The organism is Algimonas porphyrae, assembly GCF_041429795.1.
GTDB classification, from domain to species: Bacteria; Pseudomonadota; Alphaproteobacteria; order Caulobacterales; family Maricaulaceae; genus Litorimonas; species Litorimonas porphyrae.
Genome location: NZ_CP163424.1, coordinates 115,344 through 172,536, shown reverse-complemented (window position 1 = coordinate 172,536; position 57,193 = coordinate 115,344). Strand labels below are relative to the sequence as shown.

Genomic DNA, 57,193 nt, shown 5'->3' with positions numbered 1-57,193 from the left:
GCGTTGCCCTATATCGAGGCAGCGATCGAGCAGGACCCGGCCTATGGTCGCAACTACGCAATGCTATCCTCCGCGTTTTTCAATCTTGGAGACTTCGAAGCCGCGCGTGAGGCCGGGCAGACTGTCGCAGACCTTGGCATGCCGACGGTCTGGTGCGCGCTCGCTCAGGCCGCGATGGGGGATCATGACGCCGCCGTTGCGACCTACTGCGCGTCCAGGCGGTTTCTGGGAACGGCGATCATGCCGCTCTCCCAGTCGACCCCCATGTCCGAAGAGGCAAAGGATCTGTATTTTGAGATGGGATCGAAGGGTATATGCAGTGGCAATCCCGAAGACCGGGAAAAATACTGTTCCTTGTTGGATTTGCTACACGCCACGTTGCCCAATCCCCACGATCACTCGATCGCATTGCCGGCTGTCTGGATGGGGCATGCTGATCTTGTCATGAAACTCTTCAGAGAGAAGATCCATCCGGCCAATGCCGTCAGTTTTGCGAACCTCTGGTCCGATACCGACCCTGTCAGACGCATATGGCAGCACCCGGACTTCATGAGCTTTGCCGAAGATATCGGCATGGTTGCGGCTTGGGAGGCCTTTGGGTGGCCGGATCTGATTTCAGCGGATCCACGAACGAATTGACGCTTTATTGACGGTCGGGTCGATTGACCACACGCGGCCCTTGGGCGCAATAAGTCGCCACTGCAACACGCACAAAGCAACCCTGTAAGGCGGCGGAGACATGACCCTCTCGACCGCACTGGCGAAGCTTTGCCAATGAAAAAATAAGGGGAACCATCATGACCACATCTCAATCCGGCGAAGGCGCGCTGCACCGCCGCTATGTCGAGGCCATCAACTCCAACGATGTTGACCACATCTTGGCTCTCCTGTCCGATGATGTTGTGTTTCAGGCTCCAGGCGAACCGGAGCTGATCGGCAAAGATGCCATCCGCGAGTGGGGCAACAGTTTTTTCGAAGCGTTCGATGCGCATTGGGACAAGACTGAACTGTCGTTTGAACGCTCCGGCGATCTGGCGATCAGCCGTTATATCTATTCAGCGCGCTATACCGGACGGGATGACAACGCCGTGATGGAAGAGACAGGTAAGGGGACGTGTATCTACCGCCGCGGCGAGGATGGCAGCTGGCGTCTCGCCATCGATAGCTGGAGTACGAACGAAGCGGGAGCCGAAGGGTGAGTTCGGCAACACCGCCCTACGACCTGACGGGACGCGTGGCAATCGTAACCGGCGCGAGCAGCGGTATCGGCAAGGCGACAGCGCGTCTGCTCGCCGCGCGCGGGGCGACCCTCGTTCTGGCGGCCCGGCGGGAGTCGTTGATCGCGACCCTCTCAGAAGAGATCGAGGCGCAGGGAGAGCGCGCAAGCTACGTCGTCACCGATGTCTCGCAGGCGGATAGCGTGGACGCCATGGTCGCGCACGCGATCGAAATGCATGGTCGCCTGGATATCGCAGTCAACAATGCGGGGATCGGTGCAGAGGTGCATTTCGTGACAGATATGCCGGAAGACTATTGGGACCGCGTTATGGGGACTAATCTGCGCGGGAACGCACTGTGTCTCAAATATCAGTCCCGCGCGATGATCGCATCCGGACAGGGTGGCGCGATCGTCAATGTCGGATCGGTCATGTCCTTTCTGGGTTGTCCGGGCGCGGCGGCCTATAATGCCTCGAAAGCCGGGCAGCTGTCACTGACCAGTTCGGCATCGTCTGAACTGGCGCCGCAGGGCATACGCGTCAATCTCATCTGCCCGGGCGTCATCGACACGCCCTTGCATCACGCGATCAAGGGCAATCTGGGGCCCGAAGTCTTCGACGGGGTGAAAGCCCAGACTCATCTGCGACGTTTCGGCCAGCCCGAAGAAATTGCGCGCTGCATCGCCTTCCTGTGCTCGGATGAGGCCAGCTTCGTGACCGGCACGACCCTGACCGCCGATGGCGGCTTCCACCTGACACTCTGAGGAGACAACGCCATGAAATCACACGGTTACGCAGCCCACGATCAAAGCGGAGACTTCTCGCCATTCTCTTTTGAGCGGTGTGATGTCACCGCAGCCAACGATGTCGCGATTGACATCCTCTATTGCGGGATTTGCCACTCGGATCTTCATTTTGCGCGCAACGATTGGGGTATGACGGTCTACCCTGTTGTGCCCGGACATGAAATCATTGGTCGCGTCACGCAGGTCGGTGACGGCGTGACCAAGCACAAGGTTGGCGACATGGTTGCGATCGGCTGCATGGTCGACAGCTGTCAGACCTGCGATCAGTGCGATGTCGGTGACGAGCAATTCTGCCGCGAAGGGATGACGGCGACCTATGGCTGGCCGGACAAAATCTCAGGCGGGGTCACTTATGGCGGTTTTTCCACGAACATGGTCGCGCGGGAAGAATTCGTGCTTGCCCTGCCGTCCGCGCTCGATCCTGCACGCGCCGCGCCGCTACTATGCGCTGGAATTACGGTCTATTCTCCGCTCAAGCGCTGCGGCGTGTCTGAGGGGAGCCGTGTCGCGGTCGTCGGACTCGGTGGGTTGGGGCATATGGCCGTCAAGATTGCCGCGGCGATGGGCGCGCATGTCACAATGATCTCGCGCTCGCCGGGCAAGGCGGAAGACGCCGCGCAGCTTGGCGCGAACAGCTTCCTGCTATCGACCGATGCCGCCGCGATGGAGATGGCCACGGGTACGTTCGATGTCATCATCGACACTGTGCCGGTCCAGCACGACATCAACCCCTACACGCCTCTGCTCGACGTGAAAGGTGAACTGGTTCTGGTCGGCCAGATCGGGCCGCTCGCGGAAACGGATGGGGCGACGCTGATCTTTGGCGGCAAGCGTGTGTCAGGCTCTTTCATCGGCGGGATCGCAGAGACGCAGGAGATGCTCGACTTCTGCGCGGAGCATGACGTCCTGCCGGATGTCGAAATGATCGACATGGATCAGGTGAATGAGGCCTTCGGTCGGCTGGATAAGGCCGATGTCCGCTACCGTTTTGTGATCGACATGGCGTCACTGACAAAGCCGCACTCTGCGACAAGTTGAGCTCGGAAGCTATTGTCAAAGGGAGAGAATACCATGAATTACAAATCAATAGTCGCCATTGCAATTTTGGCATTTACGCCAATTACCGCATGCGGCGAGCTGAGCGATAACCCTCCTTCTGTCGATACCGATGCGGTGGCAGAGGACGTCAGACAAAGCGTTGATGGCATGGTGGCCGCCTTCCTGAGACGCGACGTCGAAGGCGCGACCGAAAGCTTCGCCGATGACTATGTGGGCATGTTTCACGGACAGCCCAATGTCGTTGGCAAGGCGGCCGAGGTCGAAGTGACGAAAGCCCAGATGACCGACCCCGCGCTGGGCCTGACCCTTTCCAACGTGGCAGTCGATGTTGCCAAGGCTGCTGACATGGCGATTTTTACCGCCACTTACGCCTACGACTTCACTGACCCGGAAACGATGACGCCGACGACCGAAACCGGCAACTGGGTTCTGATCTACAAGCGTCAAGCCGACGGGACGATGAAGGTGACGACGGGCATCGTGACCGACACCCCGCCCAGCTGATACCGCTTCTCAGTCGTATTGCAGGTTCAAAGCCAAGTGTACCCTCGTGAGAGTGGACCGTTACAGAGTGCATCCACCGCAAGTGAGACAAACTCAGGAGACGACCATGGCGTTCCAGATCCCCTCTTTCGATCTCACTGGCCGTGCCGCCGTGGTGACCGGCGGCAATCGCGGAATCGGACGGTCGATCGCGCTGGGGCTCGCCCATGCAGTCGCGGCGATGGCGGCGCTGGCGCTCGTGCCATCGAATGCCGTCGCCAATCACAGTGCCGAAGAGGCCGCCGCTCTGGCAGCCGCCAATCGCTTCCTCGCCACCCTGAGTTCGAAGGATAGCGCGGCTTATGCCGCAGCGACCATCCCGGAAGGTCGTGGCACCGGGACCGAGATCAAGGTTGACGGGTCGCGCGTGTTCTTCACCTATACCTTCGAAGAGCTGGTCAAGTTCCTGCCGACAGCCGTTCCGGACGGATCGATCGAGGCGCTTGTCGATCCAATGGTCAGGGTCGATGGCGACATTGCCATGATCTGGTCCGACTACACCTACACCGTCAATGGCGAACTCTCACATTGCGGCACCGATCATTTCGACATGGTGCGCCAGGACGGAGCTTGGCGCGTCTTCAATCTGACATGGACCACCCGTCATGAGGGTTGCGAGGCGTTACTGGCGTTGGCCGATTCCGGCTCAGCCACGACCAACATCGCCAAGGGTAACACCGCCGCGACATGGACGATGGCCGACGCCACGGTCTTCCCAACGAACCGGTCGCTGACCCATGCCGAGGACGGGGTTCTGCTCGGCGACGGGCGTCTGCTGGTGGGTGACTGGGATCACGGACTTGTCGCGCTGTCGCCCGACGGCACGAAACGCCCCTTCGGCCATTTCGCCGCCGCCGGATTCAGGGCGAAGCCCGATCCCCTGTGGAACAGCCCTAATGGCGTCAGTTGGGACCCGAACGGTCGCCACGTGCTGGTTGCGGACATTACAGGTGGCCATATCTACCGGGTCGATACGCAGACCGAAGCTGTCATTCGCCTCTATGATCACCTCTTTGGCGTCAACGCGGTCGTGCGCGATCCTTCCGGCGCGATCTGGTTTACCCAGTCGACTGAAAACGAAGCGGGCGAAAGGTCTGAGGCCCGCATGTTCTCTGCTGGTGACAAGCCGCTCGGCGACGGAGCGGTCTGGCGTATTTCCCCCGAAGACGTCGGCAAGCCCGATCCGGTCGCGATCAAGGTTGTCGACGGTCTCGACTTTGCCAACGGTATCGCCTTCGACACGTCACGGGGGCGGCTCTATGTCGCCGAGATGATCGCCAACCGTGTTCTGAGTTTTGCGGTCGATCCGCAAAGCGGCGTGCTGAGCGACCGCCGCGTGCTCGCCGAGATGCCGACGCCCGACAATCTGGAACTCGAGCTAACGGCGACCTTTGGGCCGTCAGCCCGTTCGCCAACGCCCTATATGTGATCGATCCCGAATCCGGTGCCATGCGCAAGGTATTCGAGCCCACCCCGGAGGCCAGCGCGAAGATCGTCTCAGAGGCGATGCGACGCCAGGCCGAAGGCATTCCGATCCTCCCGCTGCTGACCCCTGACATGTGGGGCCCGATGCCGGGTTTCATCACCGGCGTCATCCTGTCGCCGGATGACGGCCCGATCTATGTTTCCGGCCTCGGCGATGCCTTGGTGAAGCTTGATTAATTCGATAAATCCGGCGCCTTCCAGGCAGGAGGGCCATGATCTCCTGCTAAAAATACGGATTTAGCATTTTGTGACAGACACTAGTGTCGCGATATACGACAAAAAAAGCGATGAAACAGGGAGCCAAAGGACCAAGCGGGGTGAAATACAAATAATTTCAGCCACTTAACTGTATTACGAAGTCGGAAAATGGTGCCAGAAGAGGCATCAAATCGAGCTTATCTTTTCAATAAAAACAGTGTGTTGGTGATTTAGGTAGAGCTGAATGCCATCGTTGATGCCATCAACGACTTAAAATTCCACAATTTACTTGGTGTTTTGTTCATTCGAAGATCTCCGCTGTTGGATTACGAGACTTCGGAGACTTTCCGGAAACCTGACAGTTAGAACTTAGGAAGTCAAAATAGTAACTGCTTCAAATAGCTTTGCTTTATTTGATTGACCTCACGACACTTTATCATCAGCTTCCTAACTGTTGCGTCTGAAGCCATGTGTGGGGACGCAACGATATCTCGACCAAGGATGGATCAAGTGAGCTGACCCCTGTAGGTGATCCACCCGCTAAGTTAGAGCTTGGCGGTTATGGTCGCCCTGTTGGGCGGACCGGAACGCAGTGTAGGGGAGCCCAACAGGGCGAGGCAAGACTGTTTTCGGCGCCGGTGGTTGATAGCCCAGCGAGCTGTGTGGTCTGACGGTGTTGTAGTGCTGCCGCCAGCGTTCGATCAGGATCTGTGCCTCCTTCAGGCTGTAGAAGATTTCTCCGTTCAGGAGTTCATCTCTCAGCTTCCCATTGAAGCTTTCATTATATCCGTTTTCCCAGGGTGACCCGGGTTCAATGTAGAGTGTCTTCACGCCTATACGGCCCAACCAGTCTCTGACAGCCTGAGCCGTGAACTCACTGCCATTGTCGGATCGGATGTGTCCCGGTGGACCCCTCTGAGTGAACAGATCAGTCAGCACAGCCAGAACGTCGTCGTGCTTCAGACTGCGCTGAACGTGGATCGCGAGGCATTCTCGCGTGTGCTCGTCGATTACGGTTAGCATCCGGAAGGCTGTGCCATCGTGGGTCCGATCCGCGACGAAGTCGTACGACCAGACATGGTCCTTGTACTGAGGCCTGAGCCGGATACAGGAGCCATCGTTAAACCATAAACGCCCACGCTTAGGCTGTTTCTGTGGAACTTTAAGCCCTTCACGTCGCCAGATGCGTGCCACCCGCTTCGTATTCACCGTCCAGCCTTCACGGCGCAGCAGCGCCGTGATCCGGCGATAGCCATACCGGCCATACTGCTCTGCCAAGCGGATAATGTCCGCGGTGAGCGCTGCCTCATCCTCTCTTGGGCGAGGCAGCTTTCTTTGAGTGGAGCGGTGCTGGCCAAGAACCTTACAGGCCCGGCGCTCAGAGACTTTGAGCGCTGCCTGCACATGATCCACGGCCAGCCGACGACGTGAAGGGCTTAATACTTTCCCTCAACAGCCTCCTTGAGAATCATCGCATCGAGTGTGAGATCTGAGACCGCCTTCCTCAGCCGCATGTTCTCCTTCTCCAATGCTTTTAATCGACGCGCCTGATCGACCTTCAGACCCCCATACTCGCGTCGCCATCGATAGTAGGTCTGCTCCGCAATGCCGAGCGATCGACAGATCGCCTTGGTCTCCTCGCCTGCCGCGAGCCGGACATCGGCCTCACGCAGCTTTGCGATGATCTGTTCAGGTGTGTAGCGTTTCCTCGCCATATCGTGCTCCTTCAAGCGCAAAATAGCCAAAAACTCTAACTCTCAAAATGAACCACTTTTTGGGGGGCAGGCCATGTTTCTAATGTACCGCTCGATAGATTTTCTAACGGCAGACCTATCCTCCAGCGGCCATACACGGGACCTCTGCACCGAAACGAAGTCGTATGCCGTGCCAAGTCACGCCTCGGATGGCCATGGCGTCTTATTGGGCATAACTGCGAGAATTTCTACCGGTATTGCCGAGGTGAGCTTGATGTAAGTTGGCAGGTTCTGGGAGTGATGGCCTTGGGGCTCGGCTTGATAGCGGCAAGCCGCAGATCGTAACCAACACCTATTTATAGCAACACTCTAGGCTTGCTATCATTGCGCCCATTGGCCGTTTTTCTGAGCAACAGAGGAGGTGGACTTAGTTGAAATGCCAAAAGGGCCAGACACGGACTCCGACCCAGTGTCCTTTATAAGCGCTTTAGATCACTCACCGCAGCTGTAGTTCGGATCAAACTGGAAGCTTACCGAATGTTCCCGACATCGCATTCGAAAAGTCGAATTGGAGCATGTCAAGCGGAAAGCTGGGATCTGATGGTAGTGAAACACTCCCAGTCGTGCGCCAGTGCATCGTATATCTCGGAGGCAAACGGCTCTTGTCTATGTGCTCCAATAAAGTGGACTCTCTGCAAGAGTTTAAGTTCGGGAGGGTGTTGTAGTCTTTTGGTCAGAAGAGCAGCCTCATACTCGAAATGAGCAGAACTCAGGCATTTGAGGCGGTCTTTGTGCCCAACGACCGAACTGACAACCTTCTGAATTCTCGTGCACTCATTTAGCGCTTTGGCTAAAGCTCTCTTCCCAATGCGCGTGTGCTGATCGAACACATAGCCTGGAAGGCCTTTTACGACCCCGCTTTCCGGCATTTCATCCGATGTAATGGCTACATGGTTTGAGGACTCGTAGCTATCTGCTTGAAGCACAGCCGATAAAGGCAAAGCACTACGGGTTAGCCGAACGCCTTCGCGTAGGATCACCGAAAGGCAAACGCTGTCGAGACACTTATCCAGCCTTTCGAAGAGTCTTTCGTGATCTGCTTCGAAATGTGGTTCGGGTTGGAAAGCGCGACCGCACTCGACACCGGAAAGACGCCAAGCGATCAAAACCCTCTGAATGGACGTGAGTCTCTCATCGTCCAAGCATTCAAAGGCGTCATCAAAGCTCAAGCAATCAATCTTTGAAACAGCTTCGAACTCAGCGGGATCATGAACGGCAAGATGCAGATGATGATTGGCGACCTGTGACTTCGAAGCGTTGGCAGCACGAGAGAGAATAGAAGCGACCTCTCGCCACTTCGCGCTTGGAAAGCCTTTACGAGGCGCAATGGACAGGGCGGATAAGATCAAGTCGCGATCATGGGGGCCGATATCTTCAAACAGACAGGTAGCAAAGCGTCTCCAGAAACGGGCTGGCTCATTCAGCAAGAGCGCCTTAGCGGCTGAAAGAGCAAGCCGACTGTCTGCCCGCCTTATTGATTTCTGCAGGAGGGACGATGCGGTGTGAACATCAATCGTGAGCAACGGCGCTGGTTCGATCTCAAAATCGCTGGCGGCGGCTTCAACGCTATCTCTGACAGCCCATAATAGCTCGTTCATTTTGACCTCCATTTTCGCTGGAGGTCTTTTGCGGTTCACCCTGATCTTTCGTGGCTGAACCTACGAATGAGGCAATGATTAATGCAATGAGGTGGAGCTGCTATTGACACAAAATATCGCTTCACCGTTTCAACCAAGCGAACTCGCCGGAAACCCTAATGACGCCTGAGAAAATGATGCGATTTAAAAAACTGAAAGCCCCCTCACACTACTGTTCAAAACCTGATTGGGGTCGCCATGATGGTTGGCTTTTGACCCATGCGATGCTTCTCTGAACGTCAATAAGTGTCCGTCCGTCGACCTTAACGGCTTTCAATTTTCCTTCACCCAGCAAGACGTAAGTTTTGCTCCGGGACATCCCAGCAAGCTTGGTCCAATCTTTGATGCTTGCAAAAAATGGTTGCTCTAGGGCTTTGCCGTGATTTGACATGAACTGTTCCTTCCTTGGAAATTTGTTCCGAAGGTAGGAGGTGATTTTGAAGTCGTCGAAGGCGCTAAATCGAAGAAATGTCGACATTCACGACTTCAGAGTTCGCTTTCAGGAGCTTTCCAAGCTTCGATCTTCTTGGATGCGGCATCCAATAGAGAGCGTTCAGTCAACTGCTGGCTGACTTCATGTTCCGGTCTATAAATGTACGACATAATCAGTGGCAGACACTGAAAAAACTCGTGTGTGGGATGGGAGTCTATCTTGTCTTTCGTTCGTGCAGGGTAGGTACCAGTTGATTCATGCCACAGGAACAAGGCTTCTCCCGCGATGATCCCTATGGATGGATGGACCCTGCGCCCTGGAGAGGGGGCGAAATCTTCGAAATCTTCGGGGTCAATCTCTAAGAAGAGATCATGAACACTCATAATTCGAGCAAGTGACACATCAGGCTTTGGTTCTACAAATCGTGGGAGGTGCAATTCAACGAAGTCCAAGAATAGCGTTCTTGCGTCATCGCTCAGTGAACGCCACGCAGCAGCGCTTCTCACGTTTGCTTTTATTATGGTCTTAATCGCTCTAATTTCCTTCCTTTTGAGGGATTTTACTCTCCCTCCAACGTCGACGACTAAGGCCTCTTCGGCAATGAAGCGGATTATCTTGGATACACACTCTCTAGCTTCTCGATTTGACGCGCCATCTGCAATGCAAGCTTTTACCAAACGGTCGATCAACTCGTTCGGGACAGTTTGAATGGCCGCGTCTATAAATGAGGGCTCGGACATTCAGCCAGCATGTCCGAAAAACCCAAATCAAGGAAGTGACATTAATTGCAAGCCAATCAAAGCATGCTGCGGATTTCCTCCGCCCACCATTCGGCCATTTCGACGCGTTCATCCCAGTAGACAGAGCGGTTATAGGCGCGCCGCACCTGATCAGCTCCGATGTGGGAAAGCTCCGCCTCTATTGCGTCGATGTTCCATTTTCCAGACTCATTGATGAGGCTTGAAGCACTTGCCCGAAAACCATGAGACGTTGCCTCATCTTTTCGAAAGCCCATGCGACGTAAAGCCTGATTGAGCGTATTCTCACTGATAGGTTTGCCGTAAGACAGGATCGACGCGAACGTGAGTGTTTGTTGTGCTCCGTAAGACCTGAGTGAACGAAGTAGATGTATCGCGGTTCGGGGCAAGGGCTTTTTATGTTGCCGCCGGGATTTCATTCGTTCCGCAGGGATGGTCCAGGTGCCTTTCTCAAGGTCGAATTCTTCCCACACAGCTTTACGGAGTTCGCCGGGCCTTGGATAAAGAAGCACCATCAGTTTGAGCGCAGTTCTGATCTCTAGCGAACCACCTTGATAGTCCCAAATCGCCCTGACAAGCTGCTCAAAATCCTCTTTTTTGGTCAAGGCCGCCATATGTTTCACTGACGGAGCAACGAGCGCTCCTTTAAGAGCCTGTGTGGGGTCGCCGTCAGCGCGAGCGGTAGCCACGGCATACCGGCACACCTGACCGATAGTTGATCTTACGCGCTTAGCGGTTTCGTAGGTTCCTCTTGCTTCGACTTTGCGAAGCGCAGGATGAACGTCGCTCGCTTTCAACTCCTTGATCGGGATGTCGCCGATGGTTGGGTTTGCAAAACCGATGAGCCACCGCTTCTTTTTCAAAGTAGCCGGAGCTAACTTATCTTTCTCGAGTTTTTGGAGAAGCTCTTCAGCTACATTCGCGAACGTAAATTTTTCCTGAGAAAGCCTCTCTTCTTCTATCTCTTTTTCTCTTGCTCTCGGATCAATGCCTTCCGCGAGAAGTCGCCGAGCGTCCTGCTTACGTTGCCTCGCCATGGAGAGCGACACATCGGGATATACCCCAAATGAAAGCGTTTTTTGCTTGCCTCCGAAACGGTAAGCCATCTTCCAAAGCTTCGTCCCGTTAGGTTTTACCTCGACAAACAAGTTCTCCCCGTCCGTTTTGCGGTAGATTTTGGCGGCGGGTTTGAAGTTCCTGACCTTCGCATCTGAGAGTTTCATGTGATGGCATCGCCTCAAAAAAGTTCGTTGTGAGCTCCTTCGATGCCATTGAGAATGCCAGCAGACAAATCGGATGCCATCAGATGCGCTGGGACATCATAGGACAGGATAGGCCTGAAAATTTCATACAACTGTATGAAATTTAATGATTTTTGGACAGAATGGGATAAGGTGGGAAGAATGAATGGTGCCCAGAAGAGGACTCGAACCTCCACGTCCATACGGACACCAGCACCTGAAGCTGGCGCGTCTACCAATTCCGCCATCTGGGCACGTTATTGGCAAGGCGCGCCCCATAGAAAAGGTCCTGCCTGGCGTCAACGTCTTATTGCGTTCCCATTGCAGTCGGGTGGGGTGGTGATAGAGGGAATGTATGACTGTGCCGTCCGTTACGCCACCCAGCATGAAGACCATCGGTGTGCTGGGCGGGATGAGCACGGCGTCCACCCTGCAATATTACGAGCTGCTCTGTGAGTTGAGCGCGGAGCGCCTTGGCGGCGTGCACAGTCCACGCCTGCTGATCCATTCCGTCGATTTCGGTCAGGCGGCCCATTTGCAGACGGAAGGGGCCTGGGGCGCTTTGGGCGATATGCTGGCTGCACAGGCTGAAGCGCTGGAACGCGGCGGCGCAGACATGATCGTTCTGGCATCGAACACGATGCACAAGGTCGTGCCGCGCATGATGCGGGATGTGTCGATCCCGCTTGTTCATATCGCCGACGCAACGGCGGAGCGGATCACGGCGGCGGGGTTCTCCCGCCCCGGCCTGATCGGGACCCGTTTCACCATGGAAGATCGCTTCTATCTCGACCGGCTGCGCGGTCTCGGCCAGCAGCCCATCGTTCCGGCGCCTGATGATCGGACGCAGATTCACGACATCATCTATGAGGACTTATGTCGCCAGGTCGTCACGGCGGAGGGCCGGGAGGCCTATGTCGCCATTGCGAAACAGTTGAAGCAGATGGGGGCGGACTGTCTGATCCTGGGTTGTCCCGAAGTGGGGTTGCTGCTTGATCCGGATAATAGTCCGCTGCCGGTCTTCGATACGACGCGCATTCATTGTGAAACGGCGCTGGAACGCGCTCTTTGAGCCGAGTTGCATTTCCTTTCAGTGTCCGCGATCCCGACTTTTCTAACCATCTCGTCATGAACTGGTACGGGAGTTGCAAAGTCGATGCTCAGCTTAACCTAGCGAGGGGCTCGACCTATGAAACTCAACCGTCTTCTGTGCGCTGCGGGCGCATTATCACTGGCTGCGACCGGCTGTGCCTATCAGGGCAGCAGCTACGGCCATAATTCCTGGTCGGCACCGACCTACTCATCCTACGGAACCTCCTATGGGGCGTCCTATCGTCCAGCAGGCTATGGCGTGCAACATATTGGCGCTACGCGTCTCGAGCTCGAAGTCGGCGCGGAAGAATTCATCGATGGTGATATCATTCAGGCCGGTAATGCGGTCGGTCCGATGACAACCACGCAGACAGGCTATTCGGATGCGTTCAAACGCGGTTACCGGGTTTCCGCCGGTCTGGCGCGTGACGTCCGTCCCAATACGACGGTTCTGGCGCGGGGCTTCTACAAGGAAGCCGAAGGCGAAACCGGCGTGCCTGTCGGCACGATTGGCGCTGTCACCGTCAATGGTCAGTTTTCCGATTATAAGAGCTACGGCGCTGAACTCGGACTGCGCCAATATGTTGGTGCCGGCCGCTCAGGTCTGCGGCCTTATCTCGGCGCGACAGTCGGTGCGGAATATATCGACGATATCACATTGACCACGGCTGCACCGATCGCGCTGAACGAAGCGGGCTGGGTCCCGACTGCGAGCGGCACGGCTGGCATTGAAATGCCTGTCTCACGCACAGCGAGCCTTGCACTGGAATCCGGTATTCGCTGGTCCGGCAGCCAAGATCGTGCTGCGGCGGCTACAGCTGCCGGTTACACGGATGACGGTTCCAAACTCTCCGTTCCCGTGACTTTGCGCGGTAGCTTCCGCTTCTAGGATCACGGCAGATGATCGACGCTCGCCAGCGCGGCGAGCGTCTCTTCGGCCCAGTCCGGGACAATCGTCCCGGCTGGGCCGTTGCGTGTTTCATGGAACCAGTGCGATCCTAGCGACGGTTCCAGATTGAGCTCCAACGTGCGGATTCCGGCCTGTCGCGCCATCTGTACGAAACCGGCAGCGGGATAGACTGCCCCCGACGTTCCGACCGAGACGAACAGGTCTGCGCGTGCCAGTTCGGCCTCGATCCGGGCGATGTGATAGGGCATTTCCCCGAACCAGACGATATCGGGCCGCGGACTGCCAACGCTTTGACAAGCGGGGCATTGCGAAGCGACTGTCAGTTCCGTCCGGCATGGCCAGCGATGTCCGCACGCCGCGCAAAGGGCCATGGTCAGCGACCCGTGCATATGGATGATGTCGCGCGCGCCGCCGCGCTCGTGCAGGTCATCGACATTCTGAGTCACGATAACGAGGTCTCCGCCAGCGTCTCGGAGTCCGTCCTGCAGGGTCGCCAACGCCATATGCGCCGGATTGGGCGCACATCTGCCAGAGCCGCCCGACGCAGATTATAGAAGCGATGGACAAGCTGCGGATCGCGAGCAAAGGCTTCTGGCGTCGCGACGTCCTCGACGCGGTGATTTTCCCACAATCCGTCATTGTCGCGAAATGTCTTCAATCCTGACTCTGCGCTGATGCCGGCGCCGCTCAACAACAGGATTCGCATGAATGTCTCCTGGTGGTTTCTGAGGGTGGTTGCCCCAGATGGTTGCAGCGTCTTCCCGCCTCATAGCAGGGGCGCACAGGGTCACGATAGGTCTGTCTTGGGTATCCCTATTCCCGTCATCGCATGATGGACAGGCGGCGTCCTTCGGGCTAGTCGAGGCGCAGTCTCAACAGGGAAAGCTTGCTCAGCATGCATAATGGTCTGGTCACGGTCTTTGGCGGTTCCGGCTTTGTCGGTCGTCATGTTGTGCGCGCGCTGGTCGCGGATGGCTGGCGTGTGCGGGTCGCAACCCGGCGTCCGCACCTGTCGCCCGAATTGCGCGTCAATGGCATGGTCGGACAGGTGCAACTGGTTCAGGCCAATCTGCGCTTCCCGGAATCGGTCGACGCTGCGCTGGATGGGGCTGATGCCTGTGTCAATCTGGTCGCGCTATTGCATGAATCCGGGCGTCAGACGTTCGATGCGCTGCATGTCGAGGGCGCGGATGCAATCGCAACAGCCTGCGCGAATCGCGGCATCACCAATCTAGCGCATATTTCCGCGATCGGCGCCGACACGGCATCCGCATCCGATTATGCCCGGACCAAGGGCGATGGCGAAGCCCGCATTCGCGACCGCGTACCCAGCGCGGATATCCTGCGACCATCGATCATTTTCGGTGAAGGCGATGGTTTCTTTACCCGGTTCGCCGCCATGGCCAATATGGCCCCGGCTTTGCCGTTGATCGGCGGCGGCGACACGGCCTTTCAGCCTGCCTATGTCGGCGATGTCGCCAAGGCCGTCGCGACCGTCATCCGGCTGGGAACGACCGGCACGACCTATGAGCTGGCCGGGCCACAGACCTACAGCTTCAAGCAGCTCATGCGCTTCACTCTGGATGCGATCGATCGTCGCCGCCTGCTGGTGCCTGTGCCCTGGTTTGCGTCTGGCGCACTCGGCTTTATGGGCGAGATGAGCGGCGCGCTACCGTTCGTGACGCCGTTCCTGACCCGCGATCAGGTTGAAAATCTGAAGGTCGACAATGTCGCGTCTGGCGACCATCCGGGCTTTGCGGCTCTGAATATCGCCCCCGACACGATCGAGGCCATCGTCCCCGACTATCTGGAACGGTTCCGCAAATATGGTCAGTTCCACGACACACGCTCGCCAGCCAAATATCGGTAGGTCATTGCGCCATAGAAACGGCCGCCCGAAGCCGGGTCCGGCCATCCAACCCTGAAGGAGTCCACCATGATCCGTTCACATTATTTCAAGGTCAGCCTGTCGGCTCTGGCCTGCATGACCCTCATTGCGGCTTGTTCGCCTGCGGATGGGGATGTCGCTGATACGACGGACGCCGGTGTAGCCGAGGTTGCGGTGGAAACTCAGACGGCGGACGTCGCGACGATGACCTTTGATGCGGATGCGATGACGGCAGTTCTCAATGCGCAAGACGACACGGCCAAGGCCCGATTCAATGCGCGCAATCCAGGGGAGACCTTGCAATTCTTTGGGATCGCACCGGGCATGGCTGTCGGCGATGCGCTTCCAGGGGGTGGCTGGTACTCCAAGATCCTGCTGCCCTATCTTGGCGATGAGGGACGAATGGTGGCGGTCGACTACACGATCCCGATGTGGGGTGAGTTCGGTTTTGCGACGGAAGAGTTTCTGGCCAGCAAGGAAACATGGGCAGACGAATGGGTCACGACGGCGCGTGGATGGACCGATGCCGACATCGATATCGAGGCCTATACATTTGAAACCCTGCCGCAGGATGGGTCGCTGGACGCCTTCCTATTCATTCGTGCATTGCACAATCTGTCCCGTTTCAACGCAGAAGGCAATTATATGACTGACGCGTTGACCGCCGTTTACGGCAGTCTGATACCGGGCGGCGTGGTCGGCGTGGTTCAGCACGCAGGCCCTGATGATGCAGATGCTGCCTGGGCTAATGGGTCCAATGGCTATCTGCGCAAGCCGGACGTGATTGCGGCCTTTGAAGCGGCGGGCTTCGTGCTGGACGGCGAATCGGACATCAATGCCAACCCGAACGACATGCCGACAACGGACGATATGGTCTGGCGTCTGCCGCCGACGCTTGGGACGTCCAACGATAATCCCGAACTGCGGGCCGAAATGGAAGCCATCGGCGAAACAAACCGCATGACGCTGAAATTCCGCAAACCCGGATAGGCGCTGCAAAGATTTCGCGACAAAAAAAAGCGCCTCGCACGGGCGCTTTTTTTATGCGTACAATGAGCGGGACCGGATTCGGGCGTGTCCAAGCCAGGGCTTTGCTGTAAGCGCCGATCATGACAGGGGACACGCCACAGCGCGACGATCAGTTCGCCGCCTTCCGGCACAGCAGCTATTCGCGCTATTTTACCGCGCGGTTTTGCTCGGCAACCGCTGTGCAGATCCTGGCCACGGCGATTGGCTGGCAGCTCTATGATGAAACGGGTAGCGCACTGCTGCTCGGCCTGATCGGGCTGGTACAGTTCCTGCCTGCCGTTCTACTGGTTATTCCAGCGGGACTTGCCTCGGACCGGATGGGACGGCGTCTGATCATGGGCAGTGCGATCTGGCTGGAAATGCTATGCGCGATGGTAATCCTGCTGCTGGCGCTGACCGGCAATTTCGATCCCGTTCTCGTTCTGACAACATTGACCGTGTTCGGCGTCTGTCGCGCCTTCTACACGCCCGCCGCCTCGTCACTGGCCGTCAATCTGGTGCCGAAAAAGGACTTCCCCAATGCGGTCGGGTGGAACACGGCGAGCTGGCAACTCGCCCATATTGCAGGACCCGCCGCGGGCGGACTGATCTATGGGATTTCTGCGCAAACGGCTTACGGGACGGCTGTGGTCTTGCTGTTTCTGTCCGGCTTTCTGATCTTCTCCATTCCGAAGCCACCGCAGCGGATCGAAACAGAACCGACATCTCTGTCCGTTCTGCTCGGCGGGTTTTCCTATGTGTGGCGGGAAAAGGTCGTGCTGGGTGCGATCAGCCTCGATCTGTTCGCCGTGCTGCTGGGCGGCGCGGTGGCCCTCATGCCGATCTATGCGCGCGATATTCTGGAATTGGGACCGCAGGGGCTCGGCCTGTTACGCGCGGCGCCCGGTATCGGTGCGATCGCCATGTTGCTCGTGCTGACGCGTTTTCCCGTGCGTGATCATGCCGGCAAGATCCTGCTCATCACTGTCGCCCTGTTCGGGCTGGCGACCGCCATTTTCGGCATGTCTCGGCTTGCCTGGCTCTCCATAACCGCGCTGATCGCGGTCGGAGCTTTCGACATGGTCAGCGTCTATATTCGCGAGATCATCCTACAGCTCTGGACGCCGGACGAAGTGCGCGGCCGGGTCAATGCAGTGAATGGCATCTTTCTGGGTGCAAGCAACGAGCTGGGCGAGTTCCGTGCCGGGCTGATGGCAGCTGTATGGGGGGCGGTCTTTACCGTGACGGCAGGCGGTATCGCCGCGATCGGTGTCGCCGCGCTTGTCGGCAAGGTCTTTCCGGGGCTTGCGAAAATACGCAAGCTGGACGAAGCCCCGGATCGCTAGGTCCGACGGCTAAGCTTACCGCCCGACAATAACAAATGGGGCCCAGATACGGGGGTGGTCCGCCCCCGGCAGATCAGATGCGCGCAGATCCGACATGGCCTGGCGCAGCGCCTGTTCGGGTGACAGACCCTTCGCAGCACCCGCAATCGTGCGTGTCGACAGAAAGGCGGCGGCATCGTCCCGCACGGGCCAGTGCGAGACCATCAGCGTGTCGGCACCGCTATAGAGAAAGGCCGATGTCAGGCCGGACAGTCCTGGCGCACCCAGCGTCCGGGCGCCCGCCGTATTGCAGGCGGACAGAACAACCCAGCCGCCATCAATATCGTACTCGGTAATCTCGCTCTGGGTCAGAAGCCCGTCATTGCGGGTCGACGTCGCCTCACCGTCTGGTGGTGTCAGGACGAGCGCCGGTTCCTTCAGGCCGGGGATTTCGCCGGATACCAGCGCATGGGTGGCAAAGCTGATGACGTTATAATCCTCGAACCCGCTCTCCCGGACATCGGCCTCGGTCGCATCTGCGGCCAACAGAACCTTGGACCTGCGCTTGCCGAAGAACTGCGCGACAGTGTTCAGCTCCTGACGCGTGGCGGGCAGGGACGGCAGGCTTCGGATCGCGGCGGCGTCACCCATGCCGCCCCGCATCAGGATGCCCGGACCGAATGAGGCGATCGCCGACATATAGGTCGGGTCGGGTGAAGCCTGGTCGTCAGGTGTCTGGTTCTCAGAGACCTGGCCGGCAGGCGGCGGCGACAGGGTCGGGTCGCCAATGCCGATGAACCTGGCTCTTTCAGAAATGGGCTGGCCCGTGCCGAGATTGGACAGAACCGGCAGGACACGAAGCCCTTTGGCTTCCCCAAGCCATGTCCCGCTTTCGTCTCTCAGCGCGGCAAAAGGGACGGAAAGCCCGTCTCCGGGGGCGTAGATCAGAAGATCGGACAGTTCAGAGAGCGCGTCCTGCAAATTGTCCGGGAACAGCGTGCGGTAGAGATTGGCTGCGCTGTCGAGCCCGTCATCGCCAGTCGATGTTATGTCGACACTCATTCGCAGGGCGCGAATGTGTTCGATCAGCTCGACATGCGTCGCGGCAATCGGGGCATGGATCGTCGTGTCCTGTGTGATCAGGGCCGCTGCCGGGAAGACGTCACCCATATGAAGGATGAGCAGGCCTTGCCCGTCTGCGAGACGCGACCGGACGGCATCCGAGCGTGTGGCGTCCCAGTTGAGTGCGTGTGAGTCCATCTGCTCCAACAACTGGCGAACTGTGGCCAGCTGTTCGTTTCGCGCCTTGGCGGCATCGGACAGCGCGTCCGACCCGGCGGCCAGCGCGGCCAGATATTGTCGGTCCAGTTCGGTGTAGCGTTGCCGCGCATCCTGCAAGGTGCGCAGGGAGTCAGCATCATCCGTATCACGCCGCAAGCGGGCGGCAATCGCATTTTCCGCCACTTCATCGAGATGGCGCAGCTGCATCGCCTCCAGCGCGTCGTCGATCCGACCGTCCCGCAAGGACAGTCCAGCGGCGACGTCGAGGGCTGGGTGATAGATCGACAGACGTCCCGGATCGTAATCGGGCGCCAGTCGGGCGGCGGCTGTTTCCCGGGTGGAAATCGACAGGGCGTCCCTGATCGCGGCCTGGCGCGCGTCGGCGTTATTCAGACCGGCCAGAATGCGTCCCTGAAGGGCGAAAGGATGATCCGTCATGCTGCGCGCTTCGGCAATTGACACGGCGCTGACAGCAAAAGGTTGCGCCTCGTCCTTCGCGCCCTGCTTGACCGCGTTGCGTGCCAAAGACAACAACACCGGAACGCGTTCCGTATTTTCTTCTCCGCTTAGTTCAATAAATTCCCGGTCCGCTTCGATCCAGCGTTCCCGTGCCGTCTCGTAGCGCCCGGTGCGATCAGCCGTTTCCGCCAGAACCGCCAGCGAGAGCGTGGCCCGCAGGGGTTCGCCCCGGCCTTCGCCTTGCTGGAACAGGCGTCTGGCCTCGACCAGATGGGTTTCGGCGGCCTCTTCATCACCAAGCTTCATGAGAGCAAAGCCCAGCGAATGCTGGGTGATGCCCATTTCGCGGCTTTCAGGATCAGGATCATTGCGCCGTTGTTCGAGAACGTCGACCAGGATCGTTCGGGCTTCTGCAAAACGACCCTGATTGGACAACATGCTGGCATAATTATTCTGTGCGAATAGACGCGTCGGCTGACCGGCGGGCAGCCGCGCTGCGGCCAGGTCAGACGCCCGTCGATTATATTCAACTGCCTGTCCCGGTGCATTTGTGCGGTCATAGAGCGCGGCAAGGGATGTCGTCTGTCCGACGACACGTTCCACCTGCTCGGGTCTGTCCGGATCATGTTCGGCGGTGGACATGGCCACGGCCTGCTTCATCCAGTCGATGGCCAATGCATAATCGTTGCGCGAAAAGGCGATGGCCCCCTTATTGTAGAGGATTTGCGACATATCCATGCTCGACGGGCCCTGCACGGCTTCGACGGCGATACGCTGTTCCTCGAGATAAGCTTCGGACTGCTCGGGTTCTCCGCGCATCCGGGCAATGGTGACAAGGCTGCCGAGCGTCTGAATCGACTCATCGCTCGGGTGATGACCGGCCAGCTTGAATTCTTCATAAGCCTTTTGCAGACCCTCATAGGCCTTGGCAGGGTCACCCAGATAGAACTGCGCCGTGGCCTCGAGGTTGGTCAGGGCCGCCCAGGCGGGATGGGATTCGGGTAGAACGCCCTCGGCCTTGGTGCGGGCCGACGCCACGGCGGCGATGATCGCATTCGGATCGGTTGGGGCCAGGTTGGCGTCGATGTCGCGAATTTCACCCAGGATAGCGCGTTGTTCGGGGCTGGCCGCGTCCAGAAAGGCGTCCGCATCGAAAATATCGACGGGTGTCCTGTCTTCAACGCCCGTCTGTGATGTGGGCGTATCAAGGGACGGATTTTCAGCCACATCCTGTTGCGGCGAACAGGCGCAGAGGCTTGCCATCAGACCAGATGCCAGAACGGCTTTCATGTGTCGCATGTGTGAAGTTCTCCCGCGTTTGGGGGAATTATGTTCGCAACAGTCTTGCGTTGCAAGGCCGACAATAGCGGCTCTTGCGCGCTGCAGCTTGACATTGCCGATACTGCGATTACCCGTGAAAGGGCAAAGCAAAGCAAAGCAAATGAGGGTGCTATGGATTACGATGATTTCGACTTTCTTCTCATGGGTGACGATCTCTGGACCGGCCCGGAGGATAATCAGTTCTTCCCGCCTGAGACAGGTGGTGTGGGCGATGCGTCGACACGGGTTACGGATTTCGATCCGTTTTCCGACTTCGGATCGATCACGGTGACGAACGCGATCGAGGGCGTAACCAAGGTTCTGTCGGTCGCGCACAATAACGGAATTGACGGGGACCCCGTCGCCATCAAGCAAATAGCGACGACGGCAGGAGCCCAGCTGTCAGTGGGCAATCTTCTCTTATCCTAGTCAGCAGGGAAGACTGTAAAATTCGTGCATTATGCGGCGTAAAACCCTACATGTAGGGCATCCGAAACGATTGATTCGAGCCGTATGTCCGACCCTGCCGCCGCCCTTCCCGAACAGCCCGAATATGGGGCTGACAGTATCAAGGTCCTGAAGGGTCTGGATGCGGTTCGGAAACGGCCGGGCATGTATATCGGCGATACGGATGACGGCTCGGGCCTGCACCACATGGTCTATGAAGTCGTGGACAATTCCATCGACGAAAGCCTGGCCGGGCATGCCGACAAGGTCGAGGTGACGTTGCACCCGGACGGATCCTGTTCCGTGCGCGACAATGGCCGCGGCATTCCCGTTGCGATCCATGGCGAAGAAGGTGTCTCCGCCGCCGAAGTCATCATGACCCAGCTTCATGCTGGCGGCAAATTCGATCAGAACAGCTACAAGGTCTCAGGCGGTCTGCACGGGGTCGGCGTGTCAGTGGTGAATGCCCTGTCGGTCTGGCTTCGCCTTCGCATCTGGCGTGATGGCAAGGTTCACGAGATGGAATTCAGCCACGGCGATGCCGTCTCTCCGCTTAAGATTGTCGGCGACGCGCCCGAGGAAACACGCCGCGATGGGTCGACCAAGGTGCTGACCGGTACGGAGGTGCGCTTCATGCCGTCCGACGAGACTTTCACCATGACGGAGTTCGACCGCGACACGCTGGAGCGGCGTTTGCGCGAGCTGGCCTTTCTGAATTCCGGGGTGAACATCACGCTGACCGATGAACGTCCCGAAGAACATATCGTTACGCAGCTTTATTATGAAGGTGGGATCGAGGCCTTTGTGCGCCATCTCGACGCCAACAAGGCGCCCGTCATCGACGCACCGATCGTGGTCGAGAAAGAGGTTGACGGCATTACGGTGGAAGCCGCCCTGTGGTGGAATGACAGCTACCATGAGAATGTCCGCGCCTTCACCAACAACATCCCACAGCGCGACGGCGGCACGCATGTCGCCGGTTTTCGCGGCGCGCTGACCCGGACCATCAATAAATATGCCGCCCAGTCCGGGATCGCCAAGAAAGAGAAGGTCAATATTTCCGGTGATGATGCACGCGAAGGGCTGACCTGCGTGTTGTCGGTCAAGGTGCCAGACCCGAAATTTTCTTCCCAGACCAAGGACAAGCTGGTGAGTTCCGAAGTGCGTCCCGTCGTGGAGAGCGCGATGGGCGAAGCGCTCGGCGACTGGTTCGAGGAAAATCCGACGAGTGCGAAACAGATCGTGCTGAAAATCGTGGAGGCAGCCGCCGCGCGCGAGGCGGCGCGCAAGGCGCGTGACCTGACGCGCAGAAAGTCCGCGCTCGACATTGCCAGTCTGCCCGGCAAGCTGGCCGACTGTCAGGAACGTGATCCCGCCCTGTCTGAAATCTTCATCGTGGAGGGCGATTCCGCTGGGGGCTCGGCCAAACAGGCGCGCGACCGCCAGAACCAGGCAATCCTGCCGCTCAAGGGCAAAATCCTGAACGTCGAGCGTGCGCGTTTCGACCGTATGCTCTCGAGCCAGGAAATCGGCACCATGATCACCGCGCTCGGCACCGGCATCGGGCGCGAGGATTTCGATGCGGACAAGGCGCGCTACCACAAGATCGTCATCATGACCGACGCCGACGTGGACGGCGCGCATATCCGTACGCTGCTGCTGACCTTCTTCTACCGCCAGATGCCGGAGCTGATCGAACGCGGCTATCTCTACATCGCGCAGCCGCCGCTCTATAAGGTGGAGCGTGGTAAGTCGGTCCAGTACATCAAGGATCAGGGCGAGCTGGACGAATATCTGATCGATGCCGGGTCGAAAGACGCCACGCTGGAACTGTCCAGCGGGGCCGTCGTCTCCGGCGAAGACTTGAAGACCCGCGCGCGCGAAGCATTGCAGGCGCAAAGCCTGATCGACCGGCTGAAACATCGCGCGCCTGACAACATCATTTCGCAACTCGCCATCAGCGGCGTACTCGCGCCAGACGAAATGCCAAACCGGCTGGACGGTGCCGCGGCCCGTCTCGACCGTATCGCCGATGAAGGCGAAGATGGCTGGATTGCCCGTTACGACGATGACGGGGCGCTCGTGGTCGAGCGCGAGGTTCGCGGCGTGACCGAACGTTACGCACTGCGTCACGCCTTCCGGGAATCATCCGACGCGCGTCGCCTGAACCGCATGTCGGAGTCCCTGCAGGAGACATTCGACGGTACGGCCTGGTTCCGCCGCCCATCGAAATCGGGAGAGATCAAGGACGCAGTGCCGATCAATGGTCCGGCGCAATTGCTCGAAACCATTTTCGAAATCGGTCGCAAGGGCTTCAAGATCCAGCGCTATAAGGGGCTCGGCGAAATGAACCCGGATCAGCTCTGGGAGACAACGCTGGATGCCAATGCGCGCTCGCTTCTGCAGGTCAAGATCGAAGCCGCGGATGCGTCCGACGATCTGTTCACGAAACTGATGGGCGATGTGGTCGAACCCCGCCGCGACTTTATCATCAGCAATGCCCTCGATGCGGATGTCGACACATGAGAACCCTGTTCCTTATCGCGCCGCTGGCTCTTGCGGCCTGTACTTCGCCGCAGACTGCGTCTGATGCCTTTTTCGACAATATGTTGGCTCTCTGCGACAGGACGGTGACCGGAGAGGTCGTCAGCGATCAGGCCGTCGATGCGGACTGGATCGGACAAGTGCTGACCGTCGGCCCCGTCAGTTGCTCGGAGGATGTGATCCGCATGCCGCTCGCGGTCGGGAGCGACATGTCGCGAACCTGGGTTCTCGGTCGAACGGGCGACGCGCTGATTTTTCGTCATATTCATGTGGAGCCTGACGGTACGCCGTCAGCGGTCACGGACTATGGCGGACCGGCCCGGGATGGCGGAACCGCACAGCGGCAGGATTTCCCGGCGGATGAACAGACCAAGGCCAATTTTACGGAAAACGGTATCGCCGTATCCAACCCGAATGTCTGGACGCTGAGCATCGATGGACAGGCGCTCCGCTACGCATTGGCACGCCCTGCAACCGACACAGCCCCAGCCCGCGATTTCCGCGCAGAGTTTCCGCTCTGATACTGCTTCCGGCGAAACAGTAACAGTCCCGTCAAGTCCAGCGCCTTACCGCGTCGGCCGTGTCTCTAGGCCCGGTGTTGAACGCGATGTTCGCCTGCGGCGCATTGGCGTGCACCACATTGACGAGTGTTTCGAAGACAAGAAACTTGTCGTTATTCTTGCGAACGCCAGCGCCGATCAGGACCACATCGAAACGTGTGCCCCGCAGCATACTTGCAACCGTGTCGGCTGCGCTATCATCGTCATGAATGAAGCCGAGAGAGGCTTTGTAGCCAGCATCATTCAAGGCCTGTTCGTCAGCTCGCAGAGCAGCCTCGAGCGTTGCTGCGTCCAGTCCTGGATGTTTGGAATAGTCGACCACGCTGGGGTGCCAGCCAATCAACAGCACATGTTTGCCCATAGGAAAGTTCCTTTTCACTTGTCGCTCGGTCCCACATAGGAAGGGACCAGACATTAGAAAGTTTACATGTAAACTTTCTTAGAGGCTTTACTTTACATGGCAACAAAAAATGTGACCCCCGTTCGATCCATCGGCAGAAGTCTCAACTTCGCTACAGGGCGCATGAACGCACTCTGTGCGAAACGGCTGGAACCACACGACCTCACCCTTCCGCAATGGGTCGTTCTGTCATGCATCTGGCGCGACGGGCCGCTACGAATAACGACGATCTCCAACATGATGAGAAGCGGCGTGCCGGCCACGTCGCGTATCGTGGCGCGTATGCAGGAACGTGGCCTTCTCTACAGAAAGCCGTCCGGGGACGATGGCCGTGTGAGTGTCGTCGATGTGACGAAGGCAGGACAGGCGCTCGACCATCTGTCCGATTTCCATGAACAGATCAACGATGCCTTGTTTGACGGCTTTTCGGCTTCCGAAAAATCACTCGCATTCGACATGCTGGAACGTTTGCGGTCGAATGCCGAAACCGCGCTTGAAACTGATATGACGGATACGGGCCGCTAAGGCTGGCGTGATCAATCGGCCTGTCCGCCGCAGACGGGTGAGAACTACCGGTCTTTCGCCAGGCGTAGAACCTCGTCATTCAGGCGATCCGTTTCCTTTTGCAGCGTCTTCTGGATCGCCTGTTGCATTTCCATCTGGCTGCGGTCGAAATCACGCTGCGCTTCCTGTTTCAGGCAGTCGAGATAGTAAGCCACCTTCAGCGCATAATCCTGCATCAGCGTCTGTCTTTGCGGATGGTTTGCGGCGATGAAGGGACGGGCCGGACGCAGACATTCGGTTGCCGTCCATTCGAATGTCTTTCCGGGCTCCCGCGTAACCTCTCCGGCCCAGACCGGGGTCGCGAGGGCGAACCAGAGGATAGAGATAAGCGCGGGAAAGATCAAATGGCGACGAGCAGTCATGAGAGGCTCCGGTCAGGAAACAGTATGCAATCATGGCCGATTGAGCGACCTGCGCAAGTCAAACGCGCATAATGCAGGGCCTCTCTCTTGCCTGATGCTTTGCTGCGCGCCATAGAGCCGCCGCACGAACATCGGGGTCAATGACAATGGATATGGATGGGATGGCGCAACGCGCGCAGGGATGGCTGGAGCAGTTGACCGTCTGGCTGCAAAGCCCGGCTTTTCTCGCTCAGCTGGCTGCGATTGCGCTGGCCATTGTCATTGCGCCGATCGTGGCGTCGATCATCAAGCGCGCCATTCCCATGCTGCGGATTGCGCCAGCGGACGACGCATCGCTCTACAAGCTTCGCTTCGTGCTGTTCAGGGCCGGAAAGTTCCTGCGGGCCATCCTGCTGGTTGGCTTGCTGGCCGTGGCCGCGATCCTCTTGCGCGGCATGGAGCCGCTCGGGGAGGACTGGTTGGTCAAGATTGCGCAAAGCCTCGCCGTCGTCTTTCTGGTCTACCGCGCGATCAAGGTTTTCGTGGACGATCCGCTCTGGCGCAAGGTCGCGATCTGGACGCTGGTCCCGCTCGCACTACTGGCTGTGCTAGGCTACTTCGACGATCTGACAGCGGCGCTCGAGGCGGTTTCTCTCGGCGAAGACAGCGCCATCACCCTGCTGGCGGTCATCCGGCTGGGTCTGTTCGGCGCACTGTTCTTCTGGCTCGGCTCGCTCGGTAATGAGCGCGGGCAGAGCGCGATCCGGGCGCAGGAAAGCCTCGATGTCGGGGCGCGCGAAATCCTCGCCAAACTGCTGCAGATCGGCGTTTTTGCCGCCGTGGTCTTTCTGGCCTTCGGTGCTGCGGGTATTCCGCTCTCCGGTCTGGCGGTTGCGGTCGGTGCGGTCGGCCTCGGTATCGGGCTGGGCCTGCAGCCGATCGCCGCCAACTTCGTGTCGGGTCTGATCATCCTGCTCGACCGCTCCGTGAAGGTCGGCGATTTCGTCATGCTGGAAGGCGACGTGTTCGGACGGGTCAAGGCGATCAATATGCGCTCGACCACGGTTGCCACCGCCGACGGCAAGGACATCATCGTCCCCAATACGCATTTCACGGAAAGTTCTTACGAGAACTGGACGCATGACAGCCCGCTACAGCGTTACGAAGTCGATTTCGGCGTCTCCTACGATACGGACTTGGATGCGCTCGTGCCACTGGTTCGCGACGCCGTTCTGGAACATCCCGACGTGCTGGCCGAACCGGATGAGCCGAGCGTGGAATTTCGCAATTTCGGTGACAGCTCGATCAATATGTGCGTCGAATTCTGGTGTCAGGGGATCGATGACGGACCCAACAAGTTCACCTCCGACGTCGGCTTCATCATCTGGCGCACGCTGAAAGCCAACAATATCGAAATCCCGTTCCCGCAGCGGGTCACCTATCAGATTCCGATGCCACGCGCGGAGAAGGGGAAGGGTAGATAGCGTTTTATTGCGGATCGTCTTTCCCGGATGGAGCAACACGATCGATAAAGTATCCCGGCAGAAACTGCATGGCGAAGAATGCGATGATAAGGGCCAGAATGCCGACGACGCCGAGAATTTTCAGCAGCGCCTGACGCGGACTGAGCGTGATTACAGCCGTCTCGGCTTCGAACCGGACATCCTTTAAAGCCAGGCTCACGAGCGATCCCTTGGTTCCCGCCCGGTTGAGGTCATAAATCGGGATTGTCTGGAAGAAACCGCGCGTGACGCGGGCCGTCGCGTCCTCCAGTCGGGAACGATTCTGTTCGACCAGCCTGTCCAGAGCCTGCCGCGCAACGTCATCGCGCATGGCGTCGCGTTGTCTCTTGAGAAAGTCACGCGCGACATGTTTCAGGTCACTGACTTCCGCATCAGAGGCCTCTCCCCATGAAAAATCCATATCGACGGGTTGAATGTCGTCCAGATAAATTCTGGGTGCGTCATAGCGCAGCCCAGTCGTCAACTGACCCGAAGCTTGCGCCACTTGTTGAAACCCGTCTGCGCCAAAATCCACATCGACAGTGATCCGGTTGTCGGCCGTGAATGCGATGTCGGCGCGATTGACGGTGATCGTGACGCCAAAGGACTCATAGGTTTGCGACTGAATGGTTTCATTGATGGTGGCCTGAATATCCGATTGCGCCAGCCTGAGTTCAATATCGCGGGCAAAGGCGAAAATCGCCAGACTGATGAGGGTCAGGCCGATCAGGATCGTGAAAATCAGTTTCTTCATGGATGCGTCTCCATTAGGTCATCCGGCAAACAGGGACGGATCAGCCCGGTATGGTCCGGCTGACATAATGTTCGGGCAGCGCGACGGCTTCGCCTGTCAGAATACAACCTCCCGGCAGATCGCGGCCCGCGCGGTCCAGTAGATCGTCGAGCCACCCTGCGATCATGTCCGGCGTCCGTTCAGCCTTGCTCAGAATGCGCAAGGTCAGGCGCAGCATGGGCGCGTCCGGCACGCCGGCCATGACGGATGATCCGATCGGAAGCGTATAGGCTTTGATAAGAGGGCGGTCGAAGCCTTGGGTTTCAGCCATATCGCAAAGATCGCTCAACAGGCCTTCGGCGAGGGCTGTCAGATCCGATGTGTGGGTCAGGATAATATGGGGCATATCTGTCTCATAGGAAGTGTCTCACCACCCTCCGCCACCACCGCCTCCGCCCCCGCCGGAGAATCCCCCGCCACCGGAGCCTGACGAGAAGCCGCTGCCGCTGCTCTGGCTCACCGGGGCCGCCGCGGCGACACCTGCCGTCAATGTCTTGCCGAAGCTCTTGGAGAAATCGACCGGGCCCTTGCCGGCTCGGAAGGCGTTGCCGGTCGCGTAGCTGGGGCGGTAGTCGGCGGCGTCGCGCGGCAGAGAGGTCTCGAACTGTTTCGTCCAGGGCTTCTCGACACCGAGCGCCATAGCGTAGGGCAGAAAGCGTTCGTAAAGCTCGACCGTCATGGCGGGCGGTTGATCGCCGAGCGGGTTGGCTGTGTTGATCCGTTTTGCTTCGGCGGTCTTGAGATAGAGTTCAAATCCTTCGATCTCCGCGCCGATTTGCGCGCCGCGTTTCGTCGGGGCAGGCAGCAGGAATGCAAACAGCAGATTCAGACCTGCCAGACCTGCGAACAGGGTCAGGACCAGCGCGCTGTTCTTGGCGACCGGGGAGGCAATGACGATCCCGGCCAGGGCGGCCGACACGAAAAAGCCGAGCACGGCCCAGCCGACATTACGCTTGTAATAGGTCGGGCCGTAACGGTCGGATATATGCTTGTGGAATGCCGTCAGGGCCTTGTGGAACGTCGTATCCGTGCCCCCGTCAAGTTCCAGAACTCCACGCCGCCCGGCCATGATTTCGGACAGAAGGGCTTTCGCGTCGGGATGATCCGCTTCGTCGGACCGATGCCGGATGACCGTGCGTTTCTTGTCGGCCTCAATGTCAAGCAGGCCTTGCGCACCGAGTTGCATCAGCATGGCGGAGAACGCATCCATGTCGCGAAAACCCTTATGATGGATGTAGTGCAGGGCAGCGGGGCTATAGGGCCTGCCGTCCTTCATCACGGGGGGCGCATAGCGCGGGAAGACCGGGGGCTTTTGCGGATCCCGCCCGATGCGGCTCCATGTCAGAATATAGAAGCCGAAAATAGCCAATCCGCCCAGACCCAGCAGGATCGGTGCCCCCCAGCGAATCCAGAACAGACGGGCTTGGCGTTCCGCGCTCATGGGGAGGATCGTGCCCGGTGCGACGGAGATGGACAGGTTCAACCCATTGCGACGGGGCAGCGGGCGGTTGGTCTCGATGATGACGCTGTCGTCTTGCACCGTCACGGACGCGTCCGCGCGCTGGTTACCAGCCCGGCCCGTGACGACGGTCGTGTCGATAATGCGTGCGCCGTCCGGGAAGCGCACAGTCGCGCTCGCGCGCTCGATCGGAAAATTCCAGTAGGTTCCGACAGGTGTCCACCAAAGCTCCTCCCGGTCGCCATAGGTATCGTTCTGGCCACGGTGGCGTCGAATTTGGTCGTCCACACGGTAGCGGATGACATAGCGGTGCGGGCCAGGCTCCAGCAGGCGGTCCGCCCGACCGATCCGTAGCAAGACAGCATTGCCGTTGCGCTGTACCGTTACCGGTTCCTCGGCGCCGTCACGCGTGACGTCCAGCAGCTCGTAATCGTAAGGCTGCGACACTCCCATGAAAGTGTATCGCGCGGGCAGTTCGCGGAAGATACCGCGCTGGATTTCCACGCCTTCGCTGATGAGTTCGATCGTCTCAGTAATCAGCAATTCGCCAGACTGTTCCACGACGATGTCGACCGCGTAATCGGTGATCCGTTCCTGGGCGAGGGCCAGTCCCGACCAGAGCAGCGCGATCAGAAGACCGAGCAGCGCCTTCATGCGTCAAATTCCACGGTCGGGACGACGGCGTCGCTCTCATCGATCTCGAAATAGGGCTTCTGGCGGAAGCCGAACGGCCCGGCGATCAGGTTGGACGGGACGGTTTCGATCTTCGTGTTCAGCTCGCGCACAGCGCCGTTGTAGAAGCGCCGGGCCATTTCAATCTTGTCTTCCGTCTCGGACAACTCGTTTTGCAGATCGAGAAAGTTCTCATTGGCTTTCAGCTCAGGATAGTCTTCGGCCAGCGCGAACAGGCGTGATGCGCCGCGTGCAACGGCCCCTTCGGCGGTCCCGCGCGCGCCAATATCATCGCCGGCAGACAGTGCCCGGTTGCGGGCGTCGATCACATCTTCGAATAGGCGGCGTTCATGCGCCGCATAGGCTTTGACGGTCTTGACGATCTGCGGGATCAGGTCCGCGCGCCGTTTCAGCTGTACCTCAATATCGGCCCAGCCATTATTCGCCATCTGCCTGAGCCCGACGAGTTTGTTGAAAATCAGGATCGCCCAGACGCCAAGTGCCAGGACGAGGATCAGCATGAGGGTGGTCAGCAGCATAGGGTGATCTTAGGGTGCAGACCGCCGAAAGGGAAGGCGCAGCGAGTCCCATAGTCGGGCAGGTGTGCTATTTTGGTGCTCCGACAGACCCAGTGTCAGTGGGTCCGCCGCCTCAGACCGGTAGGTCCGGAATAAACGGTCCCAGATCGACAGATTGAAACCGTAATTCGAATTCGTCTCCGGCTCATCGACGGAATGATGGATGCGATGCATGGCGGGCGTGACGATCAGGCGGCGCAGGACCCGGTCCAGAGCTTTGGGGAGCGCCGTATTGCTATGCGTGTAGATCGCCATGGCGTTCAGAACAATTTCGAAGAGAATAACGGCGATGACCGACGGGCCCAGCGCGAGAATCACGACCGCCTTCCAGATCAGGCTGATCCCGATTTCGATGGGGTGGAATCGCACCCCACTGGTGGCGTCCAGATCGCGGTCCGTATGATGGACGCTATGCAGTCGCCACAGCCAAGGGACGTGATGAAAGGCGACATGCTGAACCCAGATGGCGAGATCGAGCAGGATGATCGCGACTAACCCTTCGACCCAAGGGTCAAGCGGGACGCTATTGAACAGACCCCACCCCTGCGCGGAGGCCAGGGCGGCAACACTCACCGCGACGACGGGTGCCATCAGAATGCTGACAAGGCTGCCCAGGACCGACAGTGAGAGGTTGGTGCGCCAGCGGGGCCAGCGCGCCATGACGCGCTTCCGGGCCGGAAAGGATGCTTCCAGACCGATGAAGACCAGCAAGATGCCGACAAAGATGCCGAGCCGCAGACTGGTCAGCGTCTCCAATTAGAGGCAGCCCTTCTGGCGGCGGGCCAGCGCGACAGAGCGACGCTCCCGTTCTTGCTCGATTTCATAGGGTCGGGCATCGGATCGCGCGCCATTGTCCCGGGTCGATTGATTGCGGCGTTCCAGCTCACTGACATCATCGAACAATATGTCCTGGGTCTCGGATCGGTAGCTCTCCGCTAGCAAGTCCAGCTGTTCGCACTCCATGCCGATATATTTTTCCGGCTCCGCATCGTTGAAGTTCACCGTGCTGCAGGCCGAAAGCAGGGTCCCGCCAAGAACGACCAGCGGAAGATGGGTGAGGATTTGCCTTGTCATGGCGACGCGTCTAGCAAGCGGCTGCGCTGGCGCAAACTCACAAAGGGGACAGAAATGGCGGATCCACACGCGGGCCGTACCATGTTGATTACAGGAGCCTCAGCCGGCATCGGCGCGGCGCTGGCGCGCGAATATGCGTCGCGCGGCTGGAACCTGATCCTGACCGCGCGCCGGACGGACCGGCTCGAAGCGCTCAAGACCGAAATCGAAGCCGGGCATGACGTGTCGGTCGATCACGTCTCTGCGGATCTGATGGCGGATGGGGCGGTCGATGAAATTCTGGCCGATATCGCTGCCAAAGGCCTCGTAATCGACGGCCTGATCAATAATGCGGGTTACGGTCATCCCGGCATGTTTCTCGACAGTTCGTGGGAGGAACATGACCTGTTCAATCGACTTATGGTCGGTGTGGTGGTCGAAGCCACGCGCAAGGTTCTGCCCGGCATGGTGGAGCGTGGTTTTGGCCGGACCATGCATGTGGCGAGTCTGGCCGGGCATATGCCGGGTAGTCGCGGACATACATTATATGCCGCCGTGAAAGCCTATCTGGTCAAATTCGCTCAGAGCCTTAATCTGGAGCTGGACGGAACAGGTGTGCATGTCTCGGCCCTGTGTCCAGGCTTTACGATTACGGAATTTCACGACGTCAACGGGACGCGCGAAGGGATCAACCAGCTGCCGGACTATATGAAGATGAGCGCGGAAGACTGCGCGCGTCTCGGGGCCGACGCGCTGGAAGACAATGTTGATGTCTTCATTCCGGGTAAGGTCAACCGCACGATTGCACGGCTGGGGCGGTTCCTGCCGCAGTCCCGGGTGAAAAAAATGATGGCGGAGCGCTCCGCCAAGTTCCGCAATTCTGGAGACGACGCATGATTGCTCCGGCCAACACTATGGCAGCCGACGCTCGTGTTTTCGTCGCGCTTGATCTGCCATCCGTGGATGAGGCGCGGGCCATGGCGGCCACGTTGGGCGACAGTGTCGCCAGCTACAAGATCGGCCTGCAGCTGCTGCCCATTGGCGGTGTGGAGCTAGGACGCGAGCTGCGCGCGCAGGGTAAGAACGTGTTCCTCGATTTCAAATTTCACGACATCGACGCAACGGTTGAAAAAGCGACAGCCTCTGTTGCCGGGTTGGATGCGCAGCTTCTGACTGTTCATGCGCGACCGGATGTTATGCGTGCCTCGGTAAGGGGGAAAGGCGGCTCAAACCTTAAAATTCTGGGTGTCACGGTCCTGACATCGCTCGATAAACAGGCGCTGGAAGATATCGGCTATAATGACAACGCCGAAGATCTGGTGATGCGACGGGTGCGGCAGGCGCTTGATGCGGGGGTGGACGGCGTCGTCGCCTCGCCACTGGAAGCAGCGGCGATCCGGTCTGTCGTGCCGGACAGTTTTCTGGTTGTGACGCCGGGCGTTCGCCCAACAGGCAGTGCTGCAGGCGACCAGAAACGGATCGCAACCCCGTCAGCGGCGCTCTCATCCGGCGCGACTCATCTGGTGATCGGTCGTCCGGTGACACAGGCCGAAGACCCGGCGCACGCGGCCCGGGCCATCATGGCCGAAATTGACGGCGTCGATTTCCGACGCCGCTAAGGCTTATCCGTCGACAGGCTTGGTGACCTGACGGTCTTAGTAACCCGAGCCATATCGCGATGATCGGATCGCACGCGGATGACACGGGGCCGGTCCTGTCGGGCAGGGCGCATAGACCGGATAGGTCACGGGCACAGGCACCGGATAGGGTACGGGCACGATCGGGCGGACGACCCTGACGACGGGCGGCCTATAGATGACAGGCGGATGGATTACCGGCGGATGCACGACCGGCGGCCGCACGACCGGAGGATGAACAACCGGCGGCCTGATCACTGGGGGACGCACCACAGGTGGATGTACGACGGGTGGATGAACGACCCGTCCCACTTTCTTCACGACCGTCGTTTCGCACTTGGTGATGACCGTCGTGCACGGATCCGGCTTGCTGACCGTCACCGTGGGTTTGTATTTATAGACAACGGCAGGATAGGCGTCAGGACTATGCACAGTCCGGTGTACCGGTTTCTGGCTCGGCACGGGAACATGCTGAGGTTTGGCAACGCAGCGCGCCTGATGTTCGAAATAGGATGATAGCGGCGGCAGCGTGCTGTGGCCCGTGCGGGGACCATCGCAGGATGTGCAGCTGGGCGGGGGCGGGGGCGGCGTGACGCAGACTGTCCCGCTCGTATTGCCAGCTTGAGCGACGCCCGTAAGGGCCAGAACGCCAGCCAGTCCTGTAGCGGCCTTGAGAAGTTTTGACACGGTTGAACCCTCGCTGAAAAAGCGTTGACGACAATCCGCACCGGATCCGGCGCAGAGAGTGTCGGGGCTGCAAAGGGCATGCCAATCAGTCGCGCATTTGGTTAATGCAAAACGCGCAAAGCCGGGGTCGCCAAACGATCCCGGCCTGCATTAAGTCTATTTGTTAATCAGTCTAGTAGCGGCTGCGGGCATGTCTGTTTGCTTGACAACTCGGCGTCGCGACTGGCGGCTGAACGGGTCTGTAACCGTGAGCCGGGTAACGCCCGACAGGGGTGGGCGTTACGGCGGGGCCGGAGCGGCAAACGGTCGGGGCAGGGCCGGGCTGGACCGGCGGTCGGGGGTGGATCAGCGGCCCGCCGACATGTCCCGTCGTGACGTGGCCGGACGACACATAGCCGCGGGTCGTGTGGCCCTGTTGCATGTATCCCTGTTGCGCATAGCCTTGACGCACAGTCACCGAGCCCAGCGCCTGCTGTCCCTGCGCGCTGGTCGCGGTGACATAGGGCGGCGGGTAGCCGATCGGCAGGCGGGGCGGAATGTTGGGACGCACGGGCACGCCGAGCAGGGCAGGCGTAATGCCGCCGGGTCCGGCGTCGAGCACGGCCTGCGCACGATAAGGATCGCGGTCCACGATCGATGTCGGAACATGCGCGATGCCGGGCGTGATCGTATGGGGATCGCCATAGACGCGCGGCACGAATTTCGATGCATCATATCCGCGACCGACTGCCACGACCCGGCTGGACTGCACGGGATGGTGCGCCACGGGGGGGTGAATGACGGGGGCCTGTGTCAGCGGGTAAGGCGTCACATGCGATCCGATCGGGCGGTAGATCGGCGTGGTCGGCGGCTTGGTACCGGACGGTGCGGCCTGACGGCAGTAAAGCGTGCTGTTGGGATTGCAGCCTTTCGTAAAACCGACAGGAGCATCTGAGAGGGCCACGGTCGGTGGCAGGCTGTGAATGCGTGTGATCGAGACATGTGGCGCGCGCTGGAACTGGACGCTGTCGAAATAGTCATAAGGTGTATGGTTGCTGATCGTGACGGGACCATAATCCGACGGCAGGGCAGGCTGCGCGACCGTGCCGAGATCGCACGGCACACCACCGCAGGCTCCTCCGGCGAGGGCCGGAGCCGTACTGACACCCAATAGCGCAACTGCGCCGCCTATGCGCCCAAGCGCTGTTCTGATGGCCATTTCGCCACTCCCACTCCCGTTTGGCCGCCCGGATGTGGGAGACCGTGTTCACCTTGTACAGTGAAGCGCGTTCGTGACGGGGACTTCGGGACCGGGTTTAGAAATCGTAGGCGATGCCGCCTCGTTCCCAGTCTCCATAGCGCGTCGGCTCTTCACCGCTCGGGCCACCCTTTTCGGTCGGACGCTCCGTTGCGTCCTGAAGCCGTCGCCGTTTGGCGGCTTCCTCCAGGGCGCGCTTGGCAGCAGGGCTCAGAGCCTTGCCGGGTGCTGCATGTTCCGGCGTGTTGGGACCAGTCTTCGACATGGCCAACAGGTAGGAAGGACAGCGCCTTGCGTCAAACCGGGCCAGGGACCCGATGTCCTGTTTCGCTACAGGGTAAGGCTGAAAATCGAGTGAATCTCGCGCTAGGGTGCTGTTTACCATAGGGCGTGCCGCCTGACGGCCCGGCGCTGCGCTCTGGCGTCCTGTCCGATGGACCCGGGCAACCTCCTGCCGTAAGGGCGCGATCATGTCAGATAGCAATCATAAAAGTGGCGGTCCGGCCAAAGGTGGGTCCAGCGGCTATAAGGGCCGAAGCGGCAAACCGGGCTCCGGCGGCAAAAGTCGTTCGGATGGCAAGGGTCGCGCGGATGGCAAAGGTCGCCCACCCGGCAAGGGACGGCCGGACGGTAAGGGCCGTCCACCGAGCAAGGACGGGCGTCCAGACCATAAGGGTCGTCCGCCCGGAAAAGGCGGTCCACGCCGAGATAGTGGCTCGTCTCGAGGGGGCCAGTCACGAGGGGGCCAGTCACGGGGCGGCCAATCACCAGGCGGTCCGGCTACAGGACGTCAGTCGCGAGATGGTTCGTCGGGCGGCGGCGAGAAGCGGGCTTGGTCAAGGCCACGTCGTGAACCGCTGACAAATGCGCAGGCCGCGCGCAAGGCAGCCGCCATGGCAGTTACGGATGTACTGGGGCGAGGCTTCCGGGTCGAAGGCTCCCTGGCACGAAATCCTGTTCTGGAAGGGCTGGATGCCAGAGACCGCGCCTTCGCGCGGGCCATCGCGGCTGCAACTCTGCGCCGCTTGGGACAGGTGAATGCCGTCATTGATCCGCTGGTTCAGCGTCCACCACCCGGACGCGTGCAAGCCTATCTGCAGACGGCGACGGCGCAGATGGTCTTCATGGATGTCGCGCCCCACGCCGCTGTTGGCGACACGGTCGCGCTGGTCAAGGCCGATGGCAAATCCGAACCCTTTACGGGATTGGTCAATGCCGTTTTGCGCAAGATCGCCGAAAGCGGTAAAGCCGACGCCGCGCGCATTCCGCCGATCCAGAACATTCCGGGTTGGCTGCGGTCCGAATGGACGCGGCTTTACGGCAAGGCTGCCGTCCGGCGAATGGCGCTCCTGCTCGCGACGGCACCGCCGCTCGACCTGTCGGTCAAATCGGATCCCGAAAAATGGGCGGCGCATCTGGGCGGCATATTGATCGGTGGATCAACAGTCCGGCTGGACGCGATCGGCAACATCAAGGCACTGGACGGCTTTGATGATGGAGCCTGGTGGGCCCAGGACGTAGCCGCGGCGCTGCCGGCCCGCCTGCTTGAGCAGGCCTGCGGCGGGGTCAGAGGCAAGCGTGTCGCCGATTATTGCGCGGCCCCCGGTGGCAAGACGATGCAGCTTTGCGCCATGGGCGCGGAGGTCACGTCGATCGACCTGTCCGAAGCCCGCACGGAGCGCCTGACCCAGAATCTCGCGCGCACTCGGATGGAAGCGACGGTATTGACAGCCGATCTGACCGAGCATCAACCCGAAACGCCCTATGACGCCATTCTGTTGGATGCGCCCTGTTCCGCGACAGGGACGTTCCGCCGTCACCCGGATGTTCTCTATAACCGCAAGGAGCGTGACATTACGCCTTTGACGCGCTTGCAGGACAAACTGCTCAAGCAGGCCGCGAATGGAATCGCGCCGGGCGGGGTGCTGCTCTATTCCGTCTGTTCGTTGCAGGAGCGTGAAGGCGCAGCCCGAGTGCACAAGCTTTTGAAGGCGAGGCCTGATTTTCGCCGGATTCCGCTGTCACTCCCTGAGGGGTTGGACGTGCCGGATGCGCGACTGGAGGGCGGAATGGTTCGCATTCTGCCGCCTGACGGGTCCGATGGGCGCGGCATGGACGGATTTTTCATCGCGGCGCTGGAACGGGTCGCAAAGATATAGGCACAAAGGGGCATTGGCAGGCATTATAGCAGGACTTTAGCCAGTAATGACGCCGTTTTCAGTTCTTAAAGGCGACATTAACCCGATTCGCGGCACAGAGGCCCCGAACTGGCACGAGTCTTGAAGCGATCCGCCAAGCGATGTGTCAAAATGGGAGGCTCGAATGAGCACGAAACAGTTTTACCGAAGCGCGCTAATGGCCGCGACCGGTGTTGCCGCTCTGGGTCTGACGGCTTGCGCCAATGGTCACGCCAGCGACCGCTACGGCTTCAGTCATCATGAATATGAATCCACAGGGACCTGTGCAGGGGCCTGTGGTGTGAAATCGCACGTTCCGGCCTACAAGCCAGCACCGGCACCCGTCGCCGTCTTTTCGCATTATGACTATGAAAGCAGCCCAAGCGGCTGTGTGACGCGCTCACCTTGCGGTGTCGTCTCGACAGGCTACACATCGACTGTCAGCACGGGTCATGTATCCACAGGACATATCGCATCGCCGAGCTACAGCAGCGAAATCGCTCCGTGCCCGACCGGCACGACGACACAGCCTGACGGCACCTGCTTGCAGAATGGTCATGGCTATGTCGGCAGCAGCTATTCCAGCGGCTCCGTCATCTCGTCAGGGTCCAGCTATAGCAGCGGGTCCTATTCGTCGGGTTCGATCAGTTCGTCGACCATCGCAGCTGAATGCCCGGCGGGAACCACGGCCCAGCCTGACGGCACCTGCCTGCAGCATGGCGGCTCCAGCTACTCCTACAGCAGCACGACGACCCATACGGCTCCTGTGACGACCTACACACCTCCGGTCAGCACATACTCGCCGCCTATCGTGACGGATTGTCATCTGTCGGGCATCTCGACAGGGTGTAGCCTCAGCAGCACGCCAACCGACATCTATGTCGGCGACGCCGTGACTTCCGGGTCGAGCTACTCGTCAGGCTATCAGTCCTCTGGCGTCTACAGCTCGAGCGACTATCTGCCGATCCGCAAGTAAGCGGTTCGACAGTCTGGCTTTCGAAAGGCCCGGTTCGGCAATAGCCGGATCGGGCCTTTTGCTGTGCGCTGACCGTTCGCAACGTTGCGGTCGCTCACAGGCACTGCTAAGTCACGGCTCCGGACGACTATGTGCAAACGGATGGGTGTCTCTGCCGGGCCCGGTATCAAGCCCGGACAGACGCCCCGAGAAAGGCCCCCAGTGAGCGACGTTCTGATTTCCCCGTCCATCTTGTCGGCTGATTTTGCGGCTCTGGGTCAGGCGGTGGCCGATGTTGACCGGGCGGGTGCCGACATGATCCATGTCGATGTCATGGACGGTCATTATGTCCCGAACATCACGATCGGCCCGGCTGTCGTGAAAGCGCTGCGTCCGCATTCTGCCAAACCATTCGACGTGCATCTGATGATCGCGCCAGCGGACCCTTATCTCGAGGCCTTTGTCGAGGCGGGGGCTGACTATCTGTCCATTCATCCCGATGCCAGCCCGCATACACATCGCAGTCTTCAGACCATTCGCGCGCTCGGCGCAAAGCCGGGCCTGGTCCTCAACCCCGGGACGCCTCTATCAGTCGTCGAACCCGTGATTGATCTGCTCGACATGATCCTGGTGATGAGTGTCAATCCCGGCTTTGGCGGGCAGAGCTTCATCGACAGCCAGCTCGTGAAGATCGAAGCCTTACGCGTCATGATCGATGCGACCGGACGTGACATCGTTCTGGAAGTCGATGGCGGCGTCAATCCCGAAACGGCCCCGCGCTGTATCGCGGCAGGGGCGTCGGCGCTGGTCGCCGGCAGTGCCGTCTTCAAGGGCGCCGGATCCCTGTCTGACAATATCGCGGCATTGCGGTCCGCGCCCGCGGTTAACGCTTCGGCTGCGGCCTGAGCGAGCGCGCGCCGCGCCTTCACCGATCATGCGCCTGATCCAGACATTCGCCCTGATGAATAATCTGGCCCTCCTGGAGTATCCGGCGTGACGCGCCGTATCACTCTGGCGGATGCCGTGCGTGTCCGGGCGGCGCAGACCGTTTCAAACGCAATCACGGCGTTGCGCCCGGCGCGACCGAGCGGCGGGCGGGCACCGGAACTGATCGCCCTGTCACCCGCTTTGCCGCATGGCCACCGGGAGAGAGGGGCTGCGATCCTGTCGGGCCGCTGGGTCTATGCCGGACAGACTTTGGATGTCGGGGCGCATGGCCATCCTTTTTCCGTCACATTGCCGTCCGAGCGCTTTGCTGCCTGGCTGCATGGATTTTCGTGGTTGCCTGACCTGCTTAGCGTCAGTGATGGCCCCGCCAAGGCGGTTGAGCTGTGTCGTCACTGGAGTGATGCGTTTTCCGGTCCGAATAGTTTCGTTCACGCACCGGATTTACTGGCCGAACGGATGCTGAACTGGGGCTGGGTGCTGTCCGCCGTGCCGGACAGCTCTGGACAGATGTCGGATCGCTATGCCGGACAGATGCGCTTTCTGCGCCGGTCTTTACCGCGGCTCTCCCCCGGTCTGGCGGCGCTGCGAGGACAAGCGGCGATGGTCATATACGGGGCCCGTCAAGCCGAACGACCCGATGCCTATCTGGCGCGCGGACTGGACGGGTTGGATGAAGAAATCAATCTACAGATCTTGGCCGATGGCGGTCATATCAGTCGCTCACCTTGGGCGGCGGTCGAGGCCCTATCCTGCCTGCTAGGCACGGACGCAGTCCTGCAAGTGGCAGGTCTGGCTGGTTCACGGGCGCTGGATCGCGCAATCGACCGACTGATCCCGATGATCGCGACATTGCGTCATACGGATGGGGGCATGGCGGTATTTCACGGCGGCCATGAAGGTGATCCGGCCCGGATCGATGCCCTGATGCGGGGTCGCGCCGCCTCGCCCAGCTTGCCGGCGCAGCCGTTCGCCTACGGCCCAAATTCCGGTTATCATCGGCTCGAAGCCGGCTCGAATGTCGTCATTGTCGACGCTCACGGGGTTCCGCCCCGCCCGCATGATCTCGACGCGCATCTAGGCCCGCTCGCCATGGAAATCTCGACCACGGAAGGTCGTCTGCTGGTCAATTGCGGCTGGCATCCCGGCGCAGCCCCGTCCTGGCGTCGCCCGGTCCGTTCCAGTGACGCCCATTCGGCGCTGACGCTGGCCGGTCGCTCGCCCGGCACAATTCTGGATGGCGGTTTTATGGAAGATGCGCTGGGGGCGGCGATTGCCGTCGGCCCGGGCGATGTCCGCGCCCGCCGCAAGGAGCAGAGCACGGGTATCTGGCTGGAAACCGCGCATGACGGCTATAAGGATGCTCATGGCCTGGTCCATCGCCGCCGCCTGTTCGTGGGCGAAGATGGCGACGATATTCGGGGCGAAGACAGCCTGTTCGTGCCCGCGGGCGATACGCCGATCACACGCGATAGCGTACCTTATGCTCTGCGCTTTCACTTCCATCCGGATGTCCGGGTCAGTCTGGCGCAGGACCTGTCTAGCGCGCTGCTGGTCCAGAAAGGTCGCGCCGGCTGGCGGTTCCGGACGGATGGGGGACCGCTGGCGGTCGAACCCAGCGTCTATCTCGCCGGTTCGGCGCGCCCCGTCCGGTCGCAGCAGCTGGTGATTCTGGGTCAGGCTCTTGGAGATGGGGATGGGCAAGGTCGCGATAACCGGATAAGGTGGTCGTTCCGGCGACTGAAAGGACGTTCCGCATGATCCGCCCGGCATCGAAATCGCTGCCTAAGACGACCCGGCATCGCCCGGTCGTGAGAACTCTGATCAGCGCAACGCTGGTCCTGTTTGACGGTGCGCTGGCCTGGTTGGCGATGCTGATGGCGGTGCGCTGGCGTTACGATTCCATCAATCGTCCGATCATGGCTGATATCGACCACCGGTCCGCTATCATAGCCGGCGTCGTCACGGTCATTGTCTGGGCTTTCATGCGTCAGTACCGGGCCGTCTGGCGGTTCACCTCGCTGGCTGATTTCCGCAGGCTGCTGCTGGGTGTCGTCATCGTGATGGTGATCGTGCCGCTGATCATGTTTCTCGGGTTTGATCGCGGGCTGCACTTTCCGCGTTCGGCGCCATTAATTGCCGGGACGCTTCTCGGACTCGGCATTGTTCTCTCCCGCCTGATCGTCATGGCGGTCCGCAATGGTGACGTGCGGGCGCTCTACCGCTCACCGTCCCATTTCTCGCATGACGCCATTCTGATCGGTCAGGCGTCAAGCCTGTATAATTATCTGCGCGACACATCTCGCCGCAAAAAAGCCAAGGGATTTAATCCGATCGGCCTGATCGAAACGTCGGGGCAATATGCCGGACGCTCGATCCGCTCTGTTCCGATCCTCGGATCGCCGGATGATCTGGTCGACATTTATCCCAAACTGGCCCAGCGCAGGAGCCGAAAACTCCACCTGCTATCCGTCGATTCCCATCCGGACCGGCATCTGACCGAACAGCTGATCCAGACGGCCTCAGCCGTTGGCGCGCCCCTGTCGCGCGAAACGGGTGGCAAGCAGGACGGACTCAGCCGATTCGAAGCCGCGGACCTGATCGGGCGTGACCCGCGCCAGCTCGACATGACCCCGGTATCGGAGCTGATTTCGGGCAAGCGCGTGCTGATCACAGGGGCAGGCGGCTCGATCGGCTCGGAGCTGTCCCTGCAGATTGCGCGCCTGGCCCCGAGCCATCTGGCGCTGGTGGATATTAGCGAACTGAACCTGTTCAATCTGGAACGCAGTCTTGTTCCTGTTTCGCCCTATATGCAGCCCGTTCCCTGGCGGGCCTATCTGGGCGATGTCTGCAACCGGGGCCGCATGTCCGAAATCTTCGAGGTGGAACGTCCGGAAATCGTTCTGCATGCGGCAGCCCTGAAACATGTCCCATCCGGCGAGCGCAATCCCGTCGAGACCCTGCGAACCAATGTTCTCGGAACCCATGTGACGCTGGATATGTGCGAAATTTATGGGGTCGAGCATTTTGTTCTGATCTCGACGGACAAGGCGGTCGACCCCGTGAATGTAATGGGTGCGTCCAAGCGGATCGTGGAGCTGCTGACCTTGGCCCGACAAAGCCAGATCCCGACCCTGCACGCCTCGGCTGTACGCTTCGGCAACGTGCTGGCTTCGACAGGATCGGTGGTCAATCTGTTCGAACAGCAGATCGCCGAGGGCGGACCCGTCACGGTTACCCATGAAGATATGAACCGGTATTTCATGACCGTGCAGGAAGCGTCTTCGCTGGTCCTGCAGGCAGCGGCTCTCAATGCACAACAGGACGCGGGCTCATCCCACATTTTCGTTCTGGAAATGGGCGAACCTGTCAATATCGCCGAACTGGCCCGCAATCTGATCCGGCTGCGTGGCAAGATTCCGGACGAGGATATAGAAATCTGCGTGACGGGCCTGCGCCCGGGCGAGAAACTGTCCGAGCGACTGACCCATAATGAGGAGATGCTGACACCGACCATCATTTCCGGCGTCAGTCAGTTCGATGCCTGCGTCGTCAATCCCGAAGCCATTACGGGGGCGGTCGATCAGTTGCTGTCCGCGATCGAGCGACGGGACCGCGCACAGATCCGCAAGGCGCTTAATAATCTGCTGCAGGGTTATGTCCCGCGCGATACGCTGAACGGCCTGCCGGTCATGCACGACATGCCTAACCTGACGAATATGCCGCCCGTCCGTCCGTCTGCCAGCGACTCCTCTTCACATTAAAGACGGTCTGCGATCTGGCATCCGGGCGCGCTGCGTGATAGCGCGCGCAGCGTCCCGACCCGCAGCTATCCCGGACCGCCCCATGCCGAGCCCCAATCCCGATCTGACACCGTTCGACCCCGACCGGATGCGCCCTGTGGCGCGCGCGCTTTTAAGTGTGTCCGACAAGTCGCGCCTGATCGATCAGGCCCGCGCGCTCGCAGATCTTGGTGTCGAACTGATCAGTACGGGCGGGACGAAGCGCGCCATTGCCGAGGCGGGCATGCCCGTCTCCGACGTCGCTGACTTGACGGGCTTTCCGGAAATGATGGATGGCCGGGTCAAGACGCTACATCCGGCGGTGCATGGCGGCCTGCTGGGCGAGCGTGATCTGCCGAGCCATGTCGCGGCCATGAGCGCTCACAATATCGCGCCGATCGATCTGCTGATCGTCAATCTCTACCCGTTCGAACAGGCAGTGTCGTCCGGTGCGGACTATGAAACTTGCATCGAGAATATCGATATTGGCGGTCCGGCCATGATCCGGGCGGGGGCGAAGAACCACGCCCATGTCGCCGTCTGTGTCGACGCGGACGATGTCGATGCGGTGCTTGCCGAGCTGCGCGAGCATGACGGGCTGACATCGGGCACGCTGCGTCAGAAGTTGGCGCATAAAGCCTTCGCCCGCACCGCTCATTATGATGCGGCAATCAGCAATTACTTCGCTGATATTCGCGGCGATATGGCCCCGGATTACCGGATACAGGGCGGGTCTTTGCGCCAATCTTTGCGCTACGGCGAAAACCCGCATCAGACAGCGGCTTTCTATGCAGACGGGTCGGACCGGCCCGGCGTGGCGACAGCCGAGCAATTGCAGGGCAAGGCGCTGTCTTACAATAATATCAATGATACGGATGCGGCCTATGAGCTGGTCGCGGAGTTCGGCGACGCCCGAAATGGCGCCAAGCCGACAGTCGCCATCATCAAGCACGCCAATCCGTGCGGGGTGGCGACCGGGGACGATTTCGTGTCCGCCTACCGCGCCGCGCTCGCCTGCGATCCGGTCAGCGCATTTGGCGGCATTGTCGCGCTGAATGGTCTGCTGGACGCAGAGACGGCGACGGAAATTGTCAAGGTCTTTACCGAAGTCGTGATCGCTCCGGCTGCGACCGACGATGCCATTGCCGTGTTCAAAAAGAAGAAGAATTTACGCCTGCTGATTGCCGGTGATCTGCCGGATCCCAAGGCCGGCTCGCTCACCTACCGCAATGTGGCGGGCGGCGTGCTGGTCCAGGATCGCGACAATGGCCATGTGGCCGAGACGGATCTGAAGGTCGTGACCAAGCGCGCACCGAGCGACATCGAAATGGCCGATCTGAGAATGGCGTGGAAAGTGGCCAAGCACGTCAAGTCCAACGCCATCGTCTATGTCAAGGACGGCGCAACCGCCGGGATCGGTGCAGGCCAGATGAGCCGGATTGATGCCGCCCGCATTGCTGCGGGCAAGGCGGAGGATGCGATGGAGGCGGCAGGTTGGGATCAGCCGAAAACGGTCGGATCAGCGGTCAGTTCCGATGCCTTCTTCCCCTTCGCGGACGGCATGCTCGCGGCTGCCAAGGCGGGCGCGACATCCGTCATACAGCCGGGCGGCTCCATTCGCGATCAGGAGGTGATCGACGCTGCCGACGCTGCTGGCCTGGCTATGGTCTTTACCGGAATGCGTCATTTCCGGCATTAGGTTCTCAGTTCGCGATCACTTTCACGTCCGGCGGATAGTCCTCTACCAAACGTGTCCAGTGGATAGCTGGGAAGATGGTTGTCAGCTTCAAATAGCGGCAAGTCGCGATCAGATGACCGCGACTGAGCGGTTGCATCGCATCTCCATCCTTTTTCTGGCAAAAGTGGTTTTCAAGATCGCCAAATGCAATCGTGATCCCCGCTAGTTTCTTGTTTTGTATATAAGAAGACACAGCCAGAGTCTGTTCCGCCGAGACATCGAAGATGGCTGCAAACGGCTTGTGAAAATTCATCGTGTCATTCAGTGCCGGATAGACACCATTCTGCCATCCATAAATATAAGCTTGGTGATTGGTCCCAAAGACTGTCGGGTCCGATGCCGTCATCACTTGCAACCGCGTCAGCTGATAAAGCGCGCCGAGAATTGTATCGCTCATTGTATATGCTCCCCACTCAATGACTTGCACTAAATAGAGGGAACGGCAGTTTCGCAACGATAAACTGCAAGTTCAGACTTCAAACGTCCGAAACAGTCTTGATTTTTGACGATAAAGTGAGCGCAGCGTCGGACATCCCATATCGATTTATCGGGGTTCCAACCCTATAGAGCCAGCCATGCGCACCGTCTTTCTCACGCTACTAATGTGGCTTTCCGCCGCGACAAGCGCTTTCGCGACCACTTCGCTACCTGTCGATACGGGCAAGGTCGAAGCCTCCCTGCTATCCTCCCATTACACCGTCGCGCCGGGACAGACCTTCCAGATCGCGCTGAAGACGACGCTGGATGAAAAGTGGCATACCTATTGGCGCAATCCGGGAGATAGTGGCGAGCCGGTCCAGATCAGCTGGGTCCTGCCGGACGTTTTAAGCGCGGGCGAGATCGTCTGGCCACTGCCCTATCCGATCCCGACAGGTCCGATTATCAATTACGGCTTCGAAGGTGCGCCGCTCTTTCCGGTCGATTTCACAGTCGCAGACAATGCGCCGATCGGATCGGTTCTCGAAATTCAGGCCGATGTCTATTATCTGGTCTGCAAGGATATCTGCATTCCCGAAGAGGGGACGTTGCGTCTGATCTTGCAGGTGTCAGGCGAAGCCGAGCTGAACGACGCCAATGCGGCGGAGATTGCGGAAGCCATCAACCGGGCACCCGCCGCCATCGATATTCGTGTATCCATGCAGGCCGATGACGGGGCGCTGTCCCTGCAATTTGCCGATCTGCCGTCTACTGTGGCGGATGGCAATTTCGCAGACGCCTATTTCTTTCCCTATGACAATACGCTGCTGGCTCATTCCGACCCTCAAACCGTCACGATCGGGTCGGACGGTCTGCAGATCGACACGACGGCGAGCTTCGGCTGGGGCGAGGGCTTCGACACGCCGCAGCAGGGATTGCTGAGCTTCGATTTGGACGGTGAGCGAACCGGCCGGATCGTCACCGTCTCGACGGGCGCACCGCTCGCGATCGGCCTTGACGCATCCCGGCCAGCGCCGGACGGGGCGGGATCGATTGGGCTGATCAGTGCGCTTATCGGGGCCTTTATCGGCGGGTTGATCCTGAACCTCATGCCCTGCGTGTTCCCGGTGATCTCTCTGAAAGCGCTCAGTCTCGCCAAATCCGCTCATGCGGAACGCAGCATCGCCCGGCGCGAGGCCTGGGCCTATGCGCTCGGGGTCTTTGCGACCTTCGCGCTGCTCGTCATCGCCCTCCTGATCGTCAAGGCGACAGGCGCGGCGCTGGGATGGGGCTTCCAGCTCCAGAACCCGGTCGTCGTCGGATTGATCGCCTTGCTGCTATTTGCCGTCGGGCTTAACCTGATCGGCGCCTATGACATCGCTGGCGGCTCCTATCAGGGTGCAGGCGCAACTCTGGCCGGGCGCGGCGGGTTGACGGGCTCCTTCTTTACGGGCGCACTGGCCGTGCTGGTTGCGACGCCCTGTACGGCACCGCTCATGGCCAGTGCCATCGGCTATGCGCTGGCGCAGCCCGCCTTTATCACCTTCATCGTCTTCATGGCGCTTGCCGCGGGTTTTGCGGCCCCCTTCGTCCTGCTGGCCTACGCCCCCGGGCTGCTGATGAAGCTGCCCAAGCCGGGGCCATGGATGGTGCGACTGCGCGAAGTGCTGGCCTTTCCGATGTTCGCAGCGGCCATATGGCTGGTCTGGGTCGTCGGCAATCAGGCCGGTATTGACGGGTTGGTGCTGGTGCTGATGGCGATGCTCAGCTTCGCCTTGGCGGTCTGGCTGATCCAGCGGCGTGGCATCTGGAAACTGCTCGGCGTGGCCGCGATCGTACTGGCTGTGGCGCTACCCTTTACCGCGCGGACAGTCCCGGCCAGCGCGTCCGGTGCCGCCTCCATTAATCTAGCCACGGATGTGTGGAGCCCGGACCGCGTGGCCGAACTGCGTGCAGATGGGCGTGCTGTCTTTGTCGATTTCACGGCGGACTGGTGCGTGACCTGCAAGGTAAACGAGCGTCTGGTCTTGAAAACCAATACGGTGAAGCAGGCGTTCATCGATACGGATACGGCGTTTCTGATCGCCGACTGGACCAACAGGAACGACGCGATTGCGCGCGAACTGGAAGCCTATGGCCGGGCGGGCGTGCCGCTCTATCTCTATTATCCCGCCGGTGACAATTCCGTGAGGGCTGAAGTTCTGCCTCAAATTCTGACGACCGATCTGGTAGTGAAAACCCTAAAGGGGAGCTGACAGCGGTTCGGCCCGGGCGAAAGAACGGGCCTGCCAGTGATAATTGGAGCGTAATCATGAAACTTCTTGCCTATGCCACCGCCGCCACTCTGGCGCTTGCAACGCCCGCTTTTGCCAAGATCGCGACCGGGTCGACCGTCTCCGACATGAGCGTCGTCGATAGCGAGGGCGTGACCCATAATCTCTCCGACTTTGCCGGACAGCGCGTGATCCTGGAGTGGACGAATGAAGGCTGCCCCTACGTCAAGAAACACTACAAGACCGACAATATGCAGGACCTGCAGCGCGAAGCGACTGCGGACGGTGATACGGTCTGGCTCTCGGTGATCAGCTCGGCCCCCGGCAAGCAGGGCCATAAGGACAATGTTCAGGTCGCCCAGTGGAAAGCCGCCTATGACGTCGCATCGACAGCCGTGATCCTGGACGAAGCGGGCGATATGGGTCAGGCCTTCGCGGCGCGCACGACGCCGCACATGTATATTATCGATGAGGACCAGACGCTGGTCTATCAGGGCGCGATCGATGACAATAGTTCATCCAACCCGGCGACGGTCGACGGTGCGACCAATTATGTCCGGGCCGCGCTGGCCAATCTCGATGCGGGCGAAGCGGTCGCGATGAGCGACACGCAGCCTTATGGCTGCTCGGTCAAATACGCCTCGTAAAGCTCAGGCGCTCTGAAACCAGAAAGCCCGCCTTGCGGCGGGCTTTTTCATGAGGCGTTCGAAAAAGACTATCCGTTTTGACACTCTAAACGCTTGCCATGCGGATGTGTTTCTGACGTCGATCGGATGAAGACGAGACCGTCAAAGTCAGACATAGGAACAGTCGTTACCAGGCTTTCAAGATTCCGGGACGAGCTATCTGGATCGTCTCCCACATTGTAGCCGCCCCAACCCCTTTGGGGGTATGGCTGGCTGAGCCACTTCAAATCCTGTTCGGGAAGCGCTGGGGCGTTCAAGTCCAGAAAGGCCGTTTCGAGCCCGGCCGCCAGGAAGGGTTCAGCCAATGTGCCTGCAACAGGATCCGAGACCGTGTAACAATGGAATTGCCATCCCGTTTCCGGGTCATTCACAAGCGCTGAAAAACGGCCGGAACCGAAAACGAAACCCAAAGCGTAATAGTCATCGCCTAAAGCGGCCTTCAACCGTCCGCCGGCTGCGACCTCTTGGGAATACATATAACGCATCGGTCCGGTGAAAACGTGACCATTATGCGCCCAGAAGACGGCACCTTTCGAAGATGTGGTCTGGGAATCCTGGAGCAGAGATTCCGCCATTCCGGCGTCGCGTGCATCCGCGCTGTCCGCCATTCTGGAATAGCGGCGCAAATCATCAAGCAATCTTGCGAGATCAAGATTGTCAGAGTTCTCAAGATCGAGAGACTCACCAATCATACGCTTTGCGTTATTGATCGTTTCGATAACGCTATCCAGTTGATCCCTGTCCCCGGACCAGGCCGATTGCATGGCGGTCTCCAGCTCCGCCCCCAAAGTCTTGATCCCGGAGAGGTCCAGATCAGTCCGTCCATCCAGGTGCCTGGCAATGTGTTGAGACGTGAGTTGCGGACTCTGAAAATCCACACCAACGAAAGTGACTCTGTCCTGTGGCTCAGCTGCGGCATTCCACCGTCTTAAATCCTCCAGAAGGCGAGCAAGGGATTCGGTGCTCCAAATCAGCAGGTCCAGACCGCTGGTTACCGCCTCATCAATGGAAAAGTCTGCGCCTTGAATATAGGCATTTGCGTAAGTAGCAGACGCATTGCCTGTTTCAAAATAAACCGTGCGAACGTGCCCCATTTCGATCAAAGCCATTGTCAACTGGCGTCGGAAGTCGAACATCTCACGCTGGCCGTGTGTGGTCTCTCCAAGACCGATCAACGAATATTCAGAGAGCGTTTCCGCAATGGATGAAAGGGCCTCTGGTTGGAAGATATCCGTTACCGTCGCGTCACTCTTGAAGGTCTGCGTGAGAGGCTTTTGAGCGAGCGCATCCCGATTTTCGGAGACAGATGGTTCGCAAGCCAGTAGAAACGGGATCGCCCAGATAAAGCGCCAAATCCAACCCATGGGACAAGTGTCTACGAGATCGTCTCGACCGTCAAATTATTATTGGTGAACACGCAGATCCGGTCCGCAATGGCCATGGCCTTGCGGGCGAGGACTTCCGCATCCTCTTCATATTCATTCATCGCCAGAGCGGCTGAATAGGCATAATTGCCCCCCGACCCGATGGCGACGATGCCTTCATCGGGCTCGACGACATCGCCATTGCCGGTCAGCACGAAGGTCTGATCCTTATCGGCCACGATCAGCATGGCTTCCAAGTTGCGCAGATATTTGTCCGTACGCCAGTCCTTGGTCAGTTCGACACAGGCACGCGCCAGTTGAGTGGGATATTGTTCCAGCTTGGTTTCCAGCCGCTCGAGCAGAGCAAAGGCGTCCGCCGTTGCGCCGGCAAAGCCAGCCAGAACATCGTTATCCTTGCCGACACGCCGAACCTTGCGGGTTTGCGCCTTCATGACCGTATTGCCGGCACTGACCTGACCATCGCCGACAACCACGACTTTACCGTTCTTGCGAACGGACAAAATGGTCGTGCTGCGCCAGCGCTCATGCAGATAATCAGTGCTCATGGGCGGGATGTGGTCACAGCGGGACGCGGCGTCAAGCCATTGCGATGCAGGACTGTCTAGCGGCCCCAGCGAGCCGTCGTCCCCCGCCCGTCGACATGGACGAAGGGGCCGTGCACGGCATTGGCGCGGTAGGCGCCGATTCCGCCCTTGGGCAGGTCCTTGCGCTCCTTGTAGAGCCGCTGGGCATAATCATAGAGCCAGTTCGCGTCGGCCTTATTGACCTTCCCGTCCCTGTTCAGATCATCCATATTGCCATTACGCGGGGCATAATCGACGTAAATGTCGGCCGCATCACCATACATGTGGCGAGAAAATTTAGCGGACCCGATGGCAGAGTTATAGAAGGGCGTTCGGAAACCGCTCATCACGAAGAATGTCTCGGCATCAGTTGTCTTGTCGTCATTCAAGGCACCTAACAGGGCTTCCAGTCGTCGGATGTTATCCTGGCTGACCAGCACATATTTCGGCCAGTGACCGGGCTGCTGTTTGCACAGGAACTGTCCCAGATTGAAATGGGGCGACAAGGCGATTTCCTTATCCTCAGGACCGTCAAGACGAATGAAGCCCTTGGGAGGATTTCGCGGGTAGGACCCGATCCGGTAGCCGTTCAGCCAACCCTTAGCGTCCTTGTTGGTATGCGGTTCCAGCACGAACAGCGTGATAGTGGCAATTTCCTGAGCGCCGGACAGAAGCGTTGCGGACAGGGCTTGCGCTGTCGCAGGGGCGCGCCAGTCAGGCGTCCATGGCTTACCTTCGATCAACAGCTGTTGATCAGGTTGCAGGCTGATGAGCAGTCCTTCGCCCGGCATGATAGTTTCATACCAGATATTGAACCGCGGGCTGTAGGCGGTCTGGCTCTGGCTTGTCAGGCTCGCATTCACGACCGGTACTGTCTGCGCGATGGCAGGCGTACCGATGATCAGTGGAGCCACAAAGCTGGCCGCGAGCAACGGCTTAAGTGGCGACTTCATTATTGCAGCGTATCCGATCTGGACCCTGATTCCCCGTCAATTTCGACATACAGGTCCTCTTGTTCTTCGACAATATCGTCCGGATACGTCCCTTTCGCTAGGGTTGGTTTCTTAAATTGTTGATAGATATCGGCTGGAAACTCGACGTGACCATCCGGATTGACCACCGCAGGCAGATAGGTGAGGTGAACCTGAACATGTTTGTCCAGATAGAACCGTTCCCGTTCGCGGCTCTGCAGTGTCGTGTTGAACACCTCAGTAGACACACCTTCATCACCATCGGTTAGCCAGTTGGCCATCTTGACGGGGTCCAGCAAGCGGACGCAACCGGATGACAGGGCGCGCACGTCGCGTTCGAAAAGATGACGGTCCGGCGTATCGTGCAGATAGATGGAGTGCTTGTTCGGGAAGATGATCTTCAGTTGACCGAGCGCATTATGCGGACCGGGGGTCTGCACCATCTGGATCTTACGCGAGACGCCAGGCTCGTTCCAATCGATCGTGTGGGGGTTGACCTTCGCGCCTGAGGCCCGGTCGTAGACCACATAATTGTGACGGGCGGCATAGCCGGGATCCTTGCGCAGTTTGCGCAATTTCTGGCGCTTGAAGAGACCGATCGGCAGGAACCATTTCGGGTTGGCCACGATATATTCGATTTCATCGGAAAAAGCGGTTGTCGGTGTGCGCTTCTTGCCGACGATCGTATCCATGGCGATATCGAGACGGTCGCCTGTCCAGGCTTCGGCGCGGTAGGAAGGAATGTTGACCCAGATATGGCGTTCGCCCAGATCGGAGCGGCTGCGCCAGTGGTTCATGGCGCGTTCGATCCTGTCAATCTTCGACTCGACGCTTTCATTAAGCGCGGCCAGCGTTGCAGGGCCGATAACGCCGTCCTGTTTCAGACCGTGAGCAGCCTGAAACGCCTGAACCTTCACGGCCAGCGTTTCGTCATACACGGTCGGCGCGGTTTCCGGCAGATCGTCCAGAACCGGCATAAAGAAATTGAATGCGGCGGGCTGAATATAGCCTTCGGCTTTCAGACGTTCGCGCAGAGCTGGAACGCGCGGATCGTTCATGCCGGGCTCCAGCATCTCCTTGCCATCGCGGATTTTCATCCAGCCGCCATTCGCGGCGTGATCGCGATAGGTTTTCAGCGCGTCGCGCAATTTGGAATATTGTGGGGCCAGAGAGGAAAATTCCTTCATCGTGGCAATCGGATCGCTTTGACCAGCTTTGCGCAGGGCAACGACCAAGTCTGACCGCGTCGGGCCCGTCATCGTCGATTTGACCATGCCGCCCTCATCGGACAGGCCGCCGCTTAGCTTCGACGCCATGATCAGCCATGTTGCCGTCAGCATCAGATCGCCATCGGCACGAGCGTCTGCATTACCCATGAAACGGGCGTCGATAGCGGCACGAATTTGCGCGTCCGTATAGCCTGAATCGATGCCGTTTTCCTTGCAGGTCGCATTCGCATCGACAAGCTTTTCAGCCGCGTCGCGCGTCCAGATCGGAGCGAACACACCTTGAGCGTAGGCCAGACGTGCTGCTTCCTTGGCACCGGGTGAGACGGCCTTGCCGAGAGTCATATCGATCCGGTCCGCCATTACGCGGGCTTCGATCGCGGCGGCGATTTCGGATCCCTTGGGCTCGCCCAGCATGCTCTCGACGACAATAGCGGGGCCGTCCACGCGCTTCAGTGGCGCATGGGTCTCGGCCATGGCTGACGGGGCGCCGATCATGGCCGTCGACAGGGCGATTGCGCTGACGGCAAGGCCTCTCACGGCGGATGAGCGGAGAGCGGAATTTTGCGTGTGGTTAAATGATCTCATGCAGGCCCAACGCGGTGGCCGCCCGCTATGTTCCCGTTCAACTGCTCACGAAAAGGTTAAAGCAGTCGCGCATTCTCGATCAGCAGAATGGGAACCCCGTCCCGTATCGGATAGGCCAGCCCGGCCTTCCGGCTGATCAATTCGTTGGTTTCACTGTCATGAATGAGGGGGCCGCGGGTCTTGGGGCATACCAGCACGCTCAGCATCTTGGGGTCGATGGGCGTGGCGTGGCCAGCGGATGACGTCATGTCAGCCTTGTCGGTCATTGCGTATTCTGATGCGTGGCATCGCCCATCCCGCCGGATGCGTAAAGATGCATCAGCCCGATCAGCAGGCGGCGGCGTTCATCGGAGGTCTGCGCTTCGAGCAGAGACTGCTTGTCGGGCGCGGAAAACGGGCTGATCATGGCCGCTTGATTGACGAGAATGGGTAGAGGGATCTCCGCCAGTGCCTTCCAGTCCACCTCGACGCCGACGGCTTTGGCCAGCGCCTTCATCGCCACGGTGAGTGCGGCGCGGTCGGCCCGCCCGCTCTCTGACAGGGCTTCGGATGTCTGTCGCACGGCATGCAGGTCCGGATCTTCCGGGAAGGGGTCGAAGGTAATGTCGGCCTGCCTGTAGGGCGTGGCGACATTCGGCAGATCAGTGATGCGGAACCGGCGCAAGCCTTTCAGGACGATGAGATATCGCCCATCATCCGTTTCAGAAAACTGGATGATCCGGCCCAACCCGCCCACATCGGCAATACCGGTTCCGTTTTCGTCTTCATCGACCGATTGCACCATACCGATCAAACGGTCGGTCTTCAGCGCATCATCGATCATGTTCAGATAGCGCGGTTCGAAAATATTCAGCGGCAGATCGCAGACCGGCAGCAGGACCGCCCCGCTCAGCGGGAAGATCGGGATGCGCGACGGCGTCGTGCGCCGCGCCAGCGATTTGTAATGGGCGCTCATATTCCCGTTTACGCAAACAGGATGGACGACAGACGTCTGCGTCCATCGATCGAGATCTCGCTATCCGTCCCTTCGGCTTCGAAGATGGTCAGCAGGAATTTCCGCGCGGCTTCATCATCATGCATGCGGTCGCGACCGATGGCGTAGATCAAATGATCGACCGCTTCGGCGCGGCGTCCCCGCGCGGCCAGCGCCTTGGCCAGCACGAGTCGTGCGTCTAGATCCGTTTCGTTCGCCGCCACGGACGCGGTTGCGTCGCGCAGTTCCGTATCCACTTCGTCTGGCGTGTCGGCTTGCGGCGCGGCTTCGCCGAGTGACAGTTCCGACCGGATCGAAGCCACATCCGGATGATCGGCCAGCGGCCCGGTGGCCGCGTCGATCATTTCGACGGCCATGTCGCGATTGCCCATGTCGAGATAGACACGTGCCAGGCCGGCCAGGGCCGTTCCGTTTTCAGGATCGAGTTGCAAAGCCTGTGCGAAGTCCTGCGCCGCGCCGCCCGGATCGCTGGCGTCGAGACTGGCTTGCGCCCGCTCGACCAGAGCCGCCGCTTCATCCTTCGGGTCGGTTTCGCCGGATAAGCGGCTGATGAATTTAGACAGTTCGGATTCCGGTTGCGCGCCCATGAAGCCGTCGACGGGCTGTCCGTCCTTGAAACCGAACACGGCCGGGATGGAGCGTACGCCGAGCTGTCCGGCAACCCCGGGGTTTTCGTCAATATTGATCTTGACCAGCCGAACCTTGCCTTCAGCGGCTTTTACCTGCCGTTCCAGGGCAGGCATGAGCTGTTTGCAGGGTCCGCACCAAGGGGCCCAGAAGTCGACGATTACGGGCGTCTCTTTCGACGCCTCGATCACGTCGGCCATGAAGGTCATGTCGGATGAATCTTTTACAAGTGTATCAGTCATGCTGGATAGATGGGCGAGCCTTCGCAAAGGTTCAAGCGTGGTCGCAAGAAAGTGAGGCGGAAGATGCGTGTCCGCCGACCGGACAGCGGCACGGGCTCATGCAATACGGCCCATTCCCATCCCAACCAGCGTAACGTCCCGTTCGTCTTTTTCCCATAATGAAACGCCCATATGGGCAAGACGCCGACACCACCATTCACGAAGATGCTGATCGTTCTGCGACAGGGTCTGCTTGTGCGCGCCATGGCGTGTACCATCATGGGTGCGGTTGTGGCCGCAGCAGTCAGTCCGGAGGTTGGCTTCCTGACAATTCTGGCAGGCTGGATCAGCATGGCCATGGAATATGCCGCCTATCGACGGTTTCATACACGCGCCGATCAGACAGGACCGCGGTGTCTCATGCTCGGCACGACCATGCTGGCCGCCGTTGCCTTTATCATATCGGCGCCCATTCTGCTGGCGACCAATACCGGGCCGGCAGCCTTCATGGGTGCGCTCTGCATTGCGACCATGCTGATCTATCAGGGCGTTTATTATGGCCATGATCGACAGCTTGTGCTTTTTGCCCTGGCGCCCATGATTGCGACCCTTGCAGGGTGTTTCGTCATGATGGTCTGGCAGACGTTCAGCCAGGGACAGACGGCTCTGACCGTCATGGTCGTGATTATGGCCCCGGCCTACGCCTTCACCCTCATGACTCTGCGTACCGTGCTTTATTTCCGGTCCAAGAAGTTGCGGAAGCTGAAAGCCAATGCGGAACTGGCAAGCCGCGCCAAAAGCGAGTTCCTCGCCAATATGAGCCATGAAATCCGGACGCCGATGAACGGCATTATCGCCATGACGGACATGTTGCGCGCCTCCGATCTGAGCCCGCAGCAACGCCAATATGCCGAAATCATTACCAGTTCGGGCGAGAATCTGCTGGTCATCATCAATGACATTCTAGACTTTTCCAAGCTGGAAGCCCGCAAACTCGAGATCGATCCGGCGCCTTTCGACATGGTCAAGCTGGTCGAAGAGGTCGTCAGCCTCGTCGCACCCAAGGCCGCAGAAGGCGTCGACATCGTCAGTTTTGTCGATCCGATCCTGCCAAGCGCGCTCGTCGGGGATGCGGTTCGTATCCGTCAGGTGCTGCTCAATCTGGCCGGCAATGCCGTCAAATTCACTCAGGCGGGCTCGGTCATGATCACGGTCACACGGGCCGAAACAGGGGCCGAAACAGGGGCCGAAACAGACATTGATACGCTAACCGCTAAGGGCCCCGCCATTCCGCTCTCCATCCGGGTCCATGATACAGGCATCGGCATCGCGGCGGATCAGCTTGATTCCATGTTTGAAAAATTCCGTCAGGCCACGGCGGGCACGTCGAAACTCTATGGCGGGACCGGTCTCGGCCTTGCCATCTGCAAGGATCTGGTTTCGCTGATGCAGGGGCAGATGGTGGCGCATAGCACGCTCGGCCAGGGCTCGGTTTTCGGTTTTGACATTGCCTTGCCCCTGTCGTCGCAATCCGTGTCGTCTCCATCCGTCCCCTCCCAACCCCTGTCGGCCCAACCCAAGGCACGGCCCGCTGGCCCGGATCTGACGGGTCGGAGCGTCGTCATTCTGACGGATGTCTATGCGCTGCACTGGTCCCTTCACTGCCTGCTGGCGCGGCACGGGGCGATCCTATCCAGTTGGCAAGCGCCGGAGGTCGCGATCGCCGAACTGAGGAATGCGCCGGTCCGACCCGCCCTGATCATTCGGGATGACCGTCTGTCACCGGACGTGGCGGCGCGACTCGACGCCAGCCTGTCGGCTTGGCCCGCGGTGACACGACCCGCCTCCCTGACCCTGACAGATGCTGCCTCCGCTGCCGGGCCGTCCGCACGGTTTGTTGCGCGACCGGTCCGCTCCCGGGACATTCTGGACGGCGTCACAGCGGCCCTGTCCAATACAGGCGAGGCGCAGCCCGCCCTGTCTGCAGCTTGTGAGCTGACAGGCTAGGTCGCCTCGGTCAGACCGGTCAGGTCCAGAATAAGCGGATCATGGCCCGTCGCCTTCGCAAAGCGCAGCAGATCGTCCGGCGCGACCTGCGTACTGGCCGTGTTGCGCAAAGGGTGAAACCAGACCTGATCGTGATCGAACAGGGCCTTGTCCAGGACGAACCGGACATGCGTGTCAGGGTCGTTAATGACCGCGAAAGCGGTGACAGAGCCCGGCCTGACACCAAGCCTGTCGAACAGGGCGTCTTCCTTTCCGAATGAGAGGCGTTTCGTGCCGATATGCGGGTGCAGACGGTTCAGGCGGATGGGCGTGTCACTGACCGCGCTAATCAGGACGAATTGCCCAGCCTTATCCTTCAGGAACAGGTTTTTCGTATGCCCTCCGGGCAGGCGGGCCTTGATGTCGCGGCCTTCTTCGACCGTGAAAACGGCGTCATGCTCCTCGGTTCGGTAGGGAATGCCGGACTGGTCCAGCAAGGCATAAAGGCGGGCTTCATCAGGGTGCATTGCGGTCATGATGGTCGCCTAGCGGCGAAGCTGCAAAATCTCAAATCTGGGTGTTGCAAGGCTCGGCACACTTTTCTATAGGCCCCGCTTCGACGACTGCGAATGCGGGCGTAGCTCAGTGGTAGAGCATCACCTTGCCAAGGTGAGGGTCGAGGGTTCGAATCTCTTCGCCCGCTCCAGTCGATCGATCCCCCAAAATCCACGTTACGACGGGACATTGAAGCATATTCGATGTTTCTGGCCC

General features: G+C 59.5%; 53 protein-coding genes, 2 tRNA genes and 2 pseudogenes (1 of these 57 running past the window's edge). 30 read left to right on the top strand and 27 right to left on the bottom strand.

Annotation, left to right across the window (positions count from 1 at the left end):
* The 7 genes from AB6B39_RS00820 to AB6B39_RS00790 form a co-directional block, all read left to right on the top strand.
* Positions 1-639, top strand: the end of a protein-coding gene (locus AB6B39_RS00820; protein WP_284374071.1) for a tetratricopeptide repeat protein. Its footprint begins 1,443 nt before the window's first position; only the last 639 of its 2,082 coding nucleotides appear in the window; the start codon falls outside the window, past its left edge; its stop codon occupies positions 637-639.
* A 158-nt stretch (positions 640-797) separates the two neighbouring features.
* Entirely contained in the window at positions 798-1,199 is a 402-nt protein-coding gene (locus AB6B39_RS00815) for a YybH family protein (protein ID WP_284374069.1), read from the top strand.
* Positions 1,196-1,981 carry an SDR family NAD(P)-dependent oxidoreductase gene (locus tag AB6B39_RS00810; protein WP_284374067.1) on the top strand — a complete coding sequence of 262 codons (786 nt, stop codon included), beginning with the start codon at positions 1,196-1,198 and terminating at the stop codon, positions 1,979-1,981. Before AB6B39_RS00815 ends, AB6B39_RS00810 begins: the two co-directional genes overlap by 4 nt.
* Positions 1,982-1,993: 12 nt before the next feature.
* Entirely contained in the window at positions 1,994-3,061 is a 1,068-nt protein-coding gene (locus tag AB6B39_RS00805; RefSeq protein ID WP_284374065.1) for an NAD(P)-dependent alcohol dehydrogenase, read from the top strand.
* Between the two features lie 33 nt (positions 3,062-3,094).
* Positions 3,095-3,586 carry a YybH family protein gene (locus tag AB6B39_RS00800; protein WP_284374064.1) on the top strand — a complete coding sequence of 164 codons (492 nt, stop codon included), beginning with the start codon at positions 3,095-3,097 and terminating at the stop codon, positions 3,584-3,586.
* 106 nt (positions 3,587-3,692) lie between these two features.
* Positions 3,693-5,054 (top strand): SMP-30/gluconolactonase/LRE family protein, encoded by a 1,362-nt coding sequence (locus AB6B39_RS00795; RefSeq protein WP_284374062.1) that lies wholly within the window; start codon positions 3,693-3,695, stop codon positions 5,052-5,054.
* Positions 5,051-5,287 (top strand): hypothetical protein, encoded by a 237-nt coding sequence (locus AB6B39_RS00790; RefSeq protein ID WP_284374060.1) that lies wholly within the window; start codon positions 5,051-5,053, stop codon positions 5,285-5,287. The genes AB6B39_RS00795 and AB6B39_RS00790 overlap by 4 nt, the downstream gene beginning before the upstream one ends.
* A 561-nt stretch (positions 5,288-5,848) precedes the next feature.
* On the opposite strand, the gene AB6B39_RS00785 is transcribed toward AB6B39_RS00790, so the two are convergent.
* A protein-coding gene (locus tag AB6B39_RS00785) for an IS3 family transposase (RefSeq protein ID WP_284374395.1) occupies positions 5,849-7,023 on the bottom strand; the annotation gives its coding sequence in 2 pieces (ribosomal slippage) (positions 5,849-6,759 and positions 6,759-7,023; 1,176 coding nt in all).
* A gap of 81 nt (positions 7,024-7,104) precedes the next feature.
* Here AB6B39_RS00785 and AB6B39_RS00780 point away from each other — a divergent pair.
* Positions 7,105-7,347 (top strand): annotated as a pseudogene (locus tag AB6B39_RS00780) (lecithin retinol acyltransferase family protein); the annotation flags it as partial.
* A 233-nt stretch (positions 7,348-7,580) separates the two neighbouring features.
* On the opposite strand, the gene AB6B39_RS00775 reads toward AB6B39_RS00780, so the two are convergent.
* The 4 genes from AB6B39_RS00775 to AB6B39_RS00760 all read right to left on the bottom strand — a co-directional run bounded on the left by AB6B39_RS00775 (position 7,581) and on the right by AB6B39_RS00760 (position 11,385).
* Positions 7,581-8,660, bottom strand: a complete 1,080-nt coding sequence (locus tag AB6B39_RS00775; RefSeq protein ID WP_284371855.1) for a hypothetical protein — start codon at positions 8,658-8,660, stop codon at positions 7,581-7,583.
* A gap of 525 nt (positions 8,661-9,185) precedes the next feature.
* Entirely contained in the window at positions 9,186-9,872 is a 687-nt protein-coding gene (locus AB6B39_RS00770) for a hypothetical protein (RefSeq protein ID WP_284371860.1), read from the bottom strand.
* A 56-nt stretch (positions 9,873-9,928) separates the two neighbouring features.
* The gene (locus AB6B39_RS00765) at positions 9,929-11,113 is read right to left on the bottom strand and encodes a tyrosine-type recombinase/integrase (protein ID WP_284371865.1); all 1,185 of its coding nucleotides are present in this window, start codon (positions 11,111-11,113) and stop codon (positions 9,929-9,931) included.
* A gap of 185 nt (positions 11,114-11,298) precedes the next feature.
* Positions 11,299-11,385: transfer RNA gene (locus AB6B39_RS00760), tRNA-Leu, on the bottom strand.
* Positions 11,386-11,486: 101 nt separating this feature from the next.
* On the opposite strand from AB6B39_RS00760, the gene AB6B39_RS00755 reads away from it, so the two are divergent.
* Positions 11,487-12,203: an aspartate/glutamate racemase family protein gene (locus AB6B39_RS00755; protein ID WP_284371867.1), complete on the top strand. Its 717-nt coding sequence runs from the start codon at positions 11,487-11,489 to the stop codon at positions 12,201-12,203.
* 117 nt (positions 12,204-12,320) lie between these two features.
* Positions 12,321-13,112, top strand: coding sequence for a hypothetical protein (locus AB6B39_RS00750; RefSeq protein ID WP_284371869.1), 792 nt, complete (start codon positions 12,321-12,323; stop codon positions 13,110-13,112).
* Positions 13,113-13,114: 2 nt separating this feature from the next.
* Here AB6B39_RS00750 and AB6B39_RS00745 read toward each other — a convergent pair.
* Positions 13,115-13,839: pseudogene (locus AB6B39_RS00745) on the bottom strand (NAD-dependent deacylase).
* A gap of 189 nt (positions 13,840-14,028) precedes the next feature.
* Between AB6B39_RS00745 and AB6B39_RS00740 the strand changes: the two are divergent.
* The 3 genes from AB6B39_RS00740 (at position 14,029) to AB6B39_RS00730 (ending at position 17,375) form a co-directional block, all read left to right on the top strand.
* Positions 14,029-15,003 (top strand): complex I NDUFA9 subunit family protein, encoded by a 975-nt coding sequence (locus AB6B39_RS00740; protein ID WP_284371876.1) that lies wholly within the window; start codon positions 14,029-14,031, stop codon positions 15,001-15,003.
* 66 nt (positions 15,004-15,069) lie between these two features.
* Entirely contained in the window at positions 15,070-16,011 is a 942-nt protein-coding gene (locus AB6B39_RS00735) for a class I SAM-dependent methyltransferase (RefSeq protein WP_284371878.1), read from the top strand.
* Positions 16,012-16,130: 119 nt separating this feature from the next.
* Complete coding sequence (locus AB6B39_RS00730; protein WP_284371880.1) at positions 16,131-17,375, top strand: MFS transporter; 1,245 nt, start codon at positions 16,131-16,133, stop codon at positions 17,373-17,375.
* 15 nt (positions 17,376-17,390) lie between these two features.
* Here AB6B39_RS00730 and AB6B39_RS00725 read toward each other — a convergent pair whose 3' ends face one another.
* Positions 17,391-20,393, bottom strand: a complete 3,003-nt coding sequence (locus AB6B39_RS00725) for a CHAT domain-containing tetratricopeptide repeat protein (protein WP_284371882.1) — start codon at positions 20,391-20,393, stop codon at positions 17,391-17,393.
* 153 nt (positions 20,394-20,546) lie between these two features.
* Between AB6B39_RS00725 and AB6B39_RS00720 the strand changes: the two genes are divergently transcribed.
* From AB6B39_RS00720 to AB6B39_RS00710, 3 genes are all read left to right on the top strand, one after another.
* Entirely contained in the window at positions 20,547-20,843 is a 297-nt protein-coding gene (locus AB6B39_RS00720; RefSeq protein WP_284371884.1) for a hypothetical protein, read from the top strand.
* A gap of 84 nt (positions 20,844-20,927) precedes the next feature.
* A complete protein-coding gene (gyrB, locus tag AB6B39_RS00715; protein ID WP_284371886.1) occupies positions 20,928-23,387 on the top strand; it encodes a DNA topoisomerase (ATP-hydrolyzing) subunit B in 2,460 nt (819 codons plus the stop codon).
* Complete coding sequence (locus tag AB6B39_RS00710) at positions 23,384-23,926, top strand: hypothetical protein (RefSeq protein WP_284371889.1); 543 nt, start codon at positions 23,384-23,386, stop codon at positions 23,924-23,926. Before gyrB ends, AB6B39_RS00710 begins: the two co-directional genes overlap by 4 nt.
* 31 nt (positions 23,927-23,957) lie before the next feature.
* On the opposite strand, the gene AB6B39_RS00705 is transcribed toward AB6B39_RS00710, so the two are convergent.
* Positions 23,958-24,326: a hypothetical protein gene (locus AB6B39_RS00705; RefSeq protein WP_284371891.1), complete on the bottom strand. Its 369-nt coding sequence runs from the start codon at positions 24,324-24,326 to the stop codon at positions 23,958-23,960.
* 162 nt (positions 24,327-24,488) lie between these two features.
* Here AB6B39_RS00705 and AB6B39_RS00700 point away from each other — a divergent pair, with 162 nt between their 5' ends.
* Positions 24,489-24,890 (top strand): MarR family winged helix-turn-helix transcriptional regulator, encoded by a 402-nt coding sequence (locus AB6B39_RS00700; RefSeq protein ID WP_284371893.1) that lies wholly within the window; start codon positions 24,489-24,491, stop codon positions 24,888-24,890.
* Between the two features lie 44 nt (positions 24,891-24,934).
* Here AB6B39_RS00700 and AB6B39_RS00695 read toward each other — a convergent pair whose 3' ends face one another.
* Positions 24,935-25,291: a hypothetical protein gene (locus AB6B39_RS00695; RefSeq protein WP_284371895.1), complete on the bottom strand. Its 357-nt coding sequence runs from the start codon at positions 25,289-25,291 to the stop codon at positions 24,935-24,937.
* A gap of 140 nt (positions 25,292-25,431) precedes the next feature.
* On the opposite strand from AB6B39_RS00695, the gene AB6B39_RS00690 reads away from it, so the two are divergent.
* Positions 25,432-26,754, top strand: coding sequence for a mechanosensitive ion channel family protein (locus AB6B39_RS00690; RefSeq protein WP_371398667.1), 1,323 nt, complete (start codon positions 25,432-25,434; stop codon positions 26,752-26,754).
* A gap of 4 nt (positions 26,755-26,758) precedes the next feature.
* Here AB6B39_RS00690 and AB6B39_RS00685 read toward each other — a convergent pair whose 3' ends face one another.
* From AB6B39_RS00685 to AB6B39_RS00660, 6 genes are read right to left on the bottom strand one after another with little or no spacing between them, the layout of a single operon-like run.
* Positions 26,759-27,526, bottom strand: a complete 768-nt coding sequence (locus AB6B39_RS00685; RefSeq protein ID WP_284371899.1) for a hypothetical protein — start codon at positions 27,524-27,526, stop codon at positions 26,759-26,761.
* Between the two features lie 40 nt (positions 27,527-27,566).
* Positions 27,567-27,911, bottom strand: a complete 345-nt coding sequence (locus AB6B39_RS00680; RefSeq protein WP_284371901.1) for a hypothetical protein — start codon at positions 27,909-27,911, stop codon at positions 27,567-27,569.
* A 21-nt stretch (positions 27,912-27,932) separates the two neighbouring features.
* The gene (locus AB6B39_RS00675) at positions 27,933-29,678 is read right to left on the bottom strand and encodes a DUF2207 domain-containing protein (RefSeq protein ID WP_284371903.1); all 1,746 of its coding nucleotides are present in this window, start codon (positions 29,676-29,678) and stop codon (positions 27,933-27,935) included.
* The gene (locus tag AB6B39_RS00670) at positions 29,675-30,235 is read right to left on the bottom strand and encodes a LemA family protein (protein ID WP_284371905.1); all 561 of its coding nucleotides are present in this window, start codon (positions 30,233-30,235) and stop codon (positions 29,675-29,677) included. The genes AB6B39_RS00675 and AB6B39_RS00670 overlap by 4 nt, the downstream gene beginning before the upstream one ends.
* Before the next feature lie 9 nt (positions 30,236-30,244).
* A complete protein-coding gene (locus tag AB6B39_RS00665) occupies positions 30,245-31,030 on the bottom strand; it encodes a sterol desaturase family protein (protein WP_284371907.1) in 786 nt (261 codons plus the stop codon).
* Entirely contained in the window at positions 31,031-31,348 is a 318-nt protein-coding gene (locus tag AB6B39_RS00660; RefSeq protein ID WP_284371909.1) for a hypothetical protein, read from the bottom strand.
* A 54-nt stretch (positions 31,349-31,402) separates the two neighbouring features.
* Between AB6B39_RS00660 and AB6B39_RS00655 the strand changes: the two genes are divergently transcribed.
* Together AB6B39_RS00655 and pyrF are read left to right on the top strand one after the other, a co-directional pair.
* Positions 31,403-32,224 (top strand): SDR family NAD(P)-dependent oxidoreductase, encoded by an 822-nt coding sequence (locus tag AB6B39_RS00655; protein WP_284371911.1) that lies wholly within the window; start codon positions 31,403-31,405, stop codon positions 32,222-32,224.
* A gap of 17 nt (positions 32,225-32,241) precedes the next feature.
* On the top strand, positions 32,242-32,946 hold the full coding sequence (gene pyrF, locus AB6B39_RS00650) for an orotidine-5'-phosphate decarboxylase (RefSeq protein ID WP_348520180.1): 705 nt from the start codon (positions 32,242-32,244) through the stop codon (positions 32,944-32,946).
* Positions 32,947-32,982: 36 nt separating this feature from the next.
* On the opposite strand, the gene AB6B39_RS00645 is transcribed toward pyrF, so the two are convergent.
* The 3 genes from AB6B39_RS00645 to AB6B39_RS00635 form a co-directional block, all read right to left on the bottom strand.
* Entirely contained in the window at positions 32,983-33,651 is a 669-nt protein-coding gene (locus AB6B39_RS00645) for a hypothetical protein (protein WP_284371916.1), read from the bottom strand.
* Between the two features lie 172 nt (positions 33,652-33,823).
* Positions 33,824-34,849: a hypothetical protein gene (locus tag AB6B39_RS00640; protein ID WP_284371918.1), complete on the bottom strand. Its 1,026-nt coding sequence runs from the start codon at positions 34,847-34,849 to the stop codon at positions 33,824-33,826.
* 97 nt (positions 34,850-34,946) lie between these two features.
* The gene (locus AB6B39_RS00635; RefSeq protein ID WP_284371920.1) at positions 34,947-35,153 is read right to left on the bottom strand and encodes a DUF1674 domain-containing protein; all 207 of its coding nucleotides are present in this window, start codon (positions 35,151-35,153) and stop codon (positions 34,947-34,949) included.
* A gap of 205 nt (positions 35,154-35,358) precedes the next feature.
* Here AB6B39_RS00635 and AB6B39_RS00630 point away from each other — a divergent pair, with 205 nt between their 5' ends.
* The 6 genes from AB6B39_RS00630 to purH all read left to right on the top strand — a co-directional run bounded on the left by AB6B39_RS00630 (position 35,359) and on the right by purH (position 44,446).
* Complete coding sequence (locus AB6B39_RS00630) at positions 35,359-37,047, top strand: RsmB/NOP family class I SAM-dependent RNA methyltransferase (RefSeq protein WP_284371922.1); 1,689 nt, start codon at positions 35,359-35,361, stop codon at positions 37,045-37,047.
* 163 nt (positions 37,048-37,210) lie between these two features.
* Positions 37,211-38,041 (top strand): hypothetical protein, encoded by an 831-nt coding sequence (locus tag AB6B39_RS00625; RefSeq protein WP_284371924.1) that lies wholly within the window; start codon positions 37,211-37,213, stop codon positions 38,039-38,041.
* Positions 38,042-38,242: 201 nt separating this feature from the next.
* A complete protein-coding gene (gene rpe, locus AB6B39_RS00620; protein WP_284371926.1) occupies positions 38,243-38,926 on the top strand; it encodes a ribulose-phosphate 3-epimerase in 684 nt (227 codons plus the stop codon).
* An 87-nt stretch (positions 38,927-39,013) separates the two neighbouring features.
* Complete coding sequence (locus tag AB6B39_RS00615; protein ID WP_284371929.1) at positions 39,014-40,726, top strand: heparinase II/III family protein; 1,713 nt, start codon at positions 39,014-39,016, stop codon at positions 40,724-40,726.
* Positions 40,723-42,729, top strand: coding sequence for a polysaccharide biosynthesis protein (locus AB6B39_RS00610; protein ID WP_284371931.1), 2,007 nt, complete (start codon positions 40,723-40,725; stop codon positions 42,727-42,729). Before AB6B39_RS00615 ends, AB6B39_RS00610 begins: the two co-directional genes overlap by 4 nt.
* Before the next feature lie 82 nt (positions 42,730-42,811).
* Positions 42,812-44,446, top strand: coding sequence for a bifunctional phosphoribosylaminoimidazolecarboxamide formyltransferase/IMP cyclohydrolase (gene purH / locus AB6B39_RS00605; RefSeq protein WP_284371933.1), 1,635 nt, complete (start codon positions 42,812-42,814; stop codon positions 44,444-44,446).
* Between the two features lie 4 nt (positions 44,447-44,450).
* Here the strand turns inward: purH and AB6B39_RS00600 are convergent, their stop codons facing one another.
* Positions 44,451-44,882, bottom strand: a complete 432-nt coding sequence (locus tag AB6B39_RS00600) for a hypothetical protein (RefSeq protein ID WP_284371935.1) — start codon at positions 44,880-44,882, stop codon at positions 44,451-44,453.
* Between the two features lie 178 nt (positions 44,883-45,060).
* On the opposite strand from AB6B39_RS00600, the gene AB6B39_RS00595 reads away from it, so the two are divergent.
* The gene (locus AB6B39_RS00595) at positions 45,061-47,157 is read left to right on the top strand and encodes a protein-disulfide reductase DsbD family protein (protein ID WP_284371937.1); all 2,097 of its coding nucleotides are present in this window, start codon (positions 45,061-45,063) and stop codon (positions 47,155-47,157) included.
* A gap of 56 nt (positions 47,158-47,213) precedes the next feature.
* Positions 47,214-47,822, top strand: coding sequence for a redoxin family protein (locus AB6B39_RS00590; RefSeq protein WP_284371938.1), 609 nt, complete (start codon positions 47,214-47,216; stop codon positions 47,820-47,822).
* Positions 47,823-47,890: 68 nt separating this feature from the next.
* On the opposite strand, the gene AB6B39_RS00585 is transcribed toward AB6B39_RS00590, so the two are convergent.
* From AB6B39_RS00585 to trxA, 7 genes are all read right to left on the bottom strand, one after another.
* On the bottom strand, positions 47,891-49,225 hold the full coding sequence (locus AB6B39_RS00585; protein ID WP_284371940.1) for an erythromycin esterase family protein: 1,335 nt from the start codon (positions 49,223-49,225) through the stop codon (positions 47,891-47,893).
* Positions 49,226-49,236: 11 nt separating this feature from the next.
* Positions 49,237-49,791 carry an ATP-dependent protease subunit HslV gene (hslV, locus tag AB6B39_RS00580; protein WP_284371942.1) on the bottom strand — a complete coding sequence of 185 codons (555 nt, stop codon included), beginning with the start codon at positions 49,789-49,791 and terminating at the stop codon, positions 49,237-49,239.
* A gap of 56 nt (positions 49,792-49,847) precedes the next feature.
* Positions 49,848-50,762 carry a D-Ala-D-Ala carboxypeptidase family metallohydrolase gene (locus AB6B39_RS00575; protein ID WP_284371944.1) on the bottom strand — a complete coding sequence of 305 codons (915 nt, stop codon included), beginning with the start codon at positions 50,760-50,762 and terminating at the stop codon, positions 49,848-49,850.
* The gene (locus AB6B39_RS00570) at positions 50,762-52,546 is read right to left on the bottom strand and encodes a L,D-transpeptidase family protein (protein ID WP_371398666.1); all 1,785 of its coding nucleotides are present in this window, start codon (positions 52,544-52,546) and stop codon (positions 50,762-50,764) included. The genes AB6B39_RS00575 and AB6B39_RS00570 overlap by 1 nt, the downstream gene beginning before the upstream one ends.
* A 104-nt stretch (positions 52,547-52,650) precedes the next feature.
* Complete coding sequence (locus AB6B39_RS00565) at positions 52,651-52,842, bottom strand: Trm112 family protein (RefSeq protein ID WP_348520181.1); 192 nt, start codon at positions 52,840-52,842, stop codon at positions 52,651-52,653.
* A gap of 14 nt (positions 52,843-52,856) precedes the next feature.
* On the bottom strand, positions 52,857-53,549 hold the full coding sequence (locus AB6B39_RS00560; protein ID WP_284371950.1) for an LON peptidase substrate-binding domain-containing protein: 693 nt from the start codon (positions 53,547-53,549) through the stop codon (positions 52,857-52,859).
* Positions 53,550-53,557: 8 nt separating this feature from the next.
* Positions 53,558-54,457 (bottom strand): thioredoxin, encoded by a 900-nt coding sequence (gene trxA, locus AB6B39_RS00555; RefSeq protein WP_371398665.1) that lies wholly within the window; start codon positions 54,455-54,457, stop codon positions 53,558-53,560.
* A 171-nt stretch (positions 54,458-54,628) separates the two neighbouring features.
* Between trxA and AB6B39_RS00550 the strand changes: the two genes are divergently transcribed.
* Positions 54,629-56,443 (top strand): histidine kinase dimerization/phospho-acceptor domain-containing protein, encoded by a 1,815-nt coding sequence (locus tag AB6B39_RS00550; RefSeq protein ID WP_284371954.1) that lies wholly within the window; start codon positions 54,629-54,631, stop codon positions 56,441-56,443.
* Here the strand turns inward: AB6B39_RS00550 and AB6B39_RS00545 are convergent.
* On the bottom strand, positions 56,440-56,958 hold the full coding sequence (locus AB6B39_RS00545) for a prolyl-tRNA synthetase associated domain-containing protein (RefSeq protein WP_284371956.1): 519 nt from the start codon (positions 56,956-56,958) through the stop codon (positions 56,440-56,442). The genes AB6B39_RS00550 and AB6B39_RS00545 overlap by 4 nt on opposite strands.
* Before the next feature lie 95 nt (positions 56,959-57,053).
* Here AB6B39_RS00545 and AB6B39_RS00540 point away from each other — a divergent pair.
* Positions 57,054-57,128: transfer RNA gene (locus AB6B39_RS00540), tRNA-Gly, on the top strand.
* Positions 57,129-57,193: the final 65 nt, after the last annotated feature.

Coding starts and splice junctions, on each gene's coding strand:
- AB6B39_RS00585 (WP_284371940.1), bottom strand. CDS start 49,225: ATGGGTTGGATTTGGCGCTTTATCTGGGCGATCCCGTTTCTACTGGCT.
- AB6B39_RS00710 (WP_284371889.1), top strand. CDS start 23,384: ATGAGAACCCTGTTCCTTATCGCGCCGCTGGCTCTTGCGGCCTGTACT.
- AB6B39_RS00730 (WP_284371880.1), top strand. CDS start 16,131: ATGACAGGGGACACGCCACAGCGCGACGATCAGTTCGCCGCCTTCCGG.
- AB6B39_RS00560 (WP_284371950.1), bottom strand. CDS start 53,549: ATGAGCGCCCATTACAAATCGCTGGCGCGGCGCACGACGCCGTCGCGC.
- gyrB (WP_284371886.1), top strand. CDS start 20,928: ATGTCCGACCCTGCCGCCGCCCTTCCCGAACAGCCCGAATATGGGGCT.
- AB6B39_RS00735 (WP_284371878.1), top strand. CDS start 15,070: ATGATCCGTTCACATTATTTCAAGGTCAGCCTGTCGGCTCTGGCCTGC.
- AB6B39_RS00705 (WP_284371891.1), bottom strand. CDS start 24,326: ATGGGCAAACATGTGCTGTTGATTGGCTGGCACCCCAGCGTGGTCGAC.
- AB6B39_RS00720 (WP_284371884.1), top strand. CDS start 20,547: ATGGATTACGATGATTTCGACTTTCTTCTCATGGGTGACGATCTCTGG.
- AB6B39_RS00685 (WP_284371899.1), bottom strand. CDS start 27,526: ATGAAGAAACTGATTTTCACGATCCTGATCGGCCTGACCCTCATCAGT.
- AB6B39_RS00815 (WP_284374069.1), top strand. CDS start 798: ATGACCACATCTCAATCCGGCGAAGGCGCGCTGCACCGCCGCTATGTC.
- AB6B39_RS00740 (WP_284371876.1), top strand. CDS start 14,029: ATGCATAATGGTCTGGTCACGGTCTTTGGCGGTTCCGGCTTTGTCGGT.
- AB6B39_RS00765 (WP_284371865.1), bottom strand. CDS start 11,113: ATGAAACTCTCAGATGCGAAGGTCAGGAACTTCAAACCCGCCGCCAAA.
- AB6B39_RS00675 (WP_284371903.1), bottom strand. CDS start 29,678: ATGAAGGCGCTGCTCGGTCTTCTGATCGCGCTGCTCTGGTCGGGACTG.
- AB6B39_RS00660 (WP_284371909.1), bottom strand. CDS start 31,348: ATGACAAGGCAAATCCTCACCCATCTTCCGCTGGTCGTTCTTGGCGGG.
- AB6B39_RS00680 (WP_284371901.1), bottom strand. CDS start 27,911: ATGCCCCATATTATCCTGACCCACACATCGGATCTGACAGCCCTCGCC.
- AB6B39_RS00610 (WP_284371931.1), top strand. CDS start 40,723: ATGATCCGCCCGGCATCGAAATCGCTGCCTAAGACGACCCGGCATCGC.
- AB6B39_RS00545 (WP_284371956.1), bottom strand. CDS start 56,958: ATGACCGCAATGCACCCTGATGAAGCCCGCCTTTATGCCTTGCTGGAC.
- AB6B39_RS00775 (WP_284371855.1), bottom strand. CDS start 8,660: ATGAACGAGCTATTATGGGCTGTCAGAGATAGCGTTGAAGCCGCCGCC.
- AB6B39_RS00670 (WP_284371905.1), bottom strand. CDS start 30,235: ATGCTGCTGACCACCCTCATGCTGATCCTCGTCCTGGCACTTGGCGTC.
- AB6B39_RS00550 (WP_284371954.1), top strand. CDS start 54,629: ATGGGCAAGACGCCGACACCACCATTCACGAAGATGCTGATCGTTCTG.
- AB6B39_RS00795 (WP_284374062.1), top strand. CDS start 3,693: ATGGCGTTCCAGATCCCCTCTTTCGATCTCACTGGCCGTGCCGCCGTG.
- AB6B39_RS00595 (WP_284371937.1), top strand. CDS start 45,061: ATGCGCACCGTCTTTCTCACGCTACTAATGTGGCTTTCCGCCGCGACA.
- AB6B39_RS00600 (WP_284371935.1), bottom strand. CDS start 44,882: ATGAGCGATACAATTCTCGGCGCGCTTTATCAGCTGACGCGGTTGCAA.
- AB6B39_RS00625 (WP_284371924.1), top strand. CDS start 37,211: ATGAGCACGAAACAGTTTTACCGAAGCGCGCTAATGGCCGCGACCGGT.
- AB6B39_RS00565 (WP_348520181.1), bottom strand. CDS start 52,842: ATGACGTCATCCGCTGGCCACGCCACGCCCATCGACCCCAAGATGCTG.
- AB6B39_RS00800 (WP_284374064.1), top strand. CDS start 3,095: ATGAATTACAAATCAATAGTCGCCATTGCAATTTTGGCATTTACGCCA.
- AB6B39_RS00725 (WP_284371882.1), bottom strand. CDS start 20,393: ATGCGACACATGAAAGCCGTTCTGGCATCTGGTCTGATGGCAAGCCTC.
- AB6B39_RS00755 (WP_284371867.1), top strand. CDS start 11,487: ATGACTGTGCCGTCCGTTACGCCACCCAGCATGAAGACCATCGGTGTG.
- purH (WP_284371933.1), top strand. CDS start 42,812: ATGCCGAGCCCCAATCCCGATCTGACACCGTTCGACCCCGACCGGATG.
- AB6B39_RS00590 (WP_284371938.1), top strand. CDS start 47,214: ATGAAACTTCTTGCCTATGCCACCGCCGCCACTCTGGCGCTTGCAACG.
- AB6B39_RS00635 (WP_284371920.1), bottom strand. CDS start 35,153: ATGTCGAAGACTGGTCCCAACACGCCGGAACATGCAGCACCCGGCAAG.
- AB6B39_RS00655 (WP_284371911.1), top strand. CDS start 31,403: ATGGCGGATCCACACGCGGGCCGTACCATGTTGATTACAGGAGCCTCA.
- AB6B39_RS00690 (WP_371398667.1), top strand. CDS start 25,432: ATGACAATGGATATGGATGGGATGGCGCAACGCGCGCAGGGATGGCTG.
- AB6B39_RS00805 (WP_284374065.1), top strand. CDS start 1,994: ATGAAATCACACGGTTACGCAGCCCACGATCAAAGCGGAGACTTCTCG.
- pyrF (WP_348520180.1), top strand. CDS start 32,242: ATGGCAGCCGACGCTCGTGTTTTCGTCGCGCTTGATCTGCCATCCGTG.
- AB6B39_RS00700 (WP_284371893.1), top strand. CDS start 24,489: ATGAACGCACTCTGTGCGAAACGGCTGGAACCACACGACCTCACCCTT.
- AB6B39_RS00630 (WP_284371922.1), top strand. CDS start 35,359: ATGTCAGATAGCAATCATAAAAGTGGCGGTCCGGCCAAAGGTGGGTCC.
- trxA (WP_371398665.1), bottom strand. CDS start 54,457: ATGACTGATACACTTGTAAAAGATTCATCCGACATGACCTTCATGGCC.
- hslV (WP_284371942.1), bottom strand. CDS start 49,791: ATGAGCACTGATTATCTGCATGAGCGCTGGCGCAGCACGACCATTTTG.
- AB6B39_RS00750 (WP_284371869.1), top strand. CDS start 12,321: ATGAAACTCAACCGTCTTCTGTGCGCTGCGGGCGCATTATCACTGGCT.
- AB6B39_RS00575 (WP_284371944.1), bottom strand. CDS start 50,762: ATGAAGTCGCCACTTAAGCCGTTGCTCGCGGCCAGCTTTGTGGCTCCA.
- AB6B39_RS00695 (WP_284371895.1), bottom strand. CDS start 25,291: ATGACTGCTCGTCGCCATTTGATCTTTCCCGCGCTTATCTCTATCCTC.
- AB6B39_RS00770 (WP_284371860.1), bottom strand. CDS start 9,872: ATGTCCGAGCCCTCATTTATAGACGCGGCCATTCAAACTGTCCCGAAC.
- AB6B39_RS00640 (WP_284371918.1), bottom strand. CDS start 34,849: ATGGCCATCAGAACAGCGCTTGGGCGCATAGGCGGCGCAGTTGCGCTA.